Raw genomic sequence first — 57,671 nt, forward strand, 5'->3', positions numbered from 1 at the left:
GATTGTAAATCACTAATGAGTTTTCTGACTTGGTTTCGATTTTCTACATTACGGCCCAGTAAATTTATGCCGCCAACATGATACTGCTTAATCATCTTTTCAACATGGCTATCGACATATTCATTTTCAAAGCCGATAATCATCATTTGCCCGATTTTTTCATCCAAAGACATTTTAGAAATTTTTAACTTAACAGGGTCATCTATTGGCGATTTTAAATTTGTTAATTGATTTGGTTCTTTTTCAGATTTTCCTTGCTCCGTACTACCAATAAAATAAAATACTGTACTGCCTGCAACTGCGATAAACAACGCGATGATTAAAATATTCTTAAACATACAAACATAATATACCATGGCCATGTGGATAATTGGTTATTGACAAAACAACAACATGGTGCTAAGCTTATTATAAGTCCTCGTTTCTGATCTGTTAAAAGTTATCCTGGTATTCGTACTGGGAAAAGGCTATCTGCTAGCCAAAATTGATTAGCTCTTTTCAAAAATTTAGGTCTTGTACCGCAGAGCGGAACAAGGACATTAGGATAGAGAAAGCAGACTCTATCCATACAAGGGCGACCAACACCCATTTAAACAATAGTTTTACGGGTTCTAACGGCGCCCTTTTTCGTTGTTGTCAAAAATTTAATAATTTTTGGTATAACAAACAGAACCCCGCAATCCCGATATTACAGTCGGGACTCCGACCCCAGAGGCGTCGGAGCTGCGGGATTTATACGTTATTGTTGACCGCTTTTTAATTTTCGTATACTATCTAACCATTATGTTAGACCAACAAACTTTAGAGGAATTAAAATCTGCGCTTGATAAAGAGCGTGAAATTCTAATTGGTGAATTAGAAACCATCGCTACGCCCGATCCTCACTTAAAGGACGACTGGAACGTCAAACATGAAGAATGGAGTGAAAATCAAATAACAAGCGAGGAAACGCTTGAAAGCGATGAGAGCGTCAACGAATCAGACGAAGATATGAAAAATAAAGCTCTTTCCGACCATCTTGAATTAAGATTGAGAGATGTAAATAATGCTTTAAAACGCATGGAAGACGGAACCTATGGGACTTGCGAAGTTTGCCAAGAACCAATCGCGCTTGAACGGCTAAAAGCCAACCCGGCAGCTTCAACCGATGTAGAACATGCTGTGAAAAATCATGGCATCTAAGCTTTATTCTGCCGCCTTAAGCGGTATAAATGCGAAAATTGTGGAGGTCGAGTGCGATTTGGCGCCCGGCCTCTTTAATTTTTCCATCGTTGGATTACCGGATGCGGCAGTTAAAGAATCAAAAGACCGTGTGTCATCTGCTTTAAAAAACTCCGGCGCTTCCCAGCCGTCTAGGCGCAATAAGCGCCTGACCGTTAATTTAGCGCCGGCCGATTTAAAAAAAGAAGGCCCGGCTTACGACCTGCCGATTGCTTTGGGTTATTTACTGGTTTCCGGCCAAATCAAGTTTGATCCGGAAAAAAAACTGTTTGCCGGGGAGCTGGCTTTGGACGGAAATTTAAGACCCGTTAACGGCATTCTTTCAATAGTCATGGAAGCTAAAAACCGCGGATTTAAAACTGTTTTTATCCCAAAATCCAACATGGCTGAAGCATCTCTGGTTAGAGACATTGAAATTATCGGGGCCAATAATTTAGTTGAGATTTTTGAACACCTCGAAAACAAAAAAAATATCAGCCCTTGCTTAAATTCCGACTTAGAATCGGAATTTACGAAAAATTCGGAAGAAAACTCCGATGTTGACCTGGCTTTAATCCGCGGCCAGGAAAAAGCCAAGCGGGTTTTGGAGATCGCCGCCAGCGGAAATCATAATATTATTTTTTCCGGGCCGCCCGGGTCGGGGAAGACTCTTTTAGCCAAAGCTCTGGCTTCAATTTTGCCAAAATTAAATCTGGAAGAAGCTATTGAAGTAATGAGAATCTGGAGCGTTGCCGGTTTGCTTAAAGAAGACAAATCTCTCCTATATAAAAGGCCCTTTCGGTCGCCTCATCACACCGCTTCGGGGATTTCTCTTGTCGGCGGCGGCGCTTGGCCCCGGCCGGGAGAAATTTCTTTGGCTCATCGCGGAGTTCTGTTCCTTGATGAATTTCCGGAATTTTCACGAAATGTTTTAGAAAACTTAAGACAGCCGCTCGAAGAAAACACCGTTACTGTTTCCCGAGCCCAAGGCAGTATAACTTTTCCGGCTCAATTTTTAATGGTCGCTTCAATGAACCCATGCCCCTGCGGATACTTAAACGACTCCTTAAAAGAATGTATATGCGCGCCGAGCCAAATCATAAAATATAAAAGGAAACTATCGGGCCCGCTTCTTGATAGGATAGACCTCCACGTTGAGGTGCCCCGCCTAAAATACGAAGAAATGACCGATAGCGGCGCCGGCGAAACCAGCCAAACTATGAGAAAAAGAGTTGAAGAAACCCGCGCGATCCAGGTTTCACGCTTTAGAAACGACGGAATTCTAACTAACCGTGAAATGTCGGTTCGCCATATTAAAAAATACTGCGCCCTCGATGAAACTGCGGAAAAAATGATGAGAAACGCCGTTAGTTCTATGGGGCTTTCAACCCGCACTTACCACCGCTTGCTGAAAATTTCCCGCACCATCGCCGACTTGGAGGCTTCCGAAAACATAAAACCCCAGCACTTGGCCGAGGCTCTTCAATACAGACCGAGGGAAGAGGTTTAGCGCGCGAAAGGCTGTGCGGCGCCATCTACTCCAAAATGGAGATGACAACCGGTAGAATTGCCAGAACCAGGCTGTCCCGGATAGCCGCCCATGAAGGCAACGATACTGCCTTGATTAACATATTGGCCCGCATTAACAAGAACGTTTTTTAGATGGGCATATAAAGTGGTAACGCCGTTGGGATGTAAAATTTTAAAATAGCCGCCATAACCGCTATTGGCCCATCTGGCAGTGCTTTGGGTCGGATAAGCAGCGGTAACAACGCCGGAAGCCGCGGCAAATACCGGAATGTTTTCATGAAGACAATCATCGCCGGCGGAAATATCAACCGCGTTATACGAGTGCAGGCGGCCCTGGTTATGGCCCGTTGTAGGAAAAATAAAATAGCCGGTAAGAGAAGGGCCATAATAAGGCGCGGGCCGAGGCGCTGCTGGCTTTGATGGTTCGGGAGTGCTAGGTATTGTAATCGGATTTTGATTCTGCAAAATTGAATCCTGGCCGGTAATTAAGGGGTTTCTGTCATCGTAATACGGCCCTTCCTCTAAAATACCGCTTGAATCAGAGCTAGCGCTGGCGGCAAAAGCCAAAAGGGTCGACTGATAACCGACCGCCGGTGAACCTTCGTTCTGTTGCGCACTGTCTGGAGCGGATACGATTTCAATTATTTCGCCGCCAATGTTCTCCCCTCCGAGATAAACGAACCGATTTTTAAAACCGGCCGGGCTAGATGAATTAATGGCTAAAACAAGCGAGAAAACTAAAAACAACGAAACCCAAAGCGGGCTCTTTTCGGTCAAGACTCTTATTTTTCCCGCGAGAAATTGTAAAACAGGCGGGATTTGCCCAAAAAGAGTATAAATAAGCCAAAATTAAGGGTAATAAGCCTGAAGCTAAACAGCAAAATTCACCACTTAATGGTAGCAAAGCTCTTTTTGGCCAGTCAAGGTAGTTATCCCCATGTAGTTTATGCTATCATATGCTGGACATGGATCCCGTTAGAAATTTATGTTGTTAATCAAACACAAATTAAACGGACAACTTACATTATTTTTTGTAATTAAGAAAATTGAAAATAGATTTCTAACGGGATGGATATTTTTGACGATCTAAACGACAAGCAAATAGAAGCAATAAAAGTTTCCGCGGGGCCGGTTTTAATTTTGGCCGGCGCCGGAAGCGGCAAAACGAAAACTCTGACTCACAGAATAGCCTATCTTATTTCCCAAGGTATTAGACCGGAAAACATTTTGGCCGTCACTTTCACCAACAAAGCTGCCGAAGAAATGCGTAGCCGTGTTCAGAAATTGCTAACTACTAACTACAAACTACCAACAACTGACTTATTCATCGGGACTTTCCACAGTTTCGGAGTAAAAATCCTAAGGGAAGAAATTGAAAAACTGGGGTTTAAAAACAACTTCGTCATTTACGACGAAGACGATACCTTCGCGCTGGCAAAAGACATTAGAAGCGAGCTTAATTTTCCACAAGATAAACTGAAGGCCGGAATGCTTCTTAATATAGTTTCCAAATCTAAAAACGAACTGAAAGATCTTGAGGAAGTTTTAACCAACGAGGGCGAATTGTATAGAAACCGAATTTTGCAATTTGGCGAAATTTATAAACAGCGGATGTCCGCCGCCAATGCCGTTGATTTTGATGATTTAATAGTTTTGCCGGTAAAAATTTTCCAAAAATTTCCGGAAATTTTAAAAAAATACCAGAACCGGTATCAATACATATTAGTTGACGAATATCAAGATACCAATCACGCTCAATATACTCTTGTAAATCTCTTAGCCGACAAATATAAGAATCTTTTTGCGATTGGCGACCCTGACCAGGCTATTTACGGATGGCGGCAAGCCGATTTCAGGAACATTTTGAATTTTGAACACGATTATTCAAACGCCAAAATAATAAAACTGGAGCAAAATTACCGTTCAACCCAAAATATTTTGTCCGCCGCCTCCCAAATTATTTCAAAAAATGTTGAGCGCAAGGAAAAAACGCTTTGGACCAAAAATCCGCCAGGCGCGCCTATTGAAGTGACCGAAACGGCTAACGAGCGAGAAGAGGCTGAGTTTATTATTAACAAGGTGTTGGATTTAAACAAAAATCTTAACATTGGTCTGGATAATGCCGTAGTAATGTACCGAACCAATGCCCAATCGAGAACGCTTGAAGAGGCCTGCCTTTACGCCGGCCTGCCTTATCGGGTTATCGGCGCCGTAAAGTTTTTCCAGAGAAAAGAAATTAAAGACATTGTAGCGTTTTTGCGCTTGATTCAAAACTCTGATGATGAAATAAGTTTAAAAAGAGTGGTGGGCATTATGGGTAAGAGGGCTTATGCTAACTTTGAAATCGAATTTGAAAAATTAAAAAAAACGGCGAAAACATTGTCGCCGGCTGAATTAATTAAAGCCGTAATTAAAAAAACTAGTTATTACGATTACTTGTCTTCTAAATTTTCGGGAACGGGGCCCGACGGAGAACCGGAATCCGAATCAAGGATAAAAAACGTCAGGGAACTAATCGGTCTGTCTTTCAAATACGATAAAACCGAACCAGTTTTGGCACTTTCCGAATTCTTGGCAGAAGCAGCATTGATGACAGAAAATCCCCCACCCTTGGGGAATGCGCTTCGCGCTTCAGAAAAAAATATTCCCCAAGGGTGGGGGAGTGAAAAATTAAATTTAATGACGCTTCATTCGGCAAAAGGATTGGAATTTGACGCGGTTTTCATAGCTGGCGCCGAAGAAGGATTGATGCCCCATTCGCGCTCGGCATTTTCTTTGGGAGAGCTTGAGGAAGAGCGCCGCCTTTGCTATGTCGGGCTTACACGAGCCAAAAAGTACTTATGGCTTTCGTTTGCAAAACAACGCTCTCTTTGGGGAGAAAGAAACGAAACCATGCCATCTAGGTTCATAATGGAACTGCCGCCGAGCTTGGTTAATTTTAGGTCGTTAAGTGACGGCTATAATCTTCCCGAAATTAATTTAGAGTAATTATTGATTCTCGGAATCAATAGCAGATTCATCAGCAGAAACTTCATCAATAGAGTGGTCGCGAATTGTTTCTACCTGAATTCGAAGATTCTCTTTGCGACCAAAAATTTGTTTTAATGGGTCATCAATCCTGTCCCAAGCCTTATCACGATACTCGCTTTTAATCTGTTCCGCGCGTTTCGAATCGTTGGTTTCGTAGGCCTCGCGAAGTTCCTTGATGTAACGCATACTGTCTTGAGGATCGGTATCGAGAATAACATAGCGAATTATCTCGCCTTGTTGCACCAAGGCATGAGTGAGCAGCGGAATTCCCCAGTAGTGAGCTTCTTCAACTTTTTCTTGCGAGGTGTGATAATCGGGACGAAGCAATACAAGATGGTTTGGCTCGCCCGAAGAGCCGTGTTTTGGCCTCGATTCCGTAACGGTATCCAATATGCGCCTTCGAGACGGCTCGGGGATGCGAGTCGCGTGAGGCTCTTTTTCATAATGTTTCGCGATTAAACGCGCGACCTCGCCTTCTTCAGAATCTTCAGGAAAATCTTTTTGGACTAATTCTACGACATGCTTGATTTCCTCACTTTCCATCCCTTTAACTTGGAGACGGGCAATAGCGGCGGACAATGTTTCAAAAATATTCGCCTCGTCCTTAAAGTGAATGTTTTTCGGCTCATCAGCCATTGTTTCCGCGCGTCTTGATTCGCGGCGATGGCTTCCATAATGGGCAAGTATGCCGAGAAAGTATTCTTTTTTTATGGGTAATTCGGTGACGGCGGTATCAAAAATGATTTCTTGGGTTATCATGTCGGCATCCTCTTTAGTAGGCGCCTCGGCTAAAGATTTAATGAGAAGCTCGTAGGCATATACTTGAGAACTGGGGTGCCTTCCGCCTACCCCGAGCGCCGCGCCGCCTAACGCGTCCGCAAATTCTTTGGCCGTCATTTTGTTTTCGATATACGAGTTATAGGCATCTTCAATGAAACCGTATTCTTTCACGAGTCTAGCCCGTTCGGATTCGTAACGGGTGTCGCCGTAGAATCCCTCTTTGGCTTCTTTTAGATTTCTGACAGATTCTGGTTTCATAGATGAAATAATTTAAAATTACTATTACATTATCATTGCAATTTTGGAAAATCAAGGCGGCTCACGAAAATCCCACCGCAACTGCGGGGGATTTTCGTTTATTTGGGGCCAAAGTTTTTTTTATTAATTATGACTTTGGGATTTTAACCCCACCAAAATTTACTATTTCTCAACTATTGATTCTCGGAATCAATAGTAAACTTTGGTGGGAAGGCGAGAGTCTCGGACAACCGTTTTCACGATGTCCAGAGTTCTCGCCTCAGTGGTCAGCCAGCGAGTCCGATGGCCCTCGCCTGACTCCAGGTCATGTTGACCATGTTGACAGAGTAGTCGACACCACCGAACTTCTGGTGCAGGTTCGATAGAGCCTCTTCGAGGTCTTTGACCTCGTAGGGCTCATCGGTCCCGATCCTGACCTCGATGGCGTCATCGCCGACGGCCGAGTCCCTGATGACAAAGGCAACCGAAGCCACCTTCTTGCCACCAGAAACCAGCAGATACTGCTCTGACACGACGCTGTTATACGGAAACCTCGTCACACGCACGAGCACCAGCTGATCCATGGCTTCTCCTCATTTGCCGCGCGTTCCGCGCGGCGGTATGTATTTTACAATTTCTGTCTCAAAGAACTTTTAGGCCTCCCCGCCAAAATTTTCAAATCCCTTTAAAAACTTTGGTAGGGTGGGGCACTCGAGATGAGCGCCCCGAAAAGAGTTAGAGCAAGGACAAGAAGACCTACCTCTTGGTCTTCTTGTCGGCCTCGGCGGCTTTCGCCGTCAAGGCCTCCTGGCGCGACTGGTACACCACGCCTCCTACGACATGGTACTTGGTCATCGCTGGCTCACCTCCCTCTTTCTCCCGGATTTTGTTATTAATGTGGGGGAAGATTAATCTCCCCGCTAAAGCCCATGGCTGGCTTTGCCTCGCCGAAGCCCCGCCGAGGCGGGACGAAGACGGGCTTTCTTTTAAAAAAAACATGGGCTTTAGTGGAGAGGCGAGGGGGCGGCCGCGCCACTCTCGAGGTGATCGCCGGCATCCGTGCCGGTCGGTCCTCTTGCGCCTACCTCAAACCCCCTCGCCAGAGATGTGCGGGTATGCCTCCTTCATCGGGTTTGGCCTCACACGGGGGTCCGCCCCATGATCTATTGGCCGTTTCGCCCCGCAACTGCGGGGCTGTGCTCCGCCGAGCACCCGATTTCTCCGTCACCATGCCGCACGCATGGCGGGAGTTTCCCAGGTAGTGTCTGTAACAATGATCGCCGGCGGGCGGTCACTATCACAGACCGCTATCGCCGCGACCTTAATCGCCGAGCGACCCTGGGATTCCGCCCTCGCACGGGGACGGAAGGAGGCCCTCTTACAGAGGATTGTGAGAACAAGGGACACTGAAGGGATATAAACTTAATTAAATGATTGGAACGGAGGAGGTACAATTGCAATATGCTATTTATTACCTCGCATCCACTTGTTCCTTGCCCGCCGTAGCCTTGGCGAAGGCAGGCGCTGGCTAAAATCCCTTATTCACACGATCCTCTGTGAGAGATTTAAATTACTTAACAAGAACTATTATAATTACATTATATACCATAATTAAAATCTTGTCAAGTCCTGCCAACAACTTTTTGCTATAAGAACAAAAATATGGCTCATTTAAGCCATAATCCTATAACTATATTTTGTTATTTTTTATTAACTATTCTAAAAATCAACTCTGAAACTATCATTATAAATAAATCTGACACATTACAAGCCGAACGGTTCTAAAGTGGTAAAATTTGACAGATTTCTAACGATGGAGTATAATTGAAACAATCAAATTCTCTACTATAGGTAGTAGGGAGTGAGAGATGCTCTTCGAACAAACACGGCAAAAACCAAAATATTTTCTGCGCCTCGTGGCGCATTGCAGAGAAGGCCACTAGAGACCGCTCAAAAAAAGGGCTCTTTGCCTTCTTTTTTTATTTAAGAAACTTCCACAAAGCCTCAAAAAAAACTTTCATAGTCAGAGAAATAGCAGAATCATCAACGATTACGCCGATTGGTTTTTTCTTAGTATTAATAAAAGCGATTTTTTCCCCATAGATAATAATCTCGGTTTCAAATTCATCGGACCAAAATTTATACTCCGCTTTACCCAACTTTTTTGGGAAAACACCGTTTTTTTGAGCGCAATAAATAGATTTTGAAGGGATATTATAAAGTTTTTTAAGCTTCTTATCTTGAAGTTTCTTTTCTGAACTCGGAGCCTGCGCGACATCAAGGGGCAAAAGCTGATATAAAAACTTAGTTTTCGTTTTTAAAATGTCCTCACGAAGGGAATCAATGCCTTCTTTGCCTTCAAAAAGACGAATTTTAGGATGTTTACCGCGGGATTCGTATAACTTATTTAAATCCGGCAAAATGTTTTTTAAGCCCGAAAAACTTTCTTTAATTCTGCGGTCTTCAATTTCAAATAAATTTTTCAGCCGTTCCGGCGGCTCAATCGCAAAATATGTTTTTTTACCTTTAATGAAGGTGCTGACAAGCCCTTTCCTTTTCAACTCCTCCAAAACTATGTAAGTTGTGGCGCGGTTAATGCCGCTGTGAACAGTAATTTCCGCCGCCGGCGCTTGGCCCAATTTTAAAATCGCAACATAAACTTTTGCTTCTTTATTAGAAAGACCCAACTTTTTGATTTCTGATTCAATATTTGCCATACTATATCGTAATTATATCACAATTTCACTTATTACGCAATTTTTGTCAAAAATTATTAACAAAACATGGACCTAACGAATAAATCAGTAATAAAAAATTTGTTAAAGAAGTATAACGCCAGACCGGAAAAATACCTTGGCCAGCATTTCATTTTATCAAAAAAAACTCTCACTTCAATAATCGCGGCCGCGGAAATTAAAAAAGCTGACACGATTATTGAAGTCGGCCCGGGATTGGGGACATTAACCCAAGAACTTGCCAAGACCGACACTAATGTTATTGCCATAGAGAAAGACATCCAAATGATTGAAATTCTAAAAGAAACTGTGACGGCAAATCACAAAAACATCAAAGTCATCAAAGCCGATGCCCGCCAAATATGGCGAGGCTCGCCAGAGGCGGCCCGCCAATTATCGATGTCGGACATCGATAGTTTTGTGGATAAGATGGGGATAAGCGATGGGAAGTATCCATATAAAATTGTGGCGAATTTACCATATAATGCAGCGACTTTTCTAATCCGCCAGTGGTTAGAATCAAATAATCCGCCAAAAATGATGGTTTTAATGATCCAAAAAGAAGTGGCGCGACGCATTGTAGCCAAACCTCCCGACTCAAACCTTCTTGGTATAAGTGTTCAGTTTTACGCCAACGCGGAAATTGTTGACTACGTAAAAAAAGAATCGTTTTGGCCCAAACCAAAAGTTGACGCGGCGATAATTAAAATTGTCCCAAAAAATCTGCAGATAACTCTACAATCGCAAGAAAAACAGAGTTTTTTTAGAATTGTAAAAGCGGGGTTTTCGAGCCCGAGAAAGCAATTAGCCGGAAATCTCTCAAAAAAACTAAGTATTCCTAAGGAAAAAATTATTTCGATATTTAAAGATTTGGGTATTCCGGAGAAAGCAAGGGCGGAAAATTTAGATCTAAAACACTGGCAAAATCTCACCTCTGAATTAAACAAAAAACGACCCGTTTCAGGCCGTCAGTAGGCATATTTGCTGTGATATGGAATCTTTTCAAGATATTCCCGAAGATGCCCAACCTCGTGGTTTATACAGGGATAATCGCCCATCCGGAAAATAATGCTCGGCGTAAGAAAAAAACAGCGAACATCCGATTGTTTAGCTTGAACGGTTATTTTAATACCGCCAAAATAACGATAAGAGTATTGATCCGGGCCTGGCATTACATTGAAAAATGTTACAACATTCATCCAGTGTTTCATTGGGACATTGATTATTACGACGGTGTTGGGATTTGCCCTGAAGGTATTTAAGAATTTTTCAAACTCTATCCAATCTCCGCTGGGCGCGCTTATTTCCAAAAAATGGAAACCATTAGCTTTCGCCCATTTAATATTTTTGTAATCCGCCAAAGAACAGCCGTAAAGGAAAAAAACAAAGAATATTATTATTATGCTCAGCCAAACAACTTTACGCATTGCTCACCGTCTTTTCTTCTATTTTATAGAAGGACCATGATAATGCTATTTTAACACAATAGAAGAACCATAACAATGCTGTTTCAACACAAGCAATTTTTAGATAAACCGACTTATCCACAATTAAACATATTGTGATACGTTTTTGTGGTATAATTTTAGCGTGTTAATTACGATGACAAAAACAAAAATTATAGTCATCTGCATTATTTTGATTTTATCCGTAATCGCCGGCTTGCTTATCAAGATATCTTTAAAAGAGCCGCAATCAAAATCTGAACAAGCGTTTGCGCCGCCAAAGTCATCTGTTAAATTATCAGAACTCCCATCTCTTTCAGAAAAATTAGTCACATCAAAAGAAGCTGCATTCAAACCCCTAAACATCCCTGTACTGCCAATCCCTAGACCAGATCTTGAAACTATTTCTAAAGAAAAATCCTTATCAAGCACAACGATGGTATTTTTTGAGAATATCAATAAAGCCGCTAAAAACGTAGAAAAATCACTGATGCCGAATAACATACCGTCCCAAAACAACGCAACTATAACTTCGGACGGAATTATCCTTTCGCTCACAAAGGAACAATTTGATTTTCTATACCCCGATTATTTTATTGCCGACTTAATTGATGCCCAAAATTCCTTTGTTAAAGAGCAGGACTCCAGTTACGAACCCATACTAAAAATTGAAACTGATTCCCAAGTTAGATTTATTGAAGAGAAAATCGTGGCCACTTTACTTATAGCCGACATGATAACCAGAGAAAGAGCGGAGCAATTGGTAACTACTATCCGCTTCACTCTCCCCCGGCTTCAAATTACAGGTTTACAAAATCAATACTCTTATGAATCAATGCCATTTTCAAAATTTTTTGAAACTGCTTTAGAGAGAAAAACGGAACTTCCGGAGACAGCGCCAAAGAGACAACTTTGGACCGGTTTTATAGGGCAAATGGCAAATTCGTTTACTAACAAAGCCCAAGCCGCTTGCGGCGAGTGTGAATCTCGACCGGAATGCTACCAAGATTATCCTGATACTCCGGGAAAAGAAGGATCCTCACTGATTTATCCTTCTTGTTACTGCACCGGCTGTCTTACTTCACTTGGATGCCTTTCCGCAAATGAAGGAGATGCGGCGATTTATGACCAACAAACCGGAATTTGCGGCATCGGTCAGGGACAGCAGTGAAGACGGGTTTAAAAACATTTACACACTACCTTTAAACAAACAATGATTAAAAAACATTTTATAACTATATTTATAGTATCGGCTGGAATTATTTTCGGAGCACTTTTATTTGTTCCGGCTTCAAAAACTTTTTACGTAAAAAACAGCGCACCGCGCCTTCAGGTAGCCAGTATCCATCAAAAGCTGTATCAAGCCGAAGATAGGGTCGGCGATATTTCCAACAATATTATTCCGGAAATAAAAATCCCGGAGAATTTAACCGAAAATTTCGCCGGGCTTTTAGCCAAATCAATTATTGATAAAAATAATAAGCCGAAAGATGCCAATTCGCCGGCCGAGCCGGGGCTTGATGTGCCGGACCCGAGTAAAATTGCCGAGGAATTTATAAAAAACGGTTTGGCGAAAGCTAATGAAAATATTTTGAACATTAAACCGCCGGAAATTAAAACATCGCCGGTAAACAGCAAAGAAGCAATTGAAATTTACCTAGCAGAGACCCAAAAAATATTAAAAGACGCCTTAAAAGGCGAACCGCTTTTATCAATTTTAGAAGAAATAAACAAAAACAATGGCCAAGGCCTTGAAAAACTTTTGCCCGTAATAAGCGCCCATGAAGCGGCGGCTAATCAAATTGAAGAAAATCCGGCGCCGAGCAATATAAAAGATTTAATTACGGAGGAAGTTCGCATGTTAAGAATTACGGCCAACATTTTAAGAGCGCTTACCAATGTTGAAACCGACCCCATAGCGACTATTGTTGCCGCAAAACAGTTTGGCGCGGTAATTGACAGTTGGGAAGAGCTTCAGAAAAAATTCAATGTTTTTGTTGATAAACTAAATAAAACCTAATCCCCATAATGAAATTTTTTAATAAAAAAATAGTCGTTTCAGTTTTTTTGTTTTTAATCGTGTTTTCAACCGCGCCAAACGCTGCTTTTGCCGCCGTGCCGACTTTTGAAACAAATCCGAAGTTGCTATCCGATGAGTCAATTACGTCTATATTCCAAACAGCCACAAACCTTGAACAGATTTTCGAATGGGCGTTTAAAATAGCGGCCGAGGCCTTAAAGCGACAACTGCTTAATATGATTGTTGACCAGATAGTCACTTGGATCCAAGGGGGAGGAGAACCAAAATTTATCACCGATTGGCCGGGGTTCTTTCGGGACGCCGTTGACCAGGCGGGTGGAAGATTCTTACAGCAATTGGGGCTTGGATTGTTTTGTTCGCCATTCAACCTGACATTACGCGCTGCATTTATACCAATACCGCAATTTTCCGACCGCAGCGCCTGCACCTTAAGCCAGGTAGGAGTTAATCTTGATAACTTTTTAAAAGATTTCAGCAAAGGCGGCTGGGTGGCTTGGAACGAAATGGTGTTAAAACCCCAAAATAACATCTATGGAGCCTATCTCATGGCTTGGGATCAATATACCGTAGAAAGATCGGCGGCCCAAAAAGCGGCAGAATCGGAAGCCCAGGCCGGCCAGGGTTTTCTTAGCGTAAAAAAATGCATAAGACAGCACGAAGAAATAATAGGAGAAGAAAATGGACAACCGATTACTACCACTGTTTGTGACCAGTATCAGGTGATTACTCCGGGAGCGGTTGTTGGCGACATTGCCGCAAAAGCCGTTGGTTCAGACATTGACTATATAGTAAACGCTCAAGATTTTGCCGCTTATGTTTCGGCCATCACTAATGCGATATTAAATAGAATGTTTGCTGAAGGAGTGGGCCTTTTGCATGCCAGCTTATCCGGAAGAAGCGGTACCACTGGCGGCACTGCCCAACAACAGTGCGCTTCATTTCTTGGCACGCCGGCCTACGCCGAATGTCTAAGCGCGGTTCAAGCCGGAATAAATGTACGGGAATTTCAGAAAAATTATCTTATAAGATACATTGACCTTGACCTCGTATACCAAAATCAGCTTTTGGGCGCCAAACAGGCGACACTGACAATTTTAAACCAATCGCTCAGCATTTTGCGCCAGCTTGAAACCTGCCAAGGATTTCCCAGCCCCGACACAGCCAGAGTTCAGAGCGACATTAGCACTGTCACCGGCCAAATAGCGGATATTCAATCCGACATTATCGCTCTTCAACTTTTGCAGCAACAGATTAGAAATCTTACCGATTTAAGCAGAATTGCTTCAATCTACGCCGAAGTGGTTGGAATGTTTAGTCCTGGAGTTACCCAGAGTTTAGCTTTAGCGGCTCAACAGGAAACCAATCAGAAACAGATAATTTTAAGGAATTATCAGAATCTATTGAATGCCTGCTTGGAGTCAAGAATAATACCGCCGCCGCCACCCGGCGAGTAATTCGTAGTTTATGAAAAAATTTCTAACAAAAAACAAAAAAATTGTCTGTTTGATGATTGCCAGCATTGTTATCTTTTCTTTACCATTTCCCGCCTCGGCCGTTTGGTACAATCCGACCTCTTGGTTAGGCAGCCTTGTCACTCTTAGCGCGGATGCTTTACTTTTTGTTTCAAGCGTTATCAGCGCCATGATAGGAATAGTTTTTGGCGTCATAATTTATCTCGAAGCCCAAATAATAGATTATCTGCTTAATCCAACAAATTTTCCCATGACTAACGCGCCAATTGTGACTCTCGGGTGGGGTATTACTCGCGACTTGGCCAACATGTTTTTCATTCTCATTCTCCTTATTATCGCGTTCGCGACGGTTTTAAGAATCCAATCCTACGCTTTAAAACAACTTTTGTGGAAAGTGGTCGTGGCCGCGCTCCTCATTAACTTCAGCTTGGTCATCGCCGGTTTTGTCATTGATTTTACTAATGTTATCACTACATTTTTCTTACGCCAAATTATAGGCAATAACGGAGTATTTACATTTACCGGCAAATTAATGTCTGCAATGCAAATTCTTAATTTTTACAACCCCTCTCCACCAGAAGGAATAATTAGCGGAGCGACTCAATTCGGTGCTGCCGCTATAGCCGCTTTCGCGGGCATTGTTTTAACTTTAATCGCACTCATTGTAACTACATTTGTTTTCGGCGCGGCAATGATATTTTTAATAGTTAGAATCATTAACATTTGGATTTTATTGATTTTCGCGCCCATTGTCTGGACGCTTTGGATTCTGCCGGCTACAAGCGGCCAATTTTCAAAATGGTGGCATTCTTTTTTGCAGTGGGCTTTTTTCGCGCCGATTTTCGTTTTTATGATGTATCTTTCACTTTCCATTTTTGACGCCACTGGCAAATTAAAAGAGCATATCGGCCCGGTAGCGCTCCCGGCTAACTGGAATAAAGCGGAGGCCGGTCTTACAACAGCCGCGATGCCAGCGGCAATTTTCCAGTTTGCCTTAGCAATTGGTTTAATGTTCGGTTCTTTAATCGTAGCCCAAAAATTCGGCACTTACGGCGCCGCCGCCAGCCAGAAGATGCTTGAAGGGTGGGGTAATAGCGCTAAAGGATTAGCCGCAAGGGAACTTAGAAAGAGAGGGGCGGGCTGGACCCAGCCGCTACCCGAAGGCGCTCCACCACCAACTGGTGTAAGAGGCATCATAAGAAGAGCTGGCGCAGGACTAGGCAGAGCCGCGGTGGCTGTGCCCGGTGCTAGAGGAGCATACTTGAATTTGCAGGCAAAAAATAAAAAAGATTATGAAGACGCACAAAATAAATACAAAGACGTTGATCCGGCAGTATTACAACAAATGTCGCAATCAACATTAATAGATTCAAGGGGAAAACTTGCGATTAAGCATTTACTTATGAGCAAAGGAAAGTTAAAACCGCAAGCGCCGGAACTTATGAAAATGCTTGACCAATCAAGACAATACGGCAAAGAAGGAGAAATGTTAAAATTGGTTTCTGAAAAAATGAATAAAGATTTAACCGCCGCTAATGGCTATGGTAATGCTGAAAGAACAGAACTGCTGCAAAGAGCAAAAAAGTATGGTAATGAAAAAGATTATCTTAAATTCTTCCCGAACCTTGCTCCAGCAATAGGTAAGACAATTCAAGAAGCCGTTAAGGGAATAGAAAAAGCATCAGATATCTACGTTGATCAGATGACCGCCGATGTTGTAAGAGAATTAAGCATGCCTCAGCTCAAAGATATAGGCAAGAGCGGTTCCGATGCACAGAGAAGAGCTACAAAAATAGCCGTCATTCAAGATTACAGAGGCCTTAGTCTAAGCGATAGGCAAAGCATCAGAATCGTATCTTTTGAAAAGAATCTTCAAAAACGAGAAGAGCTTAGAAAAACCTTACCGGAAAACTTAAGAAAAATGTCCTACCAGCGAGAAATTACTACAACGCCCGCATGGGAACAAAACATTTAATTTCAATATATGCCAGAATTAACTCGAGAAGAAAAAATAAAATTATTTGAAAAGTTGCCGAAAGAACTTCAGGATTTGATGGAATCCGAAAATACCGGCGCGTTTTTATTGTATTTGGGAGAAAAATATAATTTAGATGAAGATAAAATTTCTTTACTTTCTAAAATCGTTGGCAACGTTATTTTAAAAATTACGCCGATAACAAGTTTAGCCCAAGAAATTGTAAATAAAGTAATTCCCGACTCTCAAATAGCAATGGCGATTTCCCAAGAATTAAACAGCGGGCTTCTAACGCCTGTCTTAATGCAAGCCCCAACAGCGCCGCCAGCTATAACGGCAACACCAAGACCTGTTTTACCAACTGCCCCCGCACTCCAACCCATTCCATCTCCTGCTGTCCCTTCAGCAAAAATTGTTTCGCCCGCCGTGCCGAAAATTGACCAATATCGCGAACCAACAACAGCGGGGCCGGAAATTATTGACTTGAGAAAAGCCCCGCCATCGCCACTCCACAGCTTTCCTCGACCTTCCGAAGCCTTGCGCGAAGGAGGTAGCGAAGGAGAGCTACCGCCCGGGTTGCCTGTAGCCGCCGCGCCAATTCTACTTGAAGCAGATCCTCATTTACCCGAAAAAATTTCACCTGCGCCGCCTGTCCAAATACCAAGTACCAAATACCAAATACCGTTAACCGACACTTACCGTGAATCCATTCCACCGGCAACCGCGCCTGCCGCTCCGTTGATGCCGGCAACAAATGCAGAGCCCAAAGAACCGCCTGTGGCAGGTAAAGTCGAACCACCTGTGGTGAGTAAAGTCGAACCACCACCTCAATATATCATTAGGCCGCCCGGCTTACCGCCAATCCCGACGCCTCAGGTCGGGACTCCGACTTCGCCACAGGCGAACGTCGGAGCCGATAGTTATCGTGATGTTTTAGATTTAAGAAAAGACAAGGGAGAATTTTAAATCTTAGAAATTTATGACTCAATACCAGGTCCCACAATTTGTAGATATAGAAGACAGGATCATCGGGCCGCTTACGCTTAAGCAATTTTTATATCTTGCTTTTGGCGGCGCCATTCTTTTTGTTACTTGGTTTATTTTCAAATTTTTCATCTGGATAATCATTGCCATTCCCGTGATCGCTGCCGCTTTGGCTTTTGCTTTTATAAAAATAAACGACCGGCCGTTTGTTTATTTTGCAATCGCCGCAGTATCGTATTTTATGAAACCAAGACTATATATTTTCAAGACTGCATCAAAAAAACCGGAACCTGTAATTTTGCCCGAAAAAACACCGGAATCCTCCTCCGCCCCGCAAAGCGGGGCTTCGGCGGACGAGAAAGTAACCAGATCAAAATTAAAAGAACTGGCGCTTAGTTTGGATACGGGCGCGCAGCGCCTTTAACAATCATGCCGGAAACGCAAAAAACAATTAAAGGGCCCGCAACACAGGAGTTTTTAGCCGTGGATGAAATCCGAGAAGATGTCGTTATTTTAAAAAACGGCGGGCTTCGGGCGGTTTTGATGACCGGTTCAAGAAACCTGGAGCTTGAATCAATCGATACTCAAAATGCCATCATCAAAAACTACGCCGATTTTCTAAATTCTTTTGACTGGCCGATTCAAATAATAATCCATTCAAGAAAACTGGATATTAATCCCTATTTAAAATTACTTGAAGAAAAGTTAAAAACTCAAGAAAACGAGCTTCTAAAAATTCAGACAGCCGAATACATCGATTTTATAAGAAGTTTTGTTTCTCTTTCCGATGTGATGATTAAGAGGTTTTACATTTCCGTGGCCTTTGACCCAATTGAGTCAAAAACTGAAGGACCGCTTGAAAAACTTGCCTCCATGATCGGCAAAGCGTCAAAAAAAGCCGCGCTTTCAGAAGAGATGTTCAAAGAATACAGAAGTCAAATGCTTCAACGGGTTGAACACACGGTCTTGACATTAGCCCACATCGGCATTAAGGCATCGCAGTTAAAGACAGACGAACTCATTGAACTGTTTTACAATCTTTATAATCCGGAAGATTTAGAGAAGAAAGACATTCAACTAACCGACAACTTGTAACAAAATAAGCAACCAAAATGGCATTGTCTTTTTTCGGAAAAAAATCCGCCCAAAACGAGACCTCGCCCCTTCGGGGCGGGGAAGGAATTCAGGGCGTTGTTACGCCGGAACAGGCCTATCAAAAAGGGCTGGCGTCTTTGCACGATATCTTGGCACCATCGGCTCTAGAGGTTAATACTAATTACTTGCGCCTTGGTAAAAAGTTCGTTCAGAACTTTTTCATATTCAACTACCCTCGTTTTCTCAACACTAATTGGTTTGCTTCGGTTATTAACTTGGACAAAACAATGGACATAAGTTTTTTTATACATCCGGTTGATACGGGAATTGCCCTAAAAAATCTAAGAAAAAAAGTGGCGCAAGTTGAATCGGAACTTTCAATACGCGATGATAAAGGGCTGGTACGCGACCCAATGCTTGAAACTGCTTACAACGATCTTGAAGATTTGAGAGATAAACTTCAGCAATCAAGAGAAAAACTTTTCAAGTTCGGGCTTTACATAACCGCTTATGCCGATTCGCTTGAAGAAATGGAAAAAGTTGAAAACGCGATTCGCTCAATTTTAGACGCCAAACTGGTTTACAGTAAGCCGGCTATTTATCAACAGCTTAAAGGCTTTAACTCCACCCTGCCTCTTTCAAATGATGAACTCCAAATAAATACAACCATGAACTCGGGGTCGATATCCGCGACCTTTCCTTTTGTTTCTTCGGATTTAACTTCTGACAACGGCATACTTTACGGCCTAAACCGCCACAATAATTCGCTTATTCTTTTCGACAGATTTTCCTTGGAAAACGCCAATACCGTTGTTTTCGGCAAATCGGGCGGCGGAAAATCTTATGCTTCAAAATTGGAAATTCTAAGGTCTTTAATGCTTGGAGCAGACATTATTGTTTTTGATCCCGAAAGTGAATACCAGTTTCTCGCGGAAACTATCGGCGGCGCTTTTTTTAAAATTTCATTAACTTCTCAAAATCATTTAAATCCTTTTGACCTGCCAAAACCGCAAGAAGGTGAAAATCCGGCGGACATTTTAAGATCAAACATTATTAATCTTGTCGGCCTTATAAGAATAATGCTGGGCGGCTTGAGCCCCGAAGAAGACGCCATAATCGATTCTGCTATAACCCAGACTTATGCCAGCCGCGACATCACTCCCGCAACCACAGACTTTTCAAAAAATATCATGCCCACAATGACAGACCTTAAAACGATTTTGGACAGCATGACCGGCGCCGAATCACTTTCAAGACGGCTGGAAAAATACGTTACCGGTTCTTACGCCGGCTTTATTAACAACCCGAGCAACATTGAAATAAAAAGTAAATTTGTGGTTTTCAGCATCCGCGACATGGAAGAAGAACTGCGGCCGATAGCAATGTATATGATGCTTCACTTTATCTGGAATATTGTCCGCTCGGAACTTAAGAAGAGAATCCTTATGGTTGACGAGGCTTGGTGGCTTTTAAAATCAGAGGACGGCGCTTCTTTTATGTTTGGAATTGCCAAGCGCGCCAGAAAATACTTTTTGGGAGTGACCACCATTACCCAGGACGTATCCGATTTCTTAAGCAGTTCTTATGGAAAACCAATTTTAACCAATTCTTCTTTGCAGTTTCTTTTTAAGCAGTCGCCGGCAAACATTGACGTTCTCCAAAAAACTTTTAACTTGACCGATGAGGAAAAATTCTTATTGCTTGAGTCGGAGGTCGGCGAGGGCCTGTTTTTTGCCGGATCAAAACACGTGGCCATTAAAGTAATCGCTTCCTATACCGAAGACCAGATTATCACTTCCGACCCGGCTCAGCTCCTGCAAATAGAGGCCGCAAAAAAAGAATTGGAGCGTGCCGAAACAATAACACCGTAAATTAGAGATTAGATATTAGGATTTAGAAATTATATAATGTATATATGGCACTAGCGGAAAAATTAGAAAAAAGAGAAGCTTCTTTAAAAGAAAAACTAACCAAAAAATCCCAGGAAGCCGAAAGAAGCAAAACAGTGAAAATTGATTCAATGGAATGGCTCATATTATTTATGGGCGCCGGCTACATTGATCTGCTTTTTGTAATTTTAACCGTTATAGGATTAATACCAGTAGTGGGACAGGTTATTTATGCCATTGCAGATCCGGCCATGAACATTATCGCTACGGGCATATTTTGGTTTTACTTGCAGTATAAAGGACTCGGAGGTTATTGGTGGCTGGCCTTTGGAGGCGGCGTGGCGAATCTGATCCCTGTCGTTAATTGGATTGGCTGGATAATGGCGGTTTTAATTCTTTACTTCTTAATCAAGGCGGAAAAAATTCCTTTGGCCGGTGAAGCGATTGAAAAAGCCGCCAAAGCAGCGTCAAAAGTTCCGATTAAATAAATAATGAAACACGCAACAAACAACATGCAACATAAAACATATAATTTAAAGCAATCGATTATGGCCGTATTTTTATTGTTTGTTTCATGTTTCATGTTTCGTGTTTCATGGGCATCGGCGCAATTTGAATTGCCAACAATAGGAAGCATTAAACCGGCTATTTCCTTGAGCTCCGACCCGTTAACACCTCTGCCTAATTCAACAATTACCATCGCCGCAAACCTTTCGGGAGTAACCGGCAGCGGAAGTTCAAACTACACATGGTTTTTAAATGGCGTGAGGCAAACCGAGCATTCCGGATTAAATAAGAGCAAATTTACTTTCAAAGCTAGCGCCATCGGCATTGTCTATAGAATAAATGTCAATGTTACAATGCCAGGCGGCGGAGTTCTTTCAGATGCTGCGGTTTTTACCGTCAGCGACGTTGACCTAAGCTGGAATGCATCCAGCGAAGCGCCGGCCGGCTATCGCGGTAAGACTCTTCCAACCAAAAAGTCGGCAGTTTTGATATCGGCCCTGCCAACCATATACCAACCGGGAACGAAAGCCTTGATAAGTTCCGGCGGTTTAGTCTTTAACTGGTTTATAAATGGTAAACTCCAAGCCGACAAGTCGGGAATCGGGCGATCTGACCTAAATTTTTATGTTGGCAGTTTCTCCGGAGGCAGCGAAGAAATCCGCTTAGAAGTAAAAACGGGAGATAGCACCGTTTCTCTAAACAAATTCGTTACCGTCCCAATAATGCGGCCTCAAACTTTTATATATGTTGCCGATAATAAAACGTCCTTGCCTTACGGCAAAGCGTTGAGAGATTTTTTTATAGAGTCAGCCACAGTTAAAGCAATCGACTTCGTGGCAGAAAATTATTTTTTCAACTTTCCTAAAAACCGGTTAAAATGGAGTTGGCTGGTTGACAGTAGAGAAATAATGGGAGGAGGGGATAAGCCGTGGTCTGCTGTTTTAAATGTTCCGGAGAACATCGCCCGACCATTTTCTTTTCAAGTCAGGGCAGTTGCCCAAAATCCGCAGGAAGACTTGGAAATAGCCGAATCAACGGCAAACTTGAAAGTAAGATAGGATGACGAATCATAAAACGCATAACCTGAAACATGAACAACAAAACCCACAACCTAAAGTTACCTGCCACGGCTGTATTTTTATTATTTGTTTTATTTTTTGCGCTTTACACTTCACCGGTTTTGGCCCAATACCGGCTTGAGACCGGGCTTCCCGGCGTACCCGGCGGGAAGTTACCGGCAGGAACCGAACTCCCTTCTTATCTTAGATACCTTTTTATCTTTGGGTTGGGGTTTATTACTGTTTTGGCTCTTAGCGTAATGATGTTTGGTGGCATCCAATACATTCTGGCGGCTGGAAACGCGGCTAAAACGGAAGAAGCTAAAGCTTGGATTCAACAAGCGCTCTTCGGCCTTGGCCTGCTTTTGGTTTCTTATCTCCTTCTAAGAACCATTAATCCAGATTTGGTTAATTTGAGAAACCCTAATCTCGCCCCAACCCAACTTCAAAGTTCACCATAAATATGTCCAAAAAAACTCTCTATATAATTTTAATAGTCATTGGCAGCCTCATTTTAATTGGAGGTTTAATTTGGTACTTTCTATTAAGGCAAACGGAAACATTGCCGCCGGGAACGGACTTTACGGTAAACGGCCAGCCCGTCACCGGCGAAAGCAAGCTCAAAGCCATAAGCAACGGCCCGGCTGTTGCCGCTAAGTTGAGTGGTGAAATGCTTTTGTTTTATGATTTTTCCGGCCAGCTGTGGCAGTTGCCAATCGGAACAACTGCGCCGGTCGCCGCCCCGCAGGCGACCATTGGCAATCCGGCAGATGTTGTCTGGTCGCCAGACCTTAAAAACATAGTTAAATCAGGAATTTGGCAAGCCGATATTAAATACGTTTTTTCCGACTTCACCAAAAAGACCTTGATTAATTTAAAAAGCGGGATTAAATCGCTCTCGTTTTCGCCCGACGGAGGAAAAATAACTTATTATGTTTTTGAAAACCTTAAAAGCAACAGTTTATTTACTAGCGACCCTGATGGTAAAAATCAAAGAGCGCTACTGGTCTCTCTAAAGTTGCGAGACATAGTTTTAGCATGGCCTAAAATCAACCAAATAAGCCTGACCTCAAAACCAAGTGGTTTGATTCCAGGCGGAGTCTGGACCATTGACACTAGAAATCTCGTGTTTGCCAAAATTATTGGAGATTTTAACGGTTTGGAAATATTGTGGGCGCCAGACGGAAATAGTTTCGTTTATTCTTTTACCGACCAAAACGGGCGAAATCCCCAGTTGGCGGTACACAGCAAAAAAGGCGAGGAAAAAAACCTAAGCGGCATTTCAACTGTAATTGACAAATGCGCTTGGGCAAGTGATTCGATAAATGTGTTTTGCGCAGTACCGGAAAACTGGCCGGAAGGAATGGTTTTGCCTGACGATTACTATAAGAGAGTTGATTTAACAGTTGATAACATTTGGAAAATTAACACCGAAACCGAAGAAAAAAGGTTGCTGGCTTCGGGTCTGGGAGACATTAAAAACCTCATAATCGATAAGAATGAAGACAATATGTTCTTCATTCTAAGAAACGACCAGGTTTTATATGAATTAAACTTTTAGTTAATGTATTTAATCACAACCCGCCTTTCTTCACCTTCTCCGGCACTCTCCGTTTTTATATCCGGATGTGCAGAGAGTTCGATGTGAATGATTCTTCTGTCATAAGCCGTCATTGGCTCTAAAACCACTTCACGCTTGTAAAACCTGGCTTTATGAGCAGCTTTTTTAGCCAGCTCTTTAAGCGATCCGTCTCTTAAACTCCGGTAATTATTTACATCAAGGTGAAAGAACGGCGCTCCGTTTAACTTCTTTTTCAATATAAGCCGTAAAACCGTTTCAAACACACTAATGTTGCGTCCCCGCTCGCCTATATACGAACTTGGATCATCGGTCAAAAAGCAAATGTTAAGCGATTCTTCACTTCCGGTTTCAATGATTTTTATCTCAAAATTTGAAGCCCCCGTTTTTGCGAAAAACTCATTTGTTACATCTTTAATTTTTTCCAAGTTTTCGGTCATTTTTTTGAATGGTATATTGCTGAAGTAAAGTCATAAGGGTAACAACAACCCAATAAAGAGGCAGAGCAGAGGGCAGATTCCAGAAAATTATTACGCTCAAAATAGGCCCAAAATAAAGCATCTGTTGAGACATCATTCTGCTGAAATCCGCGGTTCCAGCAGACTTGGCGAAGGACGGCATGATCATTTTTGTCTGAAAGTACTGCAATGCTCCAGCTATGATTGCTAATAACACGTTTCGCTTTGTTAAATCAAATATTCCGAGAAAGATCGGGCGGATTTCTTCGGGCGCTCTAATGAAAGAGTACAGTAAGTCTTGGTCTATTCCCGTGCCGTTTAAAAACACTCTCCATAAGGCAATTATGATGGGAATTTGTATTAATAGCGGCAAAAAACCGCTAAGAGGATTAATTTTGTTTTCCGAATAAAGAGCCATCAGCGCTCTAGCTTTTGCCTCTTTGTCGTTTTTGAACTTTTTATTGACTTCCTCTATCTTGGGTTTCAGTTTTTCTAAAGCTTTTTGGCTCCTGATGCCCTTACCGGTAAGAGGCCAGAGCGCCAACCGAATTAAAACCGTTAAAGCAACAATAGAAAGACCAAAATCATGATTGGGAATGATATTGTATAAAAAAACTAAAGCATTAAATAACGGCTGATAGAATGTTAAGTTAAAAAGATAGGATATCATTTTTTGTGAGTAATTCTCTTAAATTATCTTTAATGCTCCTGTAATCTTTGTTTTTAGCGGGCTCTCTCGGCCATATGATAATATCATATCCTGGTTTTACCTTTTTAAACAAAAAAAGCGCTGCCGCTCTTAGCTGCCTTTTAATTTGGTTCCTTTTTGACGCTTTTTTATAAAACTTGGTGCTGACAATAAAACCGAACCTGCTGAAATTTTTGTAATTTTTCACGAATTTCATCTTTACAAGGCCATTCTCACAAGTTTTTCCTTTAGTAAAAGCGTTTTTGAAGTCGCCGGTTGCCGTTAGGCGGTTAATTCTAGGAAGCATATGCTTGCATTTGCAAATGATAATAAAGTTAAACAGTTAGCTTATAACGGCCTTTTCGCCTTCTCCTCGAAATGACCGCGCCTCCGCCTTTACTACCCGCCCTTTTTAAAAATCCGTGCTTGCGTTGTCTTTTTATTTTTTTTGGATTATAGGTTTTACTCATCCCGTTAGAAATTTAATTCTAAATAATAATTTTCACTATATCTTAAAACTATAAACAATATATCCTGTTAAATAACTAGTATAGATTTCTAACAGGACTCATACTTTTATATTTTTATAACACGAAAATTGATATTGCGTCAAACATTTAAATTAATTTATACTTTTCAACAGAGTACTCACAGGTTATTAACTTTTTTACGAATGAAAGTTTTCTTAAAACCCTTTTACTTAATGATATACTGGAAATGTAGAATTTATAATCAACATGGATTTCAATGAATTGTGGAAAGCGGTTCTAGGAGATATAGAACTGCAAATTTCAAAAGCAAATTTTAAAACTTGGCTACAAAATACCGCTATTGTAGATAAAAAAGACGGTGTTGTTACTATTGCCGTACCTAATGGCTTTACTAAAGAATGGTTGGAAAACAAGTACAATAAGTCTATCCTAAGGTCTTTGAGAAACATTCAGTCGGACATTAAAGAAGTAACTTATCAAATCAGCCAAAAACAAACAAAAAACATTGACAATAATCAGAAGCTCTCTAAAGAGGAGGGTGCAATTTCAAAAAAACAGCTCGATTTTGTCGAACTTAACGCGGATACAGAGACAAATTTAAATCCCCGATATGCCTTTGAAAATTTCATTGTAGGCCCATCGAATGAGCTGGCTCATGCCGCCGCTATTGCTGTAACTAAAAATTTAGGGAAAAAATACAATCCACTCTTTATTTACGGAGGAGTGGGCCTGGGTAAAACCCATTTAATTCAATCAATAGGCCAAGCCGTTAAAAAAGAGCACCCAAATAAGAAGGTGAAATATGTCACTTCCGAAAGGTTCACTTCAGAAGTGGTTTCTACTTTAAGATCCGGAGCATTAAGATCAAACGATATTGATAACTTTAAAAAAAGATGGCGCGAAATCGATTTGTTAATAATTGATGACATCCAGTTTTTAGCCGGTAAAGAAAGAACTCAAGAAGAATTCTTCCATATTTTTAACGCTCTCTACGATGTCGGAAAGCAAATAGTACTTTCGTCAGACCGGCCGCCAAAATCAATCCAAAACATGGAAGAGAGGTTGAGATCTCGCTTTGAAGGAGGCATGCTTGCCGACATATCATATCCCGACCTCGAAACCAGAATCGCTATTCTAAAAACCAAGGCTCATGAGAAAGGATTTCAAGCTTCGGACGAAGCTTATGAATTTATAGCTTCTAACATAAAAAAGAATGTAAGAGAACTTGAAGGAGCTTTAAACCGGCTAATAATAAATCGCCGCGACGACCAAAAGGAATTAACAATAGTGGAAGTAAAGAAAAGTTTAAATTCAATTATAAATACCCCTAAAAAAATCACTACATTAAAAAACATTATTAAGGCCGTCGCGGAATTTTACGATATTAGTGAAAAAGACCTTTTAGAACGCTCCAGAAAAAAAGAAATAGTCAAACCTAGACAAATAATAATGTACCTTTTAAGAGAAGAATTAAAAAGTTCTTTCCCTTTTATCGGGATGAAAATTGGAGGACGGGATCATACTACTGCCATTCATGCGTGTGAAAAAATAAAAAAAGAACTCGATTCTAATCCGACTTTATGTGATGAAATTAATGTAATAAGAGAAAAACTTTACCTTGTTTAAAATTTTGTGGAAAAACTGGTTACAAACCAATAAATAACTGTGGGTTAATAAGTGATTAAAAAGTTTATAAATTTAATTTTTAATTTAATACTAAAAACTAGAAACAGAGTATTACCAAGTTATTCACAAAATTATTAACATGATAATAAGAGAAAAAGGGCTTAAATAACAAATAAATAAAACTTATACACTTAAAAATCACTGTTTAATAATAATAAGTTATAAAAAATAAATAATAGTTAATGATAATATAAAAATGATTGTCACTTGTTTAAGAGAAAATTTAAAAGAAAGTTTGGATAATGCTTTAAGAATTATTAAATATAATTCTACTTTACCGATATTAAATAATATTTTAATTACTACTGACAAAGGAAGATTAAGAATCTCTTCAACTGATTTGGAAATAGGTTTTTCTTCTTTAATATCTTCAAAAATTGAAAAAGATGGCAGTATAACAGTGCCGGCCCAATTATTAAGCCAATTTGTTAATAATTTACCAAATAAACAAATAACTCTTGAGGAAAAAAATTTAAAACTACACTTGAATTGCGATAATATTAAAGCGTCTATAAATGGCCTAAATGCCGGTGATTTTCCAATTATTCCAAAATTGAAAAGTTCTTCGGTTTTGAATATAAACTCAAAAATTCTTAAAGACGCTTTATCAAGCGTAATTAATTCATCTGCTTTGTCTGATAGCCGTCCGGAAATCTCAAGTATTTATATAAGGATTGAGCCGGATCAAATTAAGTTTATCGCTACAGATAGTTTCCGTTTGGCGCATAAAACTTTATTTCTGTCGGAAGAAATGAAAAAAAAGGTGAAAATAGACATTTCTAGATTACAGAACATTATTTTACCTTTACGAACCGCAAGTGAAGTAGTGAGAATATTAGGAGATAATGATAGCGATGTTGAAATTATAATTGATCAGAATCAAATTAAATTTTCTTTTAATGACACATTTCTCGTTTCACGATTGGTTGAAGGAAGTTACCCTGATTATGAAGCTATTATTCCAAAATCGTTTGAAACTAAATGTTATTTTTCAAAGAAAGACTTGGAAGAAGTTGTAAAACTGGCTGGATGTTTTTCTACCCGCCTTAATGATATGATTTTAAAAACAAGTTCCAGTAAATCATATCTTGAGGTTTCTTCAAACCATGCCGAGTTCGGAAATCATGAAGCGAGAATAAACTCGGAAGTTGAGGGTAAGGATGTTAATATTGTTTTCAACTGGCGTTATGTTTTAGATGGTTTAAAAAACATGAGCGAAGATGATATTATTTTTGAATTTAATGGCGATCAAAAGCCGGCAATGATTAAGCCTGTAAAAGAAACGGATTTTTTTTACATTTTAATGCCGATAAAAAACTCATAAATCAGCAGAGCTGTTGTCGTAATCCTTTGGAAGTTGGTTATAAATGCTAGCGTAGTTGTTTTTCAGCCAATTTTGCAAAGAGTTTTCCCAGTTTTTATATTGAGAATCGTTTTCTATATTAGGATACGTGTTGCCTTGCGGGTCGTTTTTATTCACCCAGTACAAAATTTCATGGATTTCGGTAAAACTTCTTTCTTCAATTAAGTTGGCCGGAGTTTTTTCAGTTGCCAAAAGCCCGCTGGTTTTATTCACTTTCAGTTTTGTTGATATTTGGTATTGGCCATTTAAGATCGGTTTTTCTGTGATAATAGGATTAGGCTTTGTAAAACTTTCCATTGGCGTGTCTTTTAATGCTTGAACCATAAATTCATTCCATATAGGCCCGGCAGCCATAACACCCGCGCCGCCTTTTTCAATCGGAGTATTATTATTGTTGCCGGCCCAAACTCCGACTGCGAGCGATGGTGTGTATCCTACAATCCAAGCGTCTCTTGCTTTTGTTTCTTCCGTGGGATCTTGAGTAGTGCCGGTTTTTGCCGCTACCTTTCGCTCACCGAGCGACAGCGGGCTGTACAACCCGAACATCGGTGCCCGGGCGTTATTATCAGAAAGAATATCGTTAATCGTTCTCGCAACCTGTTCATTCATAACTTTTTGGCCATCATTTTTATATTCTTCGAGTATCCGGCCATTCCCGTCTTCAACCTTGATAATCCCTGTTGGGTTGTGCTTTACGCCTTCTTGACTGAAAACCCCAAAAGCCGAAACCATTTCCAAGAGCTTGACTTCTGCACTCCCTAAGACCAGAGAGAGGCCGTAGCGAGAGCGGTCTTTCAGAGTGGTTATTCCCATGCTTTCCGCGGTACTTATTGAGTCATTCATGCCGGCAAGATAAAGAACTTTAACGGAGGGGAGATTTAAGGAATTGGATAGAGCCTGTTTTAAAGTGACCGGCCCCCTGAATCTACCGTCATAATTTTTCGGGTGATAACAGGTTTGCTGATCAATGCCAGGTTCTGCGATTCCATTCCATGAACACAACGGGTTAAACTCGGTGGGAACATCCCAAATCACCGTATCCGGCGTAAAACCATTATTAATGGCCGTAGCGTAAACAAAAGGCTTGAAAGATGATCCCGGCTGGCGCAAACTTGTTGCTAGATTGACGTTTGGTTCGAATTGGCAGCTTTTTCCCGGCTCGCAATTTTTTGGTTCCGGCTCTCCCCAGTAGTTTTTTGATCCGACCATTGCAAGAATCTGGCCGGTTTTTGGATCAATGGCTACTAGGGCGGCGTTTTTGGTGTTGTAAACTTCATTGCGCTTGGCGCCTTCTTCGACTGCTTTTTCGGCGATTTCTTGAAAACTAAGGTTCAGAGTGGTGGTTACCTTCAGACCCCCTTTTTCCACGAAGTCTTCGCCGTACTTGTCATTCAAGTATTCTCTTATGAACATTACAAAATGCGGAGCGACAATACTGGTTTTTTGGGCAACAAAGTTAACGGTCGTCTTTTTTGCTTTTTCGAAATCTTCATCGGAAACGTGTTTCAAATCTTGCATCCGGCTTAAAATGTAGTTTGCCCGCGACTTCAGTTCGTTGGCATGTGTTCCATATGGCGAATAATAAGATGGAGCTTTGGGAAGGGCGGTTAAGTAAGCGGCCTCCGCCAAGTTGAGTTCTTTGGCCGGTTTATTAAAGTAAGTCAATGAAGCAGCTTCAATACCATAAGCGTTTGAACCATAAGGAATTTGATTCAAATAAAAATCAAGTATTTCATTTTTAGAATATTTTCTTTCCAATGCTACCGCTAAAATGATTTCCTTTATTTTTCGACTGAAGGTGCGCTCGGAAGTAAGGTAAGTGTTTTTGATAAGTTGTTGAGTAATGCTCGAACCGCCTTCGGTTATTTTATTGCCTTTTATGTCGGCGAGCACCGCTCGAAAAATGCCGCGAAAATTGATGCCTGAATGCTTGTAAAAATCAGTGTCTTCGGCCGCTATGGTGGCATCTTTTACAATTTGCGGAATTTGATCAAAAGGAATGACGGTACGCTTCTCTTCTCCGTGAATCTCATAAAGAAGAACCTTATTTTCGTGATCGTATATTTTAGTTGATTGAACAATTCTTCTATTCTGCCAAGCATTGGGATCGGGAAGAAAGCGGCTGTAATAGAAAAAAACTGAAATAAACAAAACAATCGCTACGAAAAGCGAGATGATGCTCCAAAAGACAATGTGAGAGAGTATTTTTCGCTTACCCATTTATTTTAATATTTATACAACACAAACCTCAAAAAATCAACCTCGATTTAGCCTTACCTCATATTTATGTATAAGTATGGGGTTCACAAATTAGCCATCATCTGATATGTTAAATTGATATGGCAGTAATTAATAAAAAAGAAAAAATCAAAACCCTCTTAACAAGAGCTGTTTCCAACGTTCTGGTCTCAGAACATTTGGAAAAAAGACTGATTTTGAGCGAAAAATTAAGAATAAAATTTGGCATAGACCCCACTGCTCCGGACATTCATTTAGGACATACCGTGCCCCTTATTAAATTAAAGCAATTTCAGGAACTAGGACACCAAGCCGTTTTGATAATAGGCGATTTTACAGCTAGAATTGGCGACCCCTCCGGTCGCGATGAGGCAAGAAAAGCGCTGTCTGTTGCCGAGGTGAAAAGAAACATGAAAAATTATCTTATCCAGGCCGGGAAAATAATAGACATTGAAAAAACAGAAATTCATTATAACAGCGAATGGTTTTCTAAAATGAAAGCGGTAAATTTTTATGAATTAGCCGGTAAGGTGACGGTTCAGCAGATTCTAAAAAGGGAAGACTTTAGGAAAAGAATTGAAAACGACAGAGATATTACCGCTAACGAAATGATGTATCCAATTTTTCAGGGTTACGATTCTGTCATGATAAGGGCTGACGTTGAAATAGGCGGCGAGGATCAATTAGTAAACCTTTTAATGGGCAGAAGAATTCAGCGCGCTTACGGAATGCCGGAGCAGGATGTCTTAGCAACGTGGCTTATTGAAGGTACAGACGGCGAAAGGAAAATGAGTAAAAGTTTCGGTAATTACATCGCCATATCCGAAAAGCCGGACAATATGTTTGGAAAAATAATGTCTATTCCTGACTCGCTGATCATTAGATATTTTAAGGCCTTGACTCAAATTGCTGATGATAAAATAAATAAAATTGAATCGGACATGGAAGCTAAAAAGTTAAATCCCAAAGATTCAAAAACTCGATTGGCTTACGAAATTGTCAGAATTTATCATGGAGAAGAAAGGGCAAAAGAAGCGGAGTCTGAATTCGATCGAATATTCAAAAAACGGGAAATACCAGGGCAGGTTTCAGAAATGGTTTTAGATAAGAGCACTTATAACATTATTGATTTACTCGTGAAATTAAGTTTAGTGCCGTCTAAAAGCCAGGCACGCCGTTTAGTTTTAGAGCATGCGGTAAAAATAGGCGGGAAAACTATTAACGACCCGAAAGCTAGTATTAATATTACCTTAGATTTAGTGGTCCAGGTGGGAAAGAGGCATTTTAAGAGGGTCAAAGTAAAATAATAAAAGACGCGGATTAAAACAAATCTCGCCCTGCAGTTGCGGGGCGAGATTTGTTTTACAATTCCTCGGCATCGGGTTCTTCGGATTCATCAAGCTCTTCGAGCTCGTCAAAACCAGTCTCTTTTACTCCAGGGTTTTTTGACTTTTCCTCGTCTTCGCCCAGCTCTTTAACCAATCCATCTTCGAGTTCCGTGTCTAAGTCAGCATCTTCACTTTGACTGTATGGATGTTTTTTGTCCATATTAAGATAATTTATTTTATTAATTTTAAGGCTAATTTTTTAGTTTAGGATTAGTATAGCAAGCGGCAAGGGCGATGGCAATAGCGTCGGCGGCATCATCGGGTTTTGGTATTTTTTCAAGTTTTAAGATGTTTGCGACCATTTTTTGAACTTGGCGTTTTTCAGCCTTTCCGTATCCGGTAACGGCGGTTTTTACCTCAAGAGGAGTGAATTCGCAAACATTAAGATTTAAAGAATTTGCGCAATTGATGATTACGCCGCGCGCTTCGGAAACCGAGAGTGCTGTTTTAACATTTTTGGTAAAAAAAAGCTTTTCAATTGCCAAAGTTTGAGGATTATATCTTGAAATCAATTCAGAAATTAATTCGGAAATCGTTTTCAACCGTTCTATTTGGCTGTGATTTTTTAATTCTAAACAGCCGTATGTTATCAGTTCAGCCTCGCTGTTGCTTTTCTTTATTACAGAGTAGCCGATTCGCGCCGTTCCAGGGTCAATTCCCAGTATTATCATAGATTTCGTTTACATCTTGTTGTTCGTCTAAAGCTTCATAAAGCGCCGATAGTTCTTTTTTAACATCTTCGTTTTCTATTTTTACAGGCGCGTTAGGAATCCAATCAGCTCCTTCTCGCCTAAACATCCACTGGAGAGAACCAATTTCGGCAAACTTGGCATTGTGTTCCGAGAGTATTTTCTTGATTTCTCCTAGAGTGCGATTTTTGTTGTCGGTTATCGCCGTAATCAAAATTGCCACTCCGCCGGGGCCGAAAGCACCGTAGGTTACTTCAGTAAGCTCTGCGCCGGCGATCTCTCCAGTACCTCTTTTGACGGCTCTTTCAATGTTTTCTTTTGGCAGATTGACTTCTCGAGCCTTTTCAATCACAGCTCTAAGCGACGGGTTTTTGTCGGGATCGCCGCCTTTTCTGGCGGCAATGGTAATAAGAGAGGAAATTTTAGAAAAAACCTTGGATTTTTTAGCATCCGTCAGCGCTTTCTTATGTTTAATTGTAGACCACTTAGAGTGTCCGCTCATGATATTAATTATTCTCAGTAAGTTTAATTGTTGTGTCAATGTTTGACATATTAATAAATAAGAGCTACTAGTTAGACAATTCTTGATTCCGATAGTTCTTAATGGAGAAAAAAACATGAAGCCAATCCTGCAATTTCTAAAGATAAATATACTTCTGTTTTTAATATTGAATGCGTTGAGTTATATTGTAGCGGCGACGTTTTCGGGATCGTTTTTTATTCCCCTACAAAATTTCTTCTTCCCTTACATTTTCTGCGTATTCGGATTTGTACCAGTATCCTTGTTCGGGCTTATCTTTGGATATTTATGGCTCTACTTCTGTTTTTGGGCAGATGGAGAAATAACAGATGAGATGGGAGCAGCGTTTTTTGAATTTTTTATTTTTGTAGTATCAGTAGTTTCTACGATCGCGGTATTTAGATACTCTGACGGGCTCAGTATCGTTTGGTTCTTGCGTGATATCTGGATTGGGTTTTTTTTGGCCTCACTCATAAACGCCGAAAAAGGCGAGAGATATTATAAGAGTATAAGTTAAAATTAAATCTGTAATCAGCATTACTTACCACGAATGCTGATTTTTTTACTTTCAATTATTATAATAAATTAGGATTTTCCGGCGGAAGCCGGAGTCCTAAATGTTCGTAAGCGAATTTGGTTGCGATGCGGCCGCGGGAGGTTCTCTGTAAAAATCCTATTTGTAAAAGATATGGTTCGTAAATGTCTTCAATGGTATCAAGCTCTTCGGAAGTGGCGGCCGCGAGTGCCTGAAGGCCGACCGGCCCACCGTTAAATTTTTTAATAATTGCATCAATTAAACGCCGATCGGTTGATTCAAGCCCTATTGCATCAACTTCCATTAAGTGAAGCGCTTTTTTGGCGATTTCCTCGTTGACTATCCCATCTCCTTCCACTTCGGCATAATCGCGCACTCTTTTTAAAAGCCGATTAGCCACCCGCGGGGTAAATCTTGATGACTGGGCAATTAATTTTAAAGCTTCGGGTTCGGCTTGAAGATTCATAAGGTTGGCCGATCTTTTTAAAATATTTTGAATATCTTCAATCCCGTAAAAATCTAATCTAAAGGTGGCGCCGAAGCGGGAGCGCAGGGGATTTGATAATAATCCGGCGCGGGTAGTGGCCGCGATAAGTGAAAATGCCGGTAAGTCCAATTGAAGAGTTCTGGCCGACGGTCCTTTGCCGATGATAATGTGGAGCATCCGGTTTTCCATTGCCGGATAAAGAATTTCTTCAACCGTTTTGTTCAAGCGGTGAGCTTCGTCAATAAACAAAATGTCGCCGGAATTAAGGTTGGTCAAAATTGAAGCCAGATCCCCAACTTTTTCAATAGCCGGACCGGAGGTAATTTTAATATTGGCGCTCATTTCCCTCGCTATAATGTAGGCCAAAGTGGTTTTTCCCAAGCCGGCCGGCCCATACAAAAGCAGGTGATCTATGGATTCAGACCGTTTTTTTGCCGCTTCAATCAGGATTTTTAAACCCGTTTTAACCTTCTCTTGGCCGATGTATTCGCTCCAATCGCGAGGCCTTAACGACTGGTCTAAAGTGCGGTCTTCGGGCTTTAGTTTTTGACTTGTAGTACTGTTAAGTTCCATTTGATCCCGTTAGAAATCTAATTTAATTATATTAAATTTGCATTTTTATAAACTCATGAGTTGATTATCCGCCTCGCTTTGACTAAACATAAATTTCTAACGGGATTGACAATCTCACTTAATTTAAGTATAATATAAAAATATGGCATCAGTTGTTCCTAATAACCTCGAGGCAATAAAGACTCTATTTTAAACCATAAGGTCTTTCTGGGGGCTTTTCCATGTCGGGTGATCTGGTTCCGATTGGATCATTGCACAACTTAGTCCTATCCCTTCAAGCTGGCTTGAAGGACCATTGCCTCGAGATTATTAGGCGCAAGTCTACTCCGATTATTTATGAGATTTTTCAAAAATCGCCCAAGATCCTGGCTGCTTCTTCAACCGTGGTAATACCGCGGATTATTTTTATTACCGCGTCCTGCACCATGGTAACCATTCCGGTTTTTTTGGCCACTTCTTTCAGTTGCGATTCGGTTGGCGAATTTAATATTAATTTTTCAACATCGCCTGTAACTTCAAAAAGCTCCATAACGGCTACGCGGCCAAGGTACCCGCCATGGCACTCCTTGCACCCTTTTGCTTCCGGAATCAAAACCTTATTGTTTACTTCTATACTGCCTACTCTTGACGGCAAATCCTTCAAGATCTCACCGAATTTTGAAAGTTCGTCTTTGGTAATAGGTCGTTTCTCGGCGCATTTAGGACAGATTCGGCGCAATAAACGCTGGGCCATTAATAAGTTTACGGCCGGAGCGATAATGGGCGGTTTAACGCCTAAATCAATCAGTCGCGGGATAGCGCCGATGGCGTCATTAGTGTGAATCGTTGAAAAAACCAAGTGGCCGGTTAGCGCGGCGTGCATCGCGATTTCGGCAGTTTCAAAGTCTCTTATTTCTCCAACCAGGATGACGTCAGGGTCCTGTCTGACAATTGAGCGCAGGCCGTTCTCAAAAGTGTAGCCTTTATCCGGTTCAACTTGCGTTTGAGAAATGCCTTCAATATGGTATTCAATCGGATCTTCTATAGTGATTATTTTAATGCCCGGCGAGAGAATTTCATTGATGAACGCGTAGAGAGTTGTGGTTTTCCCGGAACCGGTCGGACCGGTAGTGAGAATCATTCCGGTCGGAACGCTCAATTGTTTTTCAAGAACTTTTATATCGTCTTCTCTGATTCCGAGGTATTTCAAATCAAGCTTAACTGCGCTGGGGTCAAGGATTCTCATTACAATGTTTTCACCGTAAGCGCCCGGCAAAATTGAAGTTCTGATTTCTATCTCATCCCCGCCGCTTACAATCGTGAAGCGGCCGTCCTGGGCTTTTTCATGAATATTCAGTTTAAGCCCGGAGAGAAGTTTGATGCGGTTTAAAACAGGCGGGTAAACTGACGCCGGCATGAAGATAACATCTTCCAAAACGCCGTCGCGGCGAAATCTTAAGCGGACGGTATCTTTTTCCGGCTCAAAGTGGATGTCGGATGATTTAAGAATTAAAGCGCTAGCCAGTGCCGCTTCTACTATTTCTGTAGCTTTTGACTCAAAAAGTTTCTCGGCGATTTTTTTAAAACTCTCCAAATCAACAATTTCTTTCTGGTATCTCACAAGACCTTCTTTTGAAATTTCAACCTGTCCGGTTATTTCTTTGGCTTCGCGGAGCTCGGGGTAACGTGAAAGCGCTTTTTTAAAGCTAGTTTGCGAAATGACAAAAACTTTTACCTCATATCCTTCTTTTTGAAGCTCGGCAATGAGTGCTTGTGTTTCCTTGTCATTTGGATTTAAAACAGCAAGGTGAAGGATTTTGACCTTGCGGTTAATGACAGCCGCCTTGGCTTTTTCGGTTTTTTCTTTTTGTATTAATTTTAAGGAGTCTCCCTCAATTGGGATGAAAGACAAGTTAAGGTAGGGAAAATTGGTTTTTTCCGCAAGCTGTTTAGCGCGATCCTCTTCTTCCCCGCGATGGACTTTTTCTAAAAATTCTTCTTGTTTTTTTTCCTTGCTTAAAATCATCATGTTTTAATCCTAAAATCCGTATTCTGTTTTAATTCTCTAATTTTGAGCTTTAATTTACAAGTATTATTGTCCCCAAGCTTTTTATATTATAGATGAACATAACGCTGTTAAAATCTTCGGTCAAATAAAACTGTGGATAAGTTGAGCGCCATAAAGAATGCATTTTATAAGTGTTGCTTTAGCAGCACTTTTTTCTTTTCCGTTTATTTGCTACCATTTTCACATTAAAGTTATGATTGAAGCAATCTCCAAATCGGCAAACGAGACAAAAAAGATTGCGGTCTCGCTAGCGGAAAAGATAAAAAAGCGGCCGCTTTCAAAAGTAGCGCTTATTATTGCTTTGGAAGGCGATTTGGGCTCCGGTAAAACCACCTTTATCCAAGGGTTGGCTCAAGAACTGGGAGTTGAGGAAAACATTTTAAGCCCGACTTTCGTGATTCAAAAAGATTTTCCGCTTTCTTTAAAAAATTTTAAAAACCTTTATCACATTGACGCTTACCGGTTGAAGAATCCGCTGGAACTTCTGGAACTTGGATTTGAAGACTTAATCAAAAATCCGGAAAATCTCATTGTTATCGAATGGGCTGATAAAGTTAGAAAGATTTTGCCAGAAAACATTTTAAAAATAAAACTTGTTAATTTAAAAGGCAGTAAAAGAAAGATTCAAATTTTCAATTTCTAATTTTCAATTTTCAATCAATGATACAATTTAACAATTTTCAATTAATTCTTTATTGTTTGAAAATTAAATCATTGAAAATTCAATGAAAATTGCAAATTGAGAATTAAAAATTATTTATGAAACGTCTTATTTTAATAGATTCTCACGCTTTAATCCACCGCGCTTATCACGCCTTGCCGCCGCTTACTACCAAAAGCGGCGAATTGGTAAACGCGGTTTATGGCTTTACTTCAATTTTAATAAAAACCATTTCCGGTTTTAAACCGGACTATATTGTTGCCGCTTTTGACGCTCCCGGCGCCACTTTCAGGCATGAGGAATACAAAGAATATAAAGCGACTCGCGTTAAAGCGCCGGATGAGCTATACATCCAAATACCGCGCGTCAAAGAAATCTTAAACGCTTTCAAAATTCCAATTTTTGAAAAGTCTGGGTTTGAAGCCGACGATATTATCGGCACAATTTCCAAAAATTTAAGGGGAAAAAACGTCGAGGTTCTGATTTTAACCGGAGACATGGACAATTTTCAGCTTGTCGGAAAAAACGTTAAGGTTTTATATTCTCCTCCCAGCGCGGCCAAAGAGCAGATCGTTTATGATTCTAAAAAAGTTGAGGAACGTTTCGGCGGCCTTAAGCCGGAACAACTTATTGATTTTAAAGGTCTCAAGGGCGACCCCTCGGACAATATTCCGGGGGTCAAAGGTATCGGAGAAAAAACCGCGATTGCTTTGATTGATCGGTTTGAGAATATAGAAAATTTGTATAAAACTATTAAAAAAGGAAAAATTAAAGAAATTAGCGCCGCTGTTTTTGAGAAACTAAAGACCGGAAAAGAAGCCGCTTTTTTTTCAAAAAAACTAGCGACTATAAAACAAAACGTCCCGATAAAGTTCAACTTAAAAGAAAGCGAATTCGGTAAATTTGATAAAGAAAAACTCTTTAAATTATTGGGAGAGTTAGGATTTGTAAGTTTGGTAAATCGTATGGGCGGGGCTATGGCGGGCAAGCCCCGCGGAAGCGAAGCGACTTTGCGGGGCAGTCCCTCCTCCGCTAAAGCTATGGCGGGCAGGCAGGGGACTTTGGCGATGCCTCCAAGTGCCGATATCAAGGGCCAAATCGGTTATGATTTCAAATCTTTTATTAAAACTCCAAAAGGGAAAAAAATAGTTATCGGCGGCGGCGATTTTGACGTTATGATTGCCGCCTACATTCTTAATCCGGGCGAGCGCGATTATAGTTTAGAAAAATTGAGTTTGGGGGAATTTGGCGCGGTTTTACCGAAAACCGAAGCTGTTTTAAAACTGGCGCCAATTTTAAAAAACCGGCTGATTGAAACCGAAACCGAAAAAGTTTTTAAAGAAATTGAAATGCCTCTTATACCGGTTTTGGCGAAAATGGAAATCGCCGGAATAAAAATGGATGTTAAAAAGATAAATAAATTAGATGATTACCTCGGGAAAGAATTGAAAAAACTTGAAAATGAAATTTATAAGTTAGCCGGCGGAGAATTTAACATAAATTCGCCTCAGCAATTATCAGAAATTCTTTTTTTTAAATTGAAAATTCCTGGGGCTTTGGCCGGGGGTCGCATTAGAAAGACACCCGGCGGCGCGCTTTCAACCGGAGCGGCGGAACTGGAAAAACTAAGGTCGGGGCATAAAATCATTGATTTTATTTTAAAATATCGAGAGCTGGCAAAGTTAAAATCGACCTATACCGATACGCTGCCGAAATTAGTCGATAAAAACAAGCGGATTCACACCACTTTTAATCAAGCGGGGACGGCAAGCGGGCGGCTGTCAAGCCAGGACCCGAACTTGCAAAATATTCCGGCCCGCGGCGCTTGGGGCGATAAAGTGCGCAAAGCTTTTATTGCCGAAAAAGGATACAAATTTCTATCCGTTGATTATTCCCAGATTCATTTAAGAATTATCGCGGCGCTAGCTGATGATAAAAAGATGATTGAGGCGTTTAAAAACGGATTAGATATTCATAAATTTACCGCTTCCGAAATAAACAATGTGCCAATTGAGAAAGTTACCGGCGAGATGCGTTTTGCCGCTAAGGCGCTTAATTTTGGAATAATTTACGGTATGGGAGCCTTAAGCTTTGCCGAATCGGCCGGCGTCAGCCGCGAAAAAGCCAGAGAATTTATTACTGAATATTTGAAGGATTTTTCCGGCATCGCCCGTTATATGGAAATTCTAAAAAACAAAGCCAAAGAATTGGGATTTACCGAAACGCTTTTTGGCCGCCGGCGCTATCTTCCGGAAATTGATTCGCCAAACCCGATGCTTCGCGCTCAAGCCGAGCGGATAGCCGTTAATATGCCGATACAAGGCCTTGAAGCCGACATTATTAAAAAGGCGATGATTGAAATTGATAAATGGCTGCGCGGAAATGACAATATTAGAATGATTTTGCAAGTCCATGACGAACTACTGTTTGAAGTCAAAACGGGTTTTGTAAAAGAAGCGGCTAAAAAAATTGTAGAACTTATGGAAAGCGTAATAAAATTAAAAGTGCCGATTATCGCAGAAGCCAAGGTGGGTGATAATTGGGGGGAAATGGAACCATACAAAAAATATGCCGGAATTGCCCGAAGTACAAACAATCGTTGATGATTTAAATAAAAAAGTTAAAGGTTTAACCATAACCGATGTTTGGACCGATTGGCCCAAATATTTTAAGCGTTCAAGCGGGGGTTTTGACGGCTTTAAAAAAGAAATAAAAAATAAAAAAATAGAAAAAGTTTGGCGAGTCGGAAAAAACATTATTTTCGGTCTGTACGGCAATACGGATATGCTTATTCATCAGAAAATGACCGGGCATATTCTTATAGGTAAATGGAAATTTAAAGATAAAAATTGGCTTTCCCTCGAAAAGGGGCATTTAACAGAAAAAGTTAATGGCTATATTCACGCGATGTTTCATTTTTCCAATGGCAAAATGATGGCTCTTTCGGACTTGAGAAAATTTGCCAAGATTTTGCTTTTTAACGATAAAGATTTAAAAAGTTTGGAAGACGTAAAAAACATCGGGCCAGATCCGCTTCAGGCGGGTTTCGGGTTTAACCAATTTAAAAGTTTGATAACCAAAAAAAGAGGGCCTATAAAAAAAAGTTTAATGGATCAAAATATTGTTTCCGGTATTGGCAATATTTATGCCGATGAGATTTTATTTACATCCAAAATCCATCCTCTCAAAAAGATTGAGAAGTTAACCGATAAAGAATTAAAGACGATTTTTGAAGCGGCTAAAAAAATTCTTAAAAAAGCCGTTCGCTTTCGCGGTACTTCCACTTCTGACTTTCGCGACACTTCGGGAAAAAAGGGGCGTTACGGCGACGTGCTTCTTGTTTATCGGCGCGAAGGCGAAAAATGCCTTCGTGGCTGCGGGACGACAATTAAGCGAATTAAAATCGGCGGTCGCTCGGCTCATTTTTGCCAGAGTTGTCAAAAGTTATAATTTTAAACCATGGTTATCTTTCTTTACGGAGAGGATTCTTATAGGATTGCGCAGAAACTAAAAGAGTTGGTTTCCGCCTATAAAGCCAAAAATCCAAGCGGCTTGAATTTTATTTCCCTTGATTTTTTCGAAAATAGTCCCGATGACTTAATGAGAAATATAATTTCCAACTCTTTTATTCCGGAAAAAAAACTTATTGTTGTCAAAAACATTTTTTCCGCCAAAGGCGAGACATCGCCCCTTCAGGGCGGGAAGGCAGACTCCGCGCTTTTAACGGATTTTCTAAAAAATAGCGATATCATTTCAGACCAGAATACCATTTTAATCGCATTAAGTTTTGGAAAGTCCGATAGCAAAAACGAACTTTTCAAATATTTAACAAAAAAGCCAAATTTATCAGAGCGTTTTGAAAATTTAAAGCCCTATGAAACTAAAAATTGGGTGAGGAACTCTTTAAGGCGGTCGGGGATTGAGATTGCCGGCGAAGCGCTGGATTTTCTTGTTTTAAGTTGCGGATATGACTCTTGGCGGCTTGGCGGCGAAATTAAAAAACTGACGGATTATAAAAATAAAGGCGTTATTCTTAAATCCGAGATTGAAAAATTAGTCGCGACCTCCGCTAATTACAACGTTTTTGAATTGACCGACGCTTTGGCAAGCAAAAATAAAAAAAGGGCTCTTTTGGCGCTTCACAAGGCTCTTGATAATGGTGAAAAATCAAATGAATTATTGGGGCTTTTGGCCTGGCAAATAAGGAATCTTTTGCGTTTTAAATTAGGCTCCGGGGAATCTGCCGGAACAAAACTTCATCCATTTGTTTTAGGAAAGCTTAAAGAATCGGCAAAGCTTTTTTCTCTTGAAGAACTGAACCGAATTATGTTTGGGATAATAAGTCTTGATTTGGCTTTCAAAACCAGCGATGTCAATGAAAAAACCGCGCTTTCCATTTTGGTAGCGGAGTTATAGTACCTCAATAAAATGTGCCCATTACTCTTCTTCGCGCATTCGCCCCGCCAGCGCGGGGCTCATTGTCCGCCTCAGGCACTTTATTCACCCCGCAGTTGCGGGGTGAAACCATGCTAAAGTGCCTTCGGAAGCTTCAGAAAAGCAATGGGCACATTTTAATTAACCAAATTTATTTTTTATAAACAATTTTCTATTTGTTCTCAAAGCGGGTTATGAGTGCGAGCGGGCATGGTCTGTCGCCATAGGCGACAGGAGCGAGCGCGAATCCCTGAGCGAGCACGCTGAGCGAGCGAGGAAAGCGTGAGAATAAGTAGAAAATTGTTTAAAACAAAATTTACAATTTATTGACGATTTTGGTTAGACGGGATTTCATTCGACTGGCGGTGTTCTTTTTAAGAAGATTATTTTTTACTGACTTGTCCAGAGCCTTGTAAACTTTTGGCAAGAACTCGATCGCGCCCTTTTTAGCTTTGGCTGTTATTAGTTTTTTTAGCGCCGCAAGCTCGCCTTTAAGAAGGCGTGATTTATTTAGATTATTCTTTCGTTGCCTTTTGTTTTTTCTTAAGGCCTTTTTAGCCGCTTTTGTTATTGGCATGTTTTTAATAATTTTCAATTTCTAATTTTCAATTTTCAATCAATGATTTAATTTTTAATTTTCAAACGTTTGAAAACTGGGCTATTGAAAATTCAATGAAAATTGTAAATTGAGAATTGTAAATTGATTATATATACATATACGCTCTATTTCTAATTTTGGCAAGTTTCGGGTACACTTAAATTGAAAGAAAAATTATATGATCTCTTATCTTGAAGGGAAAATTTTAGAAAAAGATGGCAAGTTTTTCACGGTCAACGTAAATGGCGTTGGCTATAAGGTTTTTTCTCATGACGGCGTTCTCCTAAAAATCCCGGAAGCCGGACACGATGTTAAGATCTGGGCCCATCTTTATGTTCGGGAAGATGCCCTTGATTTGTATGGGTTTTTAGACAGAGAAGAATTGGAATTTTTTGAAACTTTAATTTCTATTTCCGGCATCGGACCAAAATCGGCGCTGGGAATTTTGGAAGTGGCGCCGGTTATGAGCTTGAAGCAAGCAATTGTTTCCGAAGACGAGACTTTCTTTACCAAAGTGTCAGGCGTGGGTAAAAAAACGGCCCAGCGCCTAATTTTGGAGCTTAAAAACAAACTATCCAAGACGGTGGCATCGGTGAAGGGCAGCGACTCGGAACAAATGGGTGAAGCGCTTGAGGCGTTAGTAAGCCTAGGTTATAATCAGCGGGATGCCAGAAGGTCGCTTCAAGAAATTCCGAGGGACATTACGGGCGTTGAGGCCAAAGTTAAAGCGGCGCTTAAACTTTTGGGTAAAAAATAATTATCAATCCCGACGTAAAAGTCGGGACTCCGACCGAAACTCCGACGGTACCGTCGGAGAATGCGTCGGAGTTAAAAAAAGCAAGGATAATAGTAGTATGAAAGACCATAATCACGATTTAATTCATCATTTGTCGGAAACAATTGATAGCATTTGGCGGTATGATGAATACATAAAAAACGCGCAAGGTTGCGAGCATTGTACAAACTTGTGGGCGAAGCTGAAAGAAACAGATCAGGAAGCTGAAAAGATGCTTTTGGAAGAAATAAAACGGCACAGCGATGAAAAAAGATTCGACTAGACAAAAACAACCCCGCAGCCCCGACGTTATAGTCGGGGCTCCGACCCCTTAAAGGCGTCGGAGCTGCGGGGTTGTTTTTTTTAATTTGTGCTCTATTCTTAAAATAGTTCGAACGCATTTTGCCGCCTGCGGTGGCGACGGCCAGCCCCCAAAAATTTGAGCGGCTTCGCCGCAATCTTTGACAATTTCAAGTTTTTGAATGATTTAAGTGTAAATCATTCCAGTAAATTTTTCAATGGAAAATGATTGAAAAATTTACTGCTTTGGCGGCAGATTCTTTAGCACTTTTACAAAATGAAAAGCCTCTCACAGGGATTCGTCTTTAGCGAATATGTAAGAGGCCGGGTTAATAGGAGGTGATGTTGAAGTTACGTCACCGCGTAGATTCGCTCGACCTCTTCGCCGAGCCATATGTTGATGACCAACTTGGACTTCTCGACGACTTCACGCAACTGCGGCATGAGTTCCGCCTCGAGTTCCTGCTCCAGTTCGCGTTGCTCATCCTCATCGCCTTCGGCGACCATGTCGAGCATCGGTTGGACGATAATCCTCTTGAGCACGTCGGCGTCCATGAACTTGTTCATCGCCTTCTTAGAGAGGGCGACGAACTGCTTCTTGGTGAGCATCCGCCGCGTGATCTCGTCGGTCGCGTTCTCGAGCGCGAGAAGTTCGGTCGGTAGGATGCCACGTTCGGCCGCGAGGTCGAGCACTGTCGTGACCCACCGCCAGTATTCCTCGTAGGGATTCTTGCGGGGCGGGACCATCGCATGCACCATCTCGAAGATGTTCTCGAACATCAACTTCTCGAGCATCTTGCGCTCCTCGGCTTCGAGTTCGACGCCCTCGGTCCTCGCGATCTCGTTGATCATTGAAGGGACGAATCGGACGAAATCCCGAGACGAAAGCAAAGGCGTTGTGCGCCGGTTCTGCTTGAGGCGACGAGCGAGCACGTCGGAGATCCAGTCCGCGAACTTGTTTTTGATCGCGATGGCCTCCGGCTTCTCCTCCTGGACCTCGTTGCCGAGTTCCTGTTGGAGGCGTACTTGAAACTTCATCTGCTTGCTTTGCTCCGCGTTGAAACGCGCGAGGAGCAACGACTTAAGTTCCGCCACGGTCATGGTTTTTTTCATCTAACTTTCCTCCTTTTTAAGGTTCAAATTTCCACTTATCTTAACATAATTACTTGCTTATATCAAGTCCACAAGATCGGGAATCACTAAACTAAAAAACAGAAATTCTCTAGAATTTCTGCAACAAATAGTGTGAAAAAATTTTCTTTTACTAATTCAAAACCGCCAATTGATTTTTTCGCCCAAAATTCCCTATGATTTGGTCGCCGAGCGAAGCGAGGCGAACCAAAACTCCTTGAAATTTCCTACGTGGTGCCGCGGGAGAGAGTCGAACTCTCATGAGGTTGCCCTCAATGGATTTTGAGTCCATCGTGTCTGCCATTCCACCACCGCGGCAATATTATGATACACTACCTTTTTTTAATCCCATTTTCAAGCATTTTTAGCTGTTTTAATAAAGTAAAGTGTGGTAAAATTTAACTAATGCGCATTGCGTGGAATAAAGGAGTAACTAAATATAAATCGAAACTCTGTGCTTGCGGTTGTGGTGAATTAGTTAAATTACATAAGTATCCTAAAATGATGGGAGCGGTTTCACATACTCAGTTAACCAGTTCGTTAAAGGGCACGAGAGAAAGGGGGTTGGAGGTTTTAATCCAGAGATTAATTCTCCGCGATTATGTCTTTGCGGTTGCGGTCAATATACTAATAAATGTGGTAGCAGATATCGTCGTTTTATAAAAGGACATGAAAATATCGGCAGAACTGCTTGGAATAAAGGAAAACCTTTTTCTGCGGAGGTTAGGTATAAAATGAGAAGGGCTCGATTAGGAATAGAACCGGCGAATAAAGTTTTTATTGATACCGACCAGTTACGTCGTCTTTACGTTAAAAATAAAAATAATGCCAGACAAGTAGCTCAAGAATTAGGTGTTTCGTATAACTCAGTTAAGAATAGACTTCAAAAATTGGGGTGGGCGCGCTCAACAAAAGAATCCTGTTCAAATCCAAAGTTTAAGGAACAGATGCGCCAAATAAGAATTAAAACCTTAATCTCAAAACCAGTATTAGAGTCGCCGAATAGGCTTGAACAGGCAGTTTATAATACATTAGATGAACTTGGCGTTTTTTACCAAAAACAAGTTCCTCTTTTCAATAAATTTGTAGTCGACATTCTATTTCCTCAAAATAATTTAGTCTTAGAAATATTCGGGAGATATTAGCATGAATTACCGGTAAACAGGAAAAAGGATTTTTCAAAAAAGAAATATCTGCTTAAATGTGGTTATAAAGTCGATGAAGTTTGGGACGATGAAATTAAAAAAGTTGGAATTGCGCGGGCTCTTCAGTCGGTTTTAAATAAATATAGTCTATGGCCAAAGCAATAACAATTTGTAACGCCAAAGGCGGAGTCGGAAAGAGTACTACCGCCGTTAATCTTGGCGCCTATCTCGCAGCTTTGGGAAAATATGTTTTACTTGTTGATTTAGACCCTCAAGCCAATGCTACGGTCGGCCTGGGAGTAGATTGGCGCAAGCTTGAAAAACACATTTACCATTCGCTTATTGATTTTGAGAGTCCGGAGGGGATTATAAGAAAAACCGGCCTTTTCGGATACGACGTTCTCCCGGCCAATCCGGCTTTGGCCGGCGCCAATGTTGAACTTGTGAATTTGGAAAGGCGAGAATGGAGGCTTTATGATATTTTAAGGAAAATAAGAACCAATTATGATTACATTATTGTTGATTCGCCGCCGTCACTAGGTCTTTTAACCTTGAACGGTCTGGTGGCAGCTGAAGAAGTCATTATTCCAGTTCAATGCGAGTATTATTCCTTGGAAGGCTTGGGCCAGCTTCTTGAAACAATTGAATTAATACGTAATAATTTAGGGCGGGATTTGAAAATCAAGGGCGCGCTTCTTACGATGCACGACAAAAGGCAAAAGTTAAGCCGGGAAGTGGTTAAGGAAATAAGAAGGAATTTCCCGGGTTATGTTTTTTCGGCAGTTATTCCCCGGTCGGTGCCGCTCGCCGAGGCGCCCAGTTTTGGCAGGACTATTCTCCAGCACGCGCCATTTTCTTTAGGAGGCCATTCTTATCGGGAACTGGCCCAAGAAATTATCAACTTAGATAAATCCCGTTAGAAACTTTACATTATCAGACAAACTTAGTGTAAAATAGCAACTATTAATATAATTATAATTAAGAAAAATCTAGTTAGGTTTCTAACGGGATAAACAAAACAATCACATATGAGAAGTCTTGGCAGGGGTTTAGAATCATTAATCCCGAAAAATGATTCACAAAGTTCCGTACCACAGGGTTTATCAGATGAAAATCTTAAACAAAAAGAAAGCGTGTTTTTGATTGAGATTGATAAGATAAAAGAAAATCCCCAACAGCCGCGCCGCGGTTTTAATGAAGAAGAATTAAAATTACTTGCCGATTCCATCCGCGAGCACGGTATTTTACAGCCGCTTATCGTTACCAAACTCGAAGAAGAAAATCCGGCAGGTATAAAAGTTTTTTATGAACTTATAGCCGGCGAAAGGCGCCTTAGGGCGGCTAAAATAGCCGGACTTAACTTTATTCCGGCTTTGATCAGGAAAAAAACCGAAGAACGGAACAAACTGGAGCTGGCTTTGATAGAGAACATACAAAGGGCGGATTTAAACGCTATTGAAAAAGCGAGAGGATACGAGCGGCTGGCAAAAGAATTCAATTTGGCTCAGCGGGAGATCGCCGACAGGGTGGGGCAATCCCGTGAAGCGGTTGCCAACGCCATTAGACTGCTTCAACTGCCGGTTGAAATTCAAAGAGCAATTGAAACCGGAAAAATTTCAGAAGGTCACGGCAAAGCGATTTTAGCTCTTGACGATAATCAGCAATCGGCTTTTTTAAATGAAATTATTTCCAAAAACTTGTCGGTTAGGGCGGCCGAAAGTTTGGGCCGCCAAGTTAAGGGCGTTTCAAGAAAAATAAGGAAAAATATTGGCGATCCGGAAACAAAAGCCTTGGAATCGCGACTCGAAGAGTTCTTGGGAACTCGCGTTAAACTGGCCAAATCCGGCGGCCGCGGCAACATCTTAATAGAGTTTTATTCTCCCGAAGAACTCAACGCCATTTTAAACAAGATTTTAAAATATTGATAAATTTAAAATTGACATCTTAAATTTTATAACCCACTTCTTTCACGCTTTTAATCTTTTTTATCGCGAAGATAAGCTCTTCAAGTTTTTGTTTGTTTCTTGATTCAAGTGAAAAATTTAAGTAGTGATACGGATCTTTTCCTCCCTCGCTTTTTACCGAAAGAATATTTATCTTGTGAAAAGAAATCGCGTTAGTCACATCTTTCAAAATGCCGATGCGGTCGCGCACAACCACTCGCAATTTAATCGCGGGGATTATTTTCACGTTTTTATTTTCTCCGCCTATAGCGGAATTTTTTGATTTTATGGCGCTTTTTATTCTTTCTTTGGCTAAGTTTGTTTTCACAAAGCCAAGCCAATCTTCTGACGGCCTTTTATTTTTCTGAACTAAAATTTCCACTGCGTCTCCCGACTGGAGTTCGGTGTTTAGCGGTACTATTTTTCCATTTATTTTGGCGCCGGAGCATTCGTGGCCGATAGTGGTATGAACCTGATAGGCAAAATCAACCGGGGTCGCCCCTTCGGGGAGATCTAAAACGTCTCCTTTGGGAGTTAAAACAAAAATCCGGTCTTTGAAAAAATCGATTTTTAGCGATTCGAAGAATTCGTCCGTGCCACGGACGGCGTGTTGCCACTCCCGCAACTGTTCAATCCATAATAATTCTTTTTTCAATATTTCGGGGTTGCGATTGTTATATTGCTGTTCCTTATAAGCCCAATGGGCGGCAATTCCATTTTCGGCTTTGGCATGCATTTCCGGCGTTCGGATTTGGATTTCGGTTATTTTCCCCTCCGGCCCGAAGACAGAAGTATGCAAACTTTGATAGCCGTTTGGTTTCGGCATAGAAATGTAATCTTTAATAAGTCCCGGCACCGGTTTCCAGGTCTGGTGGATGGCGCCAAGGGTAAGATAACAGTCTTCAATATCTTTTACGATTATGCGGGCGGCGACAAGATCGTGGATTTTATCGAAATTCATCTGGTGGCGGAGCAATTTTTTATATAAGCTGTAAAAATATTTTGTCCGCGCGTTAATTTCTAACGGGGTTACGTTTTCCTTTTTTAAGATTTCATAAATAACTGGCGTGAGTTTTTTTATATAATTTTTACGCGTCTCGTACTTTTCTGACACTTCATTTTCCAAGTGGCCATACTCTTCCGGATACAGGTGCTTGAATGCCAAGTCCTCAAGTTGCCCTTTTAAGTCCCCCATTCCTAAACGATTGGCCAAGGGCGCGTAAATTTCCAAGGTTTCCAAAGCGATCTTTTTTTGATTCGTCTCTTCTAAAGCGTCCAAAGTCTGCATATTATGGTAGCGATCGGAAAGTTTTATTAGAATTACTCTAATGTCTTGTGCCATTGCCAAAAGCATTTTTCGTAAGTTTTCTGCTTTGCCTTCGACACCAATGTATTGGATTTTGTTAAGCTTAGTTACTCCGTTAACAAGGAAGGCAACGGCCTTCCCAAACTGCGCCTCAATGTCGCTAATGGTGTATTCGCTATCTTCAACCACGTCGTGAAGCAGGGCGGCAGCTATAGTTTCGGTGTCAAGATTCATTTTCGTAAGCGCCAGCGCTACACTTAGAGGGTGTTGAATATATGGTTCGCCACTCTCTCGTTTTTGTCCTTGATGGGCTTTCCACGCCAGTTCGTAAGCTCTCTTGATAAGAGCTCTTTCTTCCGAATTTTGAAAATAAGTAAGAATTTTTTCTAGCATTATAACTAAATTTCAGTTTCTTTATCTTTATTTTCTTTGTCCTCCGACTCGTCTGCCAAAGCCTTGGCGTCGGTGGAATCTTTTGGCGAAGGAGGATTAGGGTTCTGCCAAGTGGCCCAGTCGCATTGCGGATAGCTCGAACAGCCCCAGAAAGTTTTTCCTTTTCTGGTCCGGCGCTTCACAATTTGGCCGGTGTCACATTTTTTGCAAGCCCCCAAATCTTCCTTGCCTTCCGTAGCTTCAGCGGAGGAGGGTTTTTCTAGGTTAGCGGTGTATTTACAAGCCGGAAATCCGGTACAGGCGTAAAACTTTCCGTATCGTCCCATTCTGATAATCACCGGCTTTCCGCACTCGGGGCATTTAAGCTCTGTTGCTTCGGTTGCGAGTTCGCTTTTAGAAAGTTCGGTGCTTTTTTTATCGAGATTTTCTTTAAATGGTTCCCAAAATTCTTTGATAACAGGCTGCCACTTCTTTTTTCCATCGGCGATATCGTCAAGGTCTTCTTCCATCTTGGCAGTGAATTTAATGTCAACGACCTTGGGGAAATGAAGAACCAAGATGTCGCTTACCAAAATACCAATATCAGTCGGCTTTAATCTTTTTTGTTCGTCTTTAATAACATAGCGGCGCGCCTGTATGGTCGCTAAAGTCGGGGCGTATGTTGAAGGCCGGCCGATGCCGTGCTCCTCAAGCGCTTTGATTAAACTAGCTTCGTTATATCGGGCCGGCGGTTCTGTAAAGTGTTGTTCCGATTTTAGTTCTTTTAGTTTCAATTCCTCGTTTTCCAGAAGGTTTGGCAAGTTTGTTTCGGCAGTTTTCATCGGATAAACTTTAAGAAAACCGTCAAATTTTAAAACATTGCCGGTAGCTCGGAAAACATAATTTTCTTTGGATTTTCTTTCCGCGGAAATATCGGCCGATGTCGCTTCAAAAACTGCTGTCGGCATTTGAGTGGCTAAAAACCTTCTCCAAATCAAGTCATAAAGCTTAAACTGTTGGGGTGTTAGTTTGTCTTTCAAAGAATCCGGGTTTGTAGAGGATTGAGTCGGTCGGACGGCTTCGTGCGCTTCTTGGGCCGATTTCGATTTAGTCTTAAAAATCCGCGGTTCCGGCAACAAATAATTTTTGCCGAACAACTTTTCTATTTCTTTAAAAGCAGCTGTGACGGATTCTTTGGAAAGGTTAACTGAATCTGTTCTCATATAGGTTATGAAACCGGTTTCATATAATTGTTGGGCGACTACCATTGTTTGTCTGGCACCAAAACCGAATTTTGAAAAAGCTGTCTGCTGAAGGGTGGAAGTGGTGAAAGGCGGAAGCGGCTGTCTTTTCATTTCTTTTTTTGTTATTTTTTCTACCGAATAATCGGCGCCGTCTAAGTCGGATATGATTTTTTTTGCATCATCCGCGGTTTTGATTCCAAACTTTTCCAATCTCTTTTCCCCGATTTTTATAAGATTAGCTAAAAATTCACCTTCCTTTGAATTGGAAATTGGAAATTGAAAATTGGAAATTCTCGATTTACGCAGTACTGCGTAAATCGAGTGATATTCTTCCGGTTTGAAATTCAAAACTTCTTTTTCTCGCTCAACCACGAGACGGACGGCTACCGATTGGACGCGGCCGGCCGATAATCCGCGGGCAACTTTTTTCCATAAGAAAGGGGAAAGCTTGTAGCCGACTAAGCGGTCAAGAATCCGCCGCGCCTGCTGGGCGTCTACCAGCCGCATATCAATTCCCCGAGGATTTTTCAGCGCTTCTTCTATCGCGGATTTGGTAATTTCATGAAAAACAATTCTCTCATGCGGTTTTTTTTCTAGGCCGAGAGCGCTCACAAGATGCCAGGAAATGGCTTCGCCTTCGCGGTCTTCATCTGTCGCTAAAATTACCTTTTCCGATTTTTTTGCCTCACTTTTGAGGTCGGCGACTCTCTTTTTGGCTTTCGGTAAAATTACGTATTGGGGTTCAAAGTTTTTTATAATATCAATTCCGAGTTTTTTTTCCGGTAAATCCCGAACATGGCCGTATGAGGATTCAACTTTAAAATCGCTCCCAAGGAATTGTGAGATGGTTCGGGCTTTAGTTGGCGATTCAACTATTACTAATTTCATATAAATTCAGATAAAAATAAAATTTAAAAATTGCTTAGCCCCATTCGCCTTCGGCGAACGGCTCGCCCCCACCTACAATTTTAAAATTTTATTTTTATCTTCATTCTTTATATCTTTACAAATTTTCCGCCGATGTTTTTTATTATACCCCGTATTTCCAACATTGAAATTGTTGATAATGTCCGACTCATTGGCATTTTGGCAATTTCTGAAATTTTATCAACGTGGAGCGGCTCTATTTCAATTGTTTTTAAAATTAACGCCTCTTCTTTGCTAATGTCGTTTTCAGGCATTTTTGTTGCCTTGGGTTTTAAATCCGTTAAGTTCAGTTCTTCCAGAATGTCATCAATAGAAGAAACCAACTTAGCGCCCTTTTTTATTAAACTATTGGTGCCTAAAGAATTTTTTGAAAATAACGATCCGGGAATGGCAAAAACTTCCCGGTTTTGCTCTAAAGCCAGGCGCGCGGTAATTAATGCCCCGGATTTTTCCGGCGCTTCAACAACCAGTACGCCGCGGGAGAGTCCGGCAATTATTCTGTTTCGTTCGGGGAAAAACCAAATTTCCGATTTGGTCCCAGGCGCGTATTCGCTTATAACCGCTCCGCCGGAACTTACTATTTTATCAACCAATTTTAAGTTTTCGGAGGGATAAATGGACTCGTCATCCATGGCTGAGCCCAAAACTGCGATAGTTTTGCCTGCCCGCCCACTAGCGTGGCCGCTTCCGGCAAGCGCCCCTAAGTGAGCCCTGGTGTCTATGCCCAGCGCCAGTCCGCTCACAATGTTAAGGCCTAACTCCGATAATTCTTTAGCAATTTTAAAGGCTAAAGTTTTGCCATAGTCCGATGCCGCCCTAGTTCCGACGATAGCGAAATTCAAATCGCAACTCTTTGGCAGAATGCCCCTTACATGCAATTGTTTTGGAGCGTTGTGAATTTCTTTAAGAAGCTTAGGGTAATCTTGCGAAGATTTTTTTATGATTTTGATTTTATCTTCGGCGCTGGTCATAATGGTTAAAAACCATATCAGAATTTTTTTGATTTGACAAATCGAGGCAGGGTATTGACATCGCAATTGTCGATGCGATATGCTTTACACAATTAAAAACGCACACTCTTTCAAGAATCCCAGAAAGGAAAGGGCAAATCCCGCAGTCGCGGGATGTTCGACTCTATCCCTAAGGACAGGGTTTGGCGCGTTCTCTAAAGTCCCGCCCAGCGAGACGAAGGAGGAACGCCCCCTTGACTTTTTCTGGGATTTTTTGTTAGGGTGGGCGAAAGTCCTTTTACATATATGCTAAAAAAACAGAGAGGGAAAGATAATGAGACGACTGCTGTCAGCGTTTTTAACTGTTGCTACTCTTATTGTTGTTTCTAACGCATTTGCTTCTCCGGATATAGTTAAGCTCTCAAAAGAGCTTCCTGCCGATATTCTAAAAGATGCCTCGAGGATTCCGGATAAGCCTTACTTTCTTTTAGGGATTGAGTCCAAAGCCGGAAAGAGTCAGTGGGAACAATACCTGGAAATTCGAAAAATGATGCATTCACAAATTGTACAATTTACCAAAGCTGGGAATTCTCTTATTGATCGCGCTCAACCAGAATACCGCGCTGATGACACTTTGCAGAGCACGGTGGAAATTGCCGGCCGCAAAGTTCAAGTATTGTACATCGGACATCGATTTACTGAAGATGGCATGTATGCGTTAAAAACGCGTTTTGGCGAGAAAAACTTGGCGGAATTTTCACCGCTTTACGAAAAATACAAGACTCGTTGGGCGGTAGGAGATAAGGCCAGTTGGGGCATTTCTGATAAAAAGTGGCTGACTATTCGCCAGTTGCTAAGCCATCAGCAGTTTGAAAGGGTAAAGCAGTTTGTGCATGAAGAAGTTATTCGGAGCGCTGCTAACGAAAATACGAAGTATTTCAAAGCAATGAAGTTTTTTGAGAAAACCATGGCCAAACGGGCTGCAGTATTAGATGATCCTGATTATATTAAGCGGGCCTCCGAGCCAATCAAAAATACCTTATTGAATACCGAAGACATTTTGCCGGTACCCCATGTTCGTACGGAAGATTTTTTGCCTGACTTATTTCTTTTCGGTCCCGGAAGTATGTTTGGTGGGATGACTTTGATAGGTCTCCCGCAATCAGAAAGAGTCGTGTTTTTGGATATGCGAGCCGCCATGGCTGATTACATCCGCGGCGGTCAAAGCACTGCTGCTCATGAGTTTGTTCATGTAAATAAGTATTTGCAGAATTTTGCCATGGGAGCGTATTTTGATGTTGAAATTTTCGCTGAAATGGCGACAGGCGTTTGGCAAGCGGATCTGTTTAGTTACTTTTGGCATCCGTATTACGCGCACTGGAGAGATTTGGCTAACATATATTTTGGTTATGACACGCGCGAAGTTCAGCAGCGTCTTTTCCCGGGCGAAGTAATAGAAGATTTTAGTGTCGTTGATATAAACCGGAAGGAATTTGAAGAGAACGCTATGCGGGTAGAGGCCATTGCCGGTGAATTTAAAGGTTTTATTGAGAAGTTGTATGTAGAATTTTATTCTGATCCGTTATTTTGGAGTGCAGTTAATACGAAGTTCTGCGATAAAGCGGCAACGTTGCGCATAATGTTTGCGCTATACTACGAGCCGGCCGGGTTGTTTGATCCCAAGAAAACCGATGTTAACGGCAATGTAATTTCGGCCGCGGTTCAAACCAAAGAATGGCTTATGAAAGAGGAAGAATCTGGCCGCATTACCCGCCTTGCCAAATTAGCCATGGATAAAACCGGGACATTACGGGAAAAAGACAAGAAAGAAGCCGAGGAAAGTGAAAAAGAATTGCCAAAACTATTTAATCAATTCAAGTGTCCGGTCCAAAGTAATGCATATTTGGCTTCTCGCGGGGAGCAGATTGAATTAGCGTCTGCGCTTGGGCGCATGATTGAGCGCGCAAAAGCAGGCGATGGTCTTGCGCGAGCCATGCTTATACGGGCAACCGGCAATGCATTTAAGGAAAAACAGTCGTTTGCAGACTTGATTCCTAGAGTGGTTGAATTTCTGAAAAAGGGGGTGTGGCGATGAAAGCCGTAAAGGCAGTTTTTGTTCTCGGGCTGTTATTATTCGTTTCTGCTTGTGCTCGTCCGACCTTTGTGGTCGCACGAGACGAAGCTATTGATCCGAGTGGCGAATTTAAATACAACCGCAAACAGGCAGAAATTGCCGCTGAACGCGCGGTTCTTATGCTCGCCGCGACTTATAAAGATGGTAAATGGGAGTTAAAGCGCGATATTGTAAAAGTTGAAGAGATGAAAAAACTTTTGACGGATAGAGCCAAATCGCTGGACTTGCTCTTGCGATATGATGATAAGTGGTCCGCACGTTTTATTGATTGGCTAAAGGGCATGCGTCCGGCCATTGAACAAGAGGAGCGGGCGACTCTTTGGGCTCTTCAGCAAATTCAACTAGTTCATACTTATAACGAATTTGTAGATCTGGTTGGTCATTTGCCCAAAGAACTTATTGGTAGCGACACAGAGTATTTTTTTGAGCATAGCCCAAAAAACTATTCTATTAGGATGTTATATCCAGCGAAGGATATCGCCCAGATTCCATTTACGGCCAGTTATTTAGAGGAAGCCAAGAAACAAAACAAGCTTAAGTTGGTGGACAGCTTTACTGTTTTGGATTCACAGAACTATAGCGAAAAAATTCCTGATTTTGAAGATGCCAATAAATTCTCGTGGGATAAGCGCGAACGTGGCTGGACTATTTTGTCTTATAAAATCACCGCGACGAGCGATCGTCCCAATGACAATGTCGTTCAGTACATTGAAGTTTTCCGAGTAGACGCTAATACGCTGAAAATAGAAGAACTTCCGGCTTTACGTGGATTCCTCGCCGCAGGCGCGAGCAATACTACTGTTTTTATTCTTGATTATGATAAGGCCGGAGAAAACGGCTTTGGTAGCCCTGATGCGGTGAAAAAAATTTTACAGAATATCATCACCGGCCGAGATCTTTACGATAACGAAAGTTTGCGTAAAGATTTATTGGTTGAGCTTTACGAGCGGCCAAGAAATAACAAGGATCGGCCGGAACGCAGACGCCCGCCGGATCCGCCGGTATATGTTGAGATTGTCCCCATGGGCAAGAAACTTAAAGTTGACATTTGGGAAATGAAGAAAGAAGGATGGAACGTTCCGATTTCTTTCAAGGACCTCTTCAAAAATCTTGAGGTAGTATATGGTAAGCCCGACAAAGACGATCTGGAGAAAATCAAGTCAGGTCAAATTACCGGTGATCTGAAAAAGATCTCTTTGTTAATTCGTGAGTTTAAGATGTCCGGGGAAACGGTTGTCGTTGAATATTGGAAGCCGAAGGCTGAATATTTGAAGATGAACGTGCGTTCAATTACCGGAGGCATCGGAGCGAGCGCCACGTACACTTTGCAGAGAAAAGGATTTCCGAAAGAAGAGGCCGAAATAGAATATTTTGGAGATAAAATCACTCAGGTTGATTACTTCTACGGCGGTTTGTGGTTTCGTATAGTTGATGAAGACGGCGATGGTACTTTTGAAAAAAGACGCCAAATCGCCGATCCGACTAAATCATATAAAAACACGCAAGCTGTTCACAGTAATTATGGCGATTTTAATTAATAAAACTCAAAAGCGTCTCGTTATTAAACGAGACGCTATTTTTTTGGTGTCATCTATTCTATTTTGGGTTTTAACCTTAATAGGTTTATTGAGAGCCGCTCGTCAGCCCCGACGGTACCGTCGGGGCCAGTTGGCGGATGGCTTTTTTTATGGTCTTATCAAGTTCTTTTAATTCTTCGGGCGTGAATTTTTTTAATATTATCTTATCCGCTTTTACTCTTGTATTTTGCTTGCCCGCCGACTTGTCCGCCAAAGCTTTGGCGTCGGCGGAAGCTTTAGCGAAGGCGGGTTGGATGCCGATTCTCAAGCGCCAGAAGTTTTTTGTTTTAAGATTTTTTATTATGGATTCAACACCCTTGTGGCCCGCCGAAGAACGACCGAAAGAAAGTTTGAAATTGCCCCACAAGATATCAATGTCGTCATGAGCAATTAAAACATTTTCCGGCTTTATCTTAAATTTTTTCATCAAAGCCAAAACCGCCGCTCCGGATTTATTCATAAAAATCCCAGTTTTAGCTGAAACAACTTTTTTGTTTTTATAATTATTTTCTAAAGCATCAATAAATAAAAAGCCTGCGTTGTGCCTGGTGAGCTCATATTCTTTTCCGGGATTGCCAAGCCCGATGATTAATTTGACCCCGTTAGAAATTTTATTCATAAAAATTCTTTAAGTTAAAATTAACAATTTGTATTGTATGCTTCATTAGTTTAGATAAATAGATTTCTAACGGGGTTGATTTTATCCATTTTTAGTATATAATTATCTGGTATTTTGTATATTGTATCTGGTATCTAGTATACCAAATACAAAATACCAAATACAAAATACAATGATAAAATCATTTTTTAAGTTTAGCTGGGATTTAATCAAAGTAGCTTTAATAGCTCTCATTTTGGCCGGTACGGTACGTTACTTTTTAGTCCAGCCGTTTTTTGTTGAGGGCGCTTCAATGGAGCCGAATTTTGAAACCGGCGAATATCTTTTGATTGATGAATTAAGCTATTACTTCAGGGATATTAAAAGAGGGGAAGTTGTCGTCTTTCATTATCCGCTGGACACTTCCAAGTACTATATAAAAAGAGTTATCGGGCTTCCCAACGAAACTATAGAAATTAAAGACGGGAAAATTACTATTTACAATAGCAATAATCAAGAAGGATTTTTAATATCCGAGGATTATATTCCGTCAAACTTTGTAACAGAGGGCAATATCAAAAAAAAATTAAGTAAAGACGAATATTTTGTCTTGGGCGACAATCGTCCGTCTTCTTCCGATTCAAGACGCTGGGGAGTTTTGCCAAAGATTGATGTTGTGGGCCGTGTTTTTTTGAGAGCCTGGCCGTTTGACCGCGCAAGTATTTTTGAAACACCAAATTATCAATAATCATAAGAAAATGTCACGAAAAGCTAAAATAAAAACATTTCAAGCCCCGAAAGGGATGCACGACATTCTTCCAAATGTCCATAAGTATTGGGACAAATTTTTCAAAAT

At 41.2% G+C, this 57,671-nt stretch carries 55 protein-coding genes and 1 tRNA gene (2 of these 56 only partly in view); 33 read left to right on the plus strand and 23 right to left on the minus strand.

What is annotated here, in order from left to right:
- Positions 1-338: the beginning of a hypothetical protein gene (locus tag HYW79_00785; protein ID MBI2635063.1), read on the minus strand. 787 nt of this gene lie to the left of the window's left edge; the window shows 338 of its 1,125 coding nt (coding positions 1-338); its start codon is at positions 336-338; its stop codon lies beyond the left edge, outside the window.
- A 445-nt stretch (positions 339-783) separates the two neighbouring features.
- Here HYW79_00785 and HYW79_00790 point away from each other — a divergent pair, with 445 nt between their 5' ends.
- Positions 784-1,182 (plus strand): TraR/DksA C4-type zinc finger protein, encoded by a 399-nt coding sequence (locus HYW79_00790; protein ID MBI2635064.1) that lies wholly within the window; start codon positions 784-786, stop codon positions 1,180-1,182.
- Entirely contained in the window at positions 1,172-2,710 is a 1,539-nt protein-coding gene (locus HYW79_00795) for a YifB family Mg chelatase-like AAA ATPase (protein ID MBI2635065.1), read from the plus strand. The genes HYW79_00790 and HYW79_00795 overlap by 11 nt, the downstream gene beginning before the upstream one ends.
- On the opposite strand, the gene HYW79_00800 is transcribed toward HYW79_00795, so the two are convergent.
- Positions 2,707-3,507 carry a M23 family metallopeptidase gene (locus HYW79_00800; protein ID MBI2635066.1) on the minus strand — a complete coding sequence of 267 codons (801 nt, stop codon included), beginning with the start codon at positions 3,505-3,507 and terminating at the stop codon, positions 2,707-2,709. The genes HYW79_00795 and HYW79_00800 overlap by 4 nt on opposite strands.
- A 291-nt stretch (positions 3,508-3,798) precedes the next feature.
- Here HYW79_00800 and HYW79_00805 point away from each other — a divergent pair, with 291 nt between their 5' ends.
- On the plus strand, positions 3,799-5,718 hold the full coding sequence (locus HYW79_00805) for a UvrD-helicase domain-containing protein (protein ID MBI2635067.1): 1,920 nt from the start codon (positions 3,799-3,801) through the stop codon (positions 5,716-5,718).
- Here HYW79_00805 and HYW79_00810 read toward each other — a convergent pair whose 3' ends face one another.
- The 3 genes from HYW79_00810 to HYW79_00820 all read right to left on the minus strand — a co-directional run bounded on the left by HYW79_00810 (position 5,719) and on the right by HYW79_00820 (position 9,494).
- Positions 5,719-6,798, minus strand: a complete 1,080-nt coding sequence (locus HYW79_00810) for a hypothetical protein (GenBank protein MBI2635068.1) — start codon at positions 6,796-6,798, stop codon at positions 5,719-5,721.
- A 266-nt stretch (positions 6,799-7,064) separates the two neighbouring features.
- Positions 7,065-7,361, minus strand: coding sequence for a hypothetical protein (locus HYW79_00815; protein ID MBI2635069.1), 297 nt, complete (start codon positions 7,359-7,361; stop codon positions 7,065-7,067).
- 1,395 nt (positions 7,362-8,756) lie between these two features.
- Positions 8,757-9,494, minus strand: coding sequence for a hypothetical protein (locus HYW79_00820; GenBank protein ID MBI2635070.1), 738 nt, complete (start codon positions 9,492-9,494; stop codon positions 8,757-8,759).
- Positions 9,495-9,560: 66 nt separating this feature from the next.
- Between HYW79_00820 and rsmA the strand changes: the two genes are divergently transcribed.
- Positions 9,561-10,487, plus strand: coding sequence for a ribosomal RNA small subunit methyltransferase A (gene rsmA, locus HYW79_00825; protein ID MBI2635071.1), 927 nt, complete (start codon positions 9,561-9,563; stop codon positions 10,485-10,487).
- On the opposite strand, the gene HYW79_00830 is transcribed toward rsmA, so the two are convergent.
- Positions 10,481-10,939, minus strand: coding sequence for a hypothetical protein (locus HYW79_00830; GenBank protein MBI2635072.1), 459 nt, complete (start codon positions 10,937-10,939; stop codon positions 10,481-10,483). The genes rsmA and HYW79_00830 overlap by 7 nt on opposite strands.
- 175 nt (positions 10,940-11,114) lie before the next feature.
- Here HYW79_00830 and HYW79_00835 point away from each other — a divergent pair, with 175 nt between their 5' ends.
- From HYW79_00835 to HYW79_00890, 12 genes are read left to right on the plus strand one after another with little or no spacing between them, the layout of a single operon-like run.
- Positions 11,115-12,128: a hypothetical protein gene (locus HYW79_00835; GenBank protein ID MBI2635073.1), complete on the plus strand. Its 1,014-nt coding sequence runs from the start codon at positions 11,115-11,117 to the stop codon at positions 12,126-12,128.
- A 42-nt stretch (positions 12,129-12,170) separates the two neighbouring features.
- Positions 12,171-12,977, plus strand: coding sequence for a hypothetical protein (locus tag HYW79_00840; protein MBI2635074.1), 807 nt, complete (start codon positions 12,171-12,173; stop codon positions 12,975-12,977).
- An 8-nt stretch (positions 12,978-12,985) separates the two neighbouring features.
- Positions 12,986-14,452, plus strand: coding sequence for a hypothetical protein (locus HYW79_00845; protein ID MBI2635075.1), 1,467 nt, complete (start codon positions 12,986-12,988; stop codon positions 14,450-14,452).
- Between the two features lie 10 nt (positions 14,453-14,462).
- A complete protein-coding gene (locus HYW79_00850; GenBank protein ID MBI2635076.1) occupies positions 14,463-16,445 on the plus strand; it encodes a hypothetical protein in 1,983 nt (660 codons plus the stop codon).
- A gap of 9 nt (positions 16,446-16,454) precedes the next feature.
- Entirely contained in the window at positions 16,455-17,411 is a 957-nt protein-coding gene (locus tag HYW79_00855; GenBank protein ID MBI2635077.1) for a hypothetical protein, read from the plus strand.
- Between the two features lie 13 nt (positions 17,412-17,424).
- Positions 17,425-17,853, plus strand: a complete 429-nt coding sequence (locus HYW79_00860) for a PrgI family protein (GenBank protein MBI2635078.1) — start codon at positions 17,425-17,427, stop codon at positions 17,851-17,853.
- Positions 17,854-17,858: 5 nt separating this feature from the next.
- Positions 17,859-18,524, plus strand: a complete 666-nt coding sequence (locus HYW79_00865) for a hypothetical protein (GenBank protein ID MBI2635079.1) — start codon at positions 17,859-17,861, stop codon at positions 18,522-18,524.
- Positions 18,525-18,541: 17 nt separating this feature from the next.
- Positions 18,542-20,395, plus strand: coding sequence for an ATP-binding protein (locus tag HYW79_00870; protein ID MBI2635080.1), 1,854 nt, complete (start codon positions 18,542-18,544; stop codon positions 20,393-20,395).
- A gap of 44 nt (positions 20,396-20,439) precedes the next feature.
- A complete protein-coding gene (locus HYW79_00875; protein MBI2635081.1) occupies positions 20,440-20,901 on the plus strand; it encodes a hypothetical protein in 462 nt (153 codons plus the stop codon).
- A gap of 24 nt (positions 20,902-20,925) precedes the next feature.
- Positions 20,926-21,978 (plus strand): hypothetical protein, encoded by a 1,053-nt coding sequence (locus tag HYW79_00880; protein ID MBI2635082.1) that lies wholly within the window; start codon positions 20,926-20,928, stop codon positions 21,976-21,978.
- Positions 21,979-22,010: 32 nt separating this feature from the next.
- Positions 22,011-22,439: a hypothetical protein gene (locus tag HYW79_00885; GenBank protein MBI2635083.1), complete on the plus strand. Its 429-nt coding sequence runs from the start codon at positions 22,011-22,013 to the stop codon at positions 22,437-22,439.
- A gap of 2 nt (positions 22,440-22,441) precedes the next feature.
- Positions 22,442-23,539 carry a hypothetical protein gene (locus HYW79_00890; protein MBI2635084.1) on the plus strand — a complete coding sequence of 366 codons (1,098 nt, stop codon included), beginning with the start codon at positions 22,442-22,444 and terminating at the stop codon, positions 23,537-23,539.
- Here HYW79_00890 and HYW79_00895 read toward each other — a convergent pair.
- The 4 genes from HYW79_00895 to rpmH are packed head-to-tail and all read right to left on the minus strand — an operon-like array spanning position 23,536 to position 25,173.
- Positions 23,536-23,997, minus strand: a complete 462-nt coding sequence (locus tag HYW79_00895) for a hypothetical protein (protein MBI2635085.1) — start codon at positions 23,995-23,997, stop codon at positions 23,536-23,538. The two genes, HYW79_00890 and HYW79_00895, sit on opposite strands and share 4 nt — an antisense overlap.
- Complete coding sequence (locus HYW79_00900) at positions 23,972-24,682, minus strand: membrane protein insertase YidC (GenBank protein MBI2635086.1); 711 nt, start codon at positions 24,680-24,682, stop codon at positions 23,972-23,974. The genes HYW79_00895 and HYW79_00900 overlap by 26 nt, the downstream gene beginning before the upstream one ends.
- Positions 24,666-25,010 carry a ribonuclease P protein component gene (gene rnpA, locus HYW79_00905; protein MBI2635087.1) on the minus strand — a complete coding sequence of 115 codons (345 nt, stop codon included), beginning with the start codon at positions 25,008-25,010 and terminating at the stop codon, positions 24,666-24,668. The genes HYW79_00900 and rnpA overlap by 17 nt, the downstream gene beginning before the upstream one ends.
- A 28-nt stretch (positions 25,011-25,038) precedes the next feature.
- On the minus strand, positions 25,039-25,173 hold the full coding sequence (rpmH, locus tag HYW79_00910; GenBank protein MBI2635088.1) for a 50S ribosomal protein L34: 135 nt from the start codon (positions 25,171-25,173) through the stop codon (positions 25,039-25,041).
- Between the two features lie 267 nt (positions 25,174-25,440).
- Here rpmH and dnaA point away from each other — a divergent pair, with 267 nt between their 5' ends.
- The gene (gene dnaA / locus HYW79_00915) at positions 25,441-26,820 is read left to right on the plus strand and encodes a chromosomal replication initiator protein DnaA (protein MBI2635089.1); all 1,380 of its coding nucleotides are present in this window, start codon (positions 25,441-25,443) and stop codon (positions 26,818-26,820) included.
- A gap of 256 nt (positions 26,821-27,076) precedes the next feature.
- Entirely contained in the window at positions 27,077-28,204 is a 1,128-nt protein-coding gene (gene dnaN, locus HYW79_00920; GenBank protein ID MBI2635090.1) for a DNA polymerase III subunit beta, read from the plus strand.
- Here the strand turns inward: dnaN and HYW79_00925 are convergent.
- Positions 28,199-30,463: a penicillin-binding protein gene (locus tag HYW79_00925; GenBank protein MBI2635091.1), complete on the minus strand. Its 2,265-nt coding sequence runs from the start codon at positions 30,461-30,463 to the stop codon at positions 28,199-28,201. The two genes, dnaN and HYW79_00925, sit on opposite strands and share 6 nt — an antisense overlap.
- Positions 30,464-30,582: 119 nt before the next feature.
- Between HYW79_00925 and HYW79_00930 the strand changes: the two genes are divergently transcribed.
- A complete protein-coding gene (locus HYW79_00930; protein MBI2635092.1) occupies positions 30,583-31,788 on the plus strand; it encodes a tyrosine--tRNA ligase in 1,206 nt (401 codons plus the stop codon).
- 55 nt (positions 31,789-31,843) lie between these two features.
- Here the strand turns inward: HYW79_00930 and HYW79_00935 are convergent, their stop codons facing one another.
- From HYW79_00935 to HYW79_00945, 3 genes are read right to left on the minus strand one after another with little or no spacing between them, the layout of a single operon-like run.
- Entirely contained in the window at positions 31,844-32,029 is a 186-nt protein-coding gene (locus HYW79_00935; protein ID MBI2635093.1) for a hypothetical protein, read from the minus strand.
- A gap of 31 nt (positions 32,030-32,060) precedes the next feature.
- Positions 32,061-32,540: a crossover junction endodeoxyribonuclease RuvC gene (ruvC, locus tag HYW79_00940; protein MBI2635094.1), complete on the minus strand. Its 480-nt coding sequence runs from the start codon at positions 32,538-32,540 to the stop codon at positions 32,061-32,063.
- Positions 32,521-33,060 (minus strand): YebC/PmpR family DNA-binding transcriptional regulator, encoded by a 540-nt coding sequence (locus HYW79_00945; protein MBI2635095.1) that lies wholly within the window; start codon positions 33,058-33,060, stop codon positions 32,521-32,523. The genes ruvC and HYW79_00945 overlap by 20 nt, the downstream gene beginning before the upstream one ends.
- Positions 33,061-33,175: 115 nt before the next feature.
- Here HYW79_00945 and HYW79_00950 point away from each other — a divergent pair, with 115 nt between their 5' ends.
- Complete coding sequence (locus HYW79_00950) at positions 33,176-33,595, plus strand: hypothetical protein (protein MBI2635096.1); 420 nt, start codon at positions 33,176-33,178, stop codon at positions 33,593-33,595.
- Positions 33,596-33,653: 58 nt separating this feature from the next.
- Here HYW79_00950 and ruvB read toward each other — a convergent pair whose 3' ends face one another.
- Both ruvB and tadA read right to left on the minus strand, forming a co-directional pair.
- Positions 33,654-34,673: a Holliday junction branch migration DNA helicase RuvB gene (ruvB, locus tag HYW79_00955; protein ID MBI2635097.1), complete on the minus strand. Its 1,020-nt coding sequence runs from the start codon at positions 34,671-34,673 to the stop codon at positions 33,654-33,656.
- Positions 34,674-35,019: 346 nt separating this feature from the next.
- Positions 35,020-36,678, minus strand: coding sequence for a Flp pilus assembly complex ATPase component TadA (gene tadA, locus HYW79_00960; protein MBI2635098.1), 1,659 nt, complete (start codon positions 36,676-36,678; stop codon positions 35,020-35,022).
- Between the two features lie 160 nt (positions 36,679-36,838).
- Here tadA and tsaE point away from each other — a divergent pair, with 160 nt between their 5' ends.
- From tsaE to holA, 4 genes are all read left to right on the plus strand, one after another.
- On the plus strand, positions 36,839-37,363 hold the full coding sequence (tsaE, locus tag HYW79_00965) for a tRNA (adenosine(37)-N6)-threonylcarbamoyltransferase complex ATPase subunit type 1 TsaE (protein ID MBI2635099.1): 525 nt from the start codon (positions 36,839-36,841) through the stop codon (positions 37,361-37,363).
- A gap of 116 nt (positions 37,364-37,479) precedes the next feature.
- Positions 37,480-39,984, plus strand: a complete 2,505-nt coding sequence (locus tag HYW79_00970) for a DNA polymerase I (GenBank protein ID MBI2635100.1) — start codon at positions 37,480-37,482, stop codon at positions 39,982-39,984.
- Entirely contained in the window at positions 39,950-40,831 is an 882-nt protein-coding gene (gene mutM, locus HYW79_00975; GenBank protein MBI2635101.1) for a DNA-formamidopyrimidine glycosylase, read from the plus strand. The genes HYW79_00970 and mutM overlap by 35 nt, the downstream gene beginning before the upstream one ends.
- 9 nt (positions 40,832-40,840) lie before the next feature.
- Complete coding sequence (gene holA / locus HYW79_00980; protein ID MBI2635102.1) at positions 40,841-41,797, plus strand: DNA polymerase III subunit delta; 957 nt, start codon at positions 40,841-40,843, stop codon at positions 41,795-41,797.
- A gap of 334 nt (positions 41,798-42,131) precedes the next feature.
- On the opposite strand, the gene HYW79_00985 is transcribed toward holA, so the two are convergent.
- On the minus strand, positions 42,132-42,392 hold the full coding sequence (locus HYW79_00985) for a 30S ribosomal protein S20 (protein ID MBI2635103.1): 261 nt from the start codon (positions 42,390-42,392) through the stop codon (positions 42,132-42,134).
- Positions 42,393-42,591: 199 nt separating this feature from the next.
- On the opposite strand from HYW79_00985, the gene ruvA reads away from it, so the two are divergent.
- Entirely contained in the window at positions 42,592-43,170 is a 579-nt protein-coding gene (ruvA, locus tag HYW79_00990; GenBank protein ID MBI2635104.1) for a Holliday junction branch migration protein RuvA, read from the plus strand.
- 97 nt (positions 43,171-43,267) lie between these two features.
- A complete protein-coding gene (locus tag HYW79_00995; GenBank protein ID MBI2635105.1) occupies positions 43,268-43,471 on the plus strand; it encodes a hypothetical protein in 204 nt (67 codons plus the stop codon).
- A gap of 368 nt (positions 43,472-43,839) precedes the next feature.
- On the opposite strand, the gene HYW79_01000 is transcribed toward HYW79_00995, so the two are convergent.
- Both HYW79_01000 and HYW79_01005 read right to left on the minus strand, forming a co-directional pair.
- A complete protein-coding gene (locus HYW79_01000; GenBank protein MBI2635106.1) occupies positions 43,840-44,589 on the minus strand; it encodes a hypothetical protein in 750 nt (249 codons plus the stop codon).
- Between the two features lie 262 nt (positions 44,590-44,851).
- Positions 44,852-44,937 (minus strand) — tRNA-Leu (locus HYW79_01005).
- A gap of 416 nt (positions 44,938-45,353) precedes the next feature.
- Here HYW79_01005 and HYW79_01010 point away from each other — a divergent pair.
- From HYW79_01010 to HYW79_01020, 3 genes are all read left to right on the plus strand, one after another.
- On the plus strand, positions 45,354-45,764 hold the full coding sequence (locus tag HYW79_01010; GenBank protein ID MBI2635107.1) for a hypothetical protein: 411 nt from the start codon (positions 45,354-45,356) through the stop codon (positions 45,762-45,764).
- Between the two features lie 149 nt (positions 45,765-45,913).
- Positions 45,914-46,684 (plus strand): ParA family protein, encoded by a 771-nt coding sequence (locus HYW79_01015; GenBank protein ID MBI2635108.1) that lies wholly within the window; start codon positions 45,914-45,916, stop codon positions 46,682-46,684.
- A gap of 108 nt (positions 46,685-46,792) precedes the next feature.
- Positions 46,793-47,689 (plus strand): ParB/RepB/Spo0J family partition protein, encoded by an 897-nt coding sequence (locus HYW79_01020; GenBank protein ID MBI2635109.1) that lies wholly within the window; start codon positions 46,793-46,795, stop codon positions 47,687-47,689.
- 19 nt (positions 47,690-47,708) lie between these two features.
- Here HYW79_01020 and HYW79_01025 read toward each other — a convergent pair whose 3' ends face one another.
- The 3 genes from HYW79_01025 to dprA form a co-directional block, all read right to left on the minus strand.
- A complete protein-coding gene (locus HYW79_01025; protein MBI2635110.1) occupies positions 47,709-49,406 on the minus strand; it encodes a bifunctional (p)ppGpp synthetase/guanosine-3',5'-bis(diphosphate) 3'-pyrophosphohydrolase in 1,698 nt (565 codons plus the stop codon).
- 5 nt (positions 49,407-49,411) lie between these two features.
- Complete coding sequence (gene topA / locus HYW79_01030; protein ID MBI2635111.1) at positions 49,412-51,517, minus strand: type I DNA topoisomerase; 2,106 nt, start codon at positions 51,515-51,517, stop codon at positions 49,412-49,414.
- Between the two features lie 107 nt (positions 51,518-51,624).
- Positions 51,625-52,527, minus strand: a complete 903-nt coding sequence (gene dprA, locus HYW79_01035) for a DNA-protecting protein DprA (GenBank protein MBI2635112.1) — start codon at positions 52,525-52,527, stop codon at positions 51,625-51,627.
- A gap of 313 nt (positions 52,528-52,840) precedes the next feature.
- Here dprA and HYW79_01040 point away from each other — a divergent pair, with 313 nt between their 5' ends.
- Both HYW79_01040 and HYW79_01045 read left to right on the plus strand, forming a co-directional pair.
- Positions 52,841-54,601 (plus strand): hypothetical protein, encoded by a 1,761-nt coding sequence (locus tag HYW79_01040; GenBank protein ID MBI2635113.1) that lies wholly within the window; start codon positions 52,841-52,843, stop codon positions 54,599-54,601.
- A complete protein-coding gene (locus HYW79_01045) occupies positions 54,598-56,178 on the plus strand; it encodes a hypothetical protein (protein MBI2635114.1) in 1,581 nt (526 codons plus the stop codon). The genes HYW79_01040 and HYW79_01045 overlap by 4 nt, the downstream gene beginning before the upstream one ends.
- An 85-nt stretch (positions 56,179-56,263) precedes the next feature.
- Here the strand turns inward: HYW79_01045 and HYW79_01050 are convergent, their stop codons facing one another.
- A complete protein-coding gene (locus HYW79_01050) occupies positions 56,264-56,836 on the minus strand; it encodes a peptidyl-tRNA hydrolase (GenBank protein ID MBI2635115.1) in 573 nt (190 codons plus the stop codon).
- Positions 56,837-57,008: 172 nt separating this feature from the next.
- Between HYW79_01050 and lepB the strand changes: the two genes are divergently transcribed.
- Positions 57,009-57,563: a signal peptidase I gene (gene lepB, locus HYW79_01055; GenBank protein MBI2635116.1), complete on the plus strand. Its 555-nt coding sequence runs from the start codon at positions 57,009-57,011 to the stop codon at positions 57,561-57,563.
- A gap of 55 nt (positions 57,564-57,618) precedes the next feature.
- A protein-coding gene (locus HYW79_01060) for a histidine--tRNA ligase (GenBank protein ID MBI2635117.1) crosses the window boundary here: on the plus strand, positions 57,619-57,671 show its beginning. Its footprint extends 1,261 nt past the window's final position; only the first 53 of its 1,314 coding nucleotides appear in the window; its start codon is at positions 57,619-57,621; its stop codon lies off the right edge, out of view.

The sequence above is a fragment of the Parcubacteria group bacterium genome (genome assembly GCA_016186325.1).
In the GTDB taxonomy this organism is placed as follows: Bacteria; Patescibacteriota; Minisyncoccia; order UBA10092; family UBA10092; genus JACPHB01.

Bases quoted from the DNA above. Each gene is read 5' to 3' on its own strand.
- HYW79_00790 (MBI2635064.1), top strand. From the start codon at position 784: ATGTTAGACCAACAAACTTTAGAGGAATTAAAATCTGCGCTTGATAAA.
- HYW79_00795 (MBI2635065.1), top strand. From the start codon at position 1,172: ATGGCATCTAAGCTTTATTCTGCCGCCTTAAGCGGTATAAATGCGAAA.
- HYW79_00805 (MBI2635067.1), top strand. From the start codon at position 3,799: ATGGATATTTTTGACGATCTAAACGACAAGCAAATAGAAGCAATAAAA.
- HYW79_00810 (MBI2635068.1), bottom strand. From the start codon at position 6,798: ATGAAACCAGAATCTGTCAGAAATCTAAAAGAAGCCAAAGAGGGATTC.
- HYW79_00815 (MBI2635069.1), bottom strand. From the start codon at position 7,361: ATGGATCAGCTGGTGCTCGTGCGTGTGACGAGGTTTCCGTATAACAGC.
- HYW79_00820 (MBI2635070.1), bottom strand. From the start codon at position 9,494: ATGGCAAATATTGAATCAGAAATCAAAAAGTTGGGTCTTTCTAATAAA.
- rsmA (MBI2635071.1), top strand. From the start codon at position 9,561: ATGGACCTAACGAATAAATCAGTAATAAAAAATTTGTTAAAGAAGTAT.
- HYW79_00830 (MBI2635072.1), bottom strand. From the start codon at position 10,939: ATGCGTAAAGTTGTTTGGCTGAGCATAATAATAATATTCTTTGTTTTT.
- HYW79_00835 (MBI2635073.1), top strand. From the start codon at position 11,115: ATGACAAAAACAAAAATTATAGTCATCTGCATTATTTTGATTTTATCC.
- HYW79_00840 (MBI2635074.1), top strand. From the start codon at position 12,171: ATGATTAAAAAACATTTTATAACTATATTTATAGTATCGGCTGGAATT.
- HYW79_00845 (MBI2635075.1), top strand. From the start codon at position 12,986: ATGAAATTTTTTAATAAAAAAATAGTCGTTTCAGTTTTTTTGTTTTTA.
- HYW79_00850 (MBI2635076.1), top strand. From the start codon at position 14,463: ATGAAAAAATTTCTAACAAAAAACAAAAAAATTGTCTGTTTGATGATT.
- HYW79_00855 (MBI2635077.1), top strand. From the start codon at position 16,455: ATGCCAGAATTAACTCGAGAAGAAAAAATAAAATTATTTGAAAAGTTG.
- HYW79_00860 (MBI2635078.1), top strand. From the start codon at position 17,425: ATGACTCAATACCAGGTCCCACAATTTGTAGATATAGAAGACAGGATC.
- HYW79_00865 (MBI2635079.1), top strand. From the start codon at position 17,859: ATGCCGGAAACGCAAAAAACAATTAAAGGGCCCGCAACACAGGAGTTT.
- HYW79_00870 (MBI2635080.1), top strand. From the start codon at position 18,542: ATGGCATTGTCTTTTTTCGGAAAAAAATCCGCCCAAAACGAGACCTCG.
- HYW79_00875 (MBI2635081.1), top strand. From the start codon at position 20,440: ATGGCACTAGCGGAAAAATTAGAAAAAAGAGAAGCTTCTTTAAAAGAA.
- HYW79_00880 (MBI2635082.1), top strand. From the start codon at position 20,926: ATGCAACATAAAACATATAATTTAAAGCAATCGATTATGGCCGTATTT.
- HYW79_00885 (MBI2635083.1), top strand. From the start codon at position 22,011: ATGAACAACAAAACCCACAACCTAAAGTTACCTGCCACGGCTGTATTT.
- HYW79_00890 (MBI2635084.1), top strand. From the start codon at position 22,442: ATGTCCAAAAAAACTCTCTATATAATTTTAATAGTCATTGGCAGCCTC.
- HYW79_00895 (MBI2635085.1), bottom strand. From the start codon at position 23,997: ATGACCGAAAACTTGGAAAAAATTAAAGATGTAACAAATGAGTTTTTC.
- rnpA (MBI2635087.1), bottom strand. From the start codon at position 25,010: ATGCTTCCTAGAATTAACCGCCTAACGGCAACCGGCGACTTCAAAAAC.
- rpmH (MBI2635088.1), bottom strand. From the start codon at position 25,173: ATGAGTAAAACCTATAATCCAAAAAAAATAAAAAGACAACGCAAGCAC.
- dnaA (MBI2635089.1), top strand. From the start codon at position 25,441: ATGGATTTCAATGAATTGTGGAAAGCGGTTCTAGGAGATATAGAACTG.
- dnaN (MBI2635090.1), top strand. From the start codon at position 27,077: ATGATTGTCACTTGTTTAAGAGAAAATTTAAAAGAAAGTTTGGATAAT.
- HYW79_00925 (MBI2635091.1), bottom strand. From the start codon at position 30,463: ATGGGTAAGCGAAAAATACTCTCTCACATTGTCTTTTGGAGCATCATC.
- HYW79_00930 (MBI2635092.1), top strand. From the start codon at position 30,583: ATGGCAGTAATTAATAAAAAAGAAAAAATCAAAACCCTCTTAACAAGA.
- HYW79_00935 (MBI2635093.1), bottom strand. From the start codon at position 32,029: ATGGACAAAAAACATCCATACAGTCAAAGTGAAGATGCTGACTTAGAC.
- ruvC (MBI2635094.1), bottom strand. From the start codon at position 32,540: ATGATAATACTGGGAATTGACCCTGGAACGGCGCGAATCGGCTACTCT.
- HYW79_00945 (MBI2635095.1), bottom strand. From the start codon at position 33,060: ATGAGCGGACACTCTAAGTGGTCTACAATTAAACATAAGAAAGCGCTG.
- HYW79_00950 (MBI2635096.1), top strand. From the start codon at position 33,176: ATGAAGCCAATCCTGCAATTTCTAAAGATAAATATACTTCTGTTTTTA.
- ruvB (MBI2635097.1), bottom strand. From the start codon at position 34,673: ATGGAACTTAACAGTACTACAAGTCAAAAACTAAAGCCCGAAGACCGC.
- tadA (MBI2635098.1), bottom strand. From the start codon at position 36,678: ATGATTTTAAGCAAGGAAAAAAAACAAGAAGAATTTTTAGAAAAAGTC.
- tsaE (MBI2635099.1), top strand. From the start codon at position 36,839: ATGCATTTTATAAGTGTTGCTTTAGCAGCACTTTTTTCTTTTCCGTTT.
- HYW79_00970 (MBI2635100.1), top strand. From the start codon at position 37,480: ATGAAACGTCTTATTTTAATAGATTCTCACGCTTTAATCCACCGCGCT.
- mutM (MBI2635101.1), top strand. From the start codon at position 39,950: ATGCCGGAATTGCCCGAAGTACAAACAATCGTTGATGATTTAAATAAA.
- holA (MBI2635102.1), top strand. From the start codon at position 40,841: ATGGTTATCTTTCTTTACGGAGAGGATTCTTATAGGATTGCGCAGAAA.
- HYW79_00985 (MBI2635103.1), bottom strand. From the start codon at position 42,392: ATGCCAATAACAAAAGCGGCTAAAAAGGCCTTAAGAAAAAACAAAAGG.
- ruvA (MBI2635104.1), top strand. From the start codon at position 42,592: ATGATCTCTTATCTTGAAGGGAAAATTTTAGAAAAAGATGGCAAGTTT.
- HYW79_00995 (MBI2635105.1), top strand. From the start codon at position 43,268: ATGAAAGACCATAATCACGATTTAATTCATCATTTGTCGGAAACAATT.
- HYW79_01000 (MBI2635106.1), bottom strand. From the start codon at position 44,589: ATGACCGTGGCGGAACTTAAGTCGTTGCTCCTCGCGCGTTTCAACGCG.
- HYW79_01010 (MBI2635107.1), top strand. From the start codon at position 45,354: ATGAGAAGGGCTCGATTAGGAATAGAACCGGCGAATAAAGTTTTTATT.
- HYW79_01015 (MBI2635108.1), top strand. From the start codon at position 45,914: ATGGCCAAAGCAATAACAATTTGTAACGCCAAAGGCGGAGTCGGAAAG.
- HYW79_01020 (MBI2635109.1), top strand. From the start codon at position 46,793: ATGAGAAGTCTTGGCAGGGGTTTAGAATCATTAATCCCGAAAAATGAT.
- HYW79_01025 (MBI2635110.1), bottom strand. From the start codon at position 49,406: ATGCTAGAAAAAATTCTTACTTATTTTCAAAATTCGGAAGAAAGAGCT.
- topA (MBI2635111.1), bottom strand. From the start codon at position 51,517: ATGAAATTAGTAATAGTTGAATCGCCAACTAAAGCCCGAACCATCTCA.
- dprA (MBI2635112.1), bottom strand. From the start codon at position 52,527: ATGACCAGCGCCGAAGATAAAATCAAAATCATAAAAAAATCTTCGCAA.
- HYW79_01040 (MBI2635113.1), top strand. From the start codon at position 52,841: ATGAGACGACTGCTGTCAGCGTTTTTAACTGTTGCTACTCTTATTGTT.
- HYW79_01045 (MBI2635114.1), top strand. From the start codon at position 54,598: ATGAAAGCCGTAAAGGCAGTTTTTGTTCTCGGGCTGTTATTATTCGTT.
- HYW79_01050 (MBI2635115.1), bottom strand. From the start codon at position 56,836: ATGAATAAAATTTCTAACGGGGTCAAATTAATCATCGGGCTTGGCAAT.
- lepB (MBI2635116.1), top strand. From the start codon at position 57,009: ATGATAAAATCATTTTTTAAGTTTAGCTGGGATTTAATCAAAGTAGCT.